The sequence below is a fragment of the Sulfuriferula multivorans genome (assembly GCF_003851125.1).
Taxonomy (GTDB): Bacteria; Pseudomonadota; Gammaproteobacteria; order Burkholderiales; family Sulfuriferulaceae; genus Sulfuriferula; species Sulfuriferula multivorans.
Genome location: NZ_BGOW01000033.1, coordinates 1 through 55274, shown reverse-complemented (window position 1 = coordinate 55274; position 55274 = coordinate 1). Strand labels below are relative to the sequence as shown.

Genomic DNA, 55274 nt, shown 5'->3' with positions numbered 1-55274 from the left:
GGTGCCAAAGATGCCCTCCAGCGCATGCACTGCGCTCATCTGGTAGGCGACGGGACAGATGCCGCAAATGCGTGCCACCATGTCCGGCACCTCATGCCAGGCGCGTCCTTCGAGGAATTTTTCGAACAAGCGCGGCGGTTCATAGATGCGCAGGTGCGCCGCGACGATGCGATCCTGTTCGATGCAGATATCCAGTGCGCCTTCGCCCTCCACCCGTGCCAGTACCGGCACCGTGATGTTGATGCTGCGTGTGACGGCGCCGTCAGTCATGGCTGTCCTCTCTGGCTTTCAGTCCGGCTGCATGAAATGCAGGTGCCGCATTATTGATGAACAGGAAGCGTTGCGCCACCTGTTCCGGCAACAGCCCCAGCCCGGCAAAACGACGGGAAAGCGCTGTGGTATTGGGATTCTCGGCGGGGCCGAAACAGCCATAGCAATCGCGCCCGAAGCTGGGACACAATGCGCCGCAGCCGGTACGCGTAACCGGCCCCATGCACGGCTCGCCCTTGCTCACCATCACGCACACCTGCTGGCGACGCTTGCACTCCAGACACACCTTGTCGTTTTCCTCCACGGGCAGCACGCCGAACAGCAGCGCGCGGATGGCAGCGACGATTTGCCGGCTGGTGACCGGACACCCCCAAAGTTCCAGATCCACCGGCACATGCTGGGCGATGGGCGACACGGTGGCGAGGCTCTCGATATATTGCGGCTGGGCGTAGATGCCGGCAACCCACTGCCCGGCATCCGCCATGTTGCGCAATGCCTGCACGCCGCCACTGGTGGCGCAGGCGCCGATGGTCACCAGGTAAGTGGAATTGGCGCGTACCTGGCGGATGCGCTCCAGTTCATGCGGCGTGGAGAGGCTGCCTTCGACGAAGGCGATGTCCACTTTTTCATCCGGCGCCACCGGCCCGGCTTCGGCGAAATGGACGAACTCGACCAGCTCCGCCGCGGTGAGCAGCGCCTCGCCGAGATTCAGAAAGGCCAACTGGCAGCCGTCGCAGGAGCTGAATTTGTGGATGGCGACACGCGGACGATTACGCATTTCAGAAACCTTTCACGCCGAGCAATTCCCGTACTTCGCTGTAGCGATACACCGGGCCGTTGCGGCAGATGAAGCTGCCGCCGAACTGGCAGTGGCCGCAGTGGCCGACGCCGCACTGCATGTTGCGCTCCATGCTGAGGTAGATTTCTTCCGGCGCGATGCCGCGCTGCATCAGCCCCCTGGCCGCCGCGCGCATCATGCCTTCCGGCCCGCACATCATCACGATTGTTCTGGATGGCTCGATGACGGCCTGGTCGAAAAGCTCCGTGGCCAGCCCAACATGCCACGGCCATAAAACACCGCCATGTTCCGCCGCCAGCAGCACCTGGACATCCGGGTGCGCACTCCACTCGGCATAGCGTTCGCGCCAGATCATATCCTCTGCATGCTTCACGCCCTGCACGATACATACCCGCCCGAAGCGGGTGCGGCGCGCCAGGACATAGTTGATGACGCCCACCACCGGCGCGCAGCCCAGACCGCCGGTGACGATGAACACGTCGCGGCCTTCCGCCAGCGGCATCGGCCAGCCGCGCCCGAACGGACCGCGTATGCCGACGCGCTCACCCGCCTGCAGCTTGGCCAGCCCATGGGTGACGCGCCCCACTGCACGGATGGTGTGATCGAGCAGCGCCTCGCTTTCCGGATCGGACACGATGGAAATCGCCACCTCACCCACCCCGTACAGATACACCATGTTGAACTGTCCGGGGACGAAGCGGTAATGGTTTCTGGCCTCAGGGTCGGTCAGGCGCAGACGCAGGGTGAAGATGCTGTCCGACTCCTGAACGCGCTCGACGACTTCCGCCTCCCACGGCAGATAAGGGTTATTCATTCGCATCCCCGCAAATTGCTGCAACTTCCTCGGTCAAATCAATGCCCACCGGACACCAGGTGAGACACCGGCCGCACCCCACGCAGCCGGAACGTCCGTACTGCTCGTGCCAGCTGCCCAGCTTGTGGGTGAGCCATTGACGATAACGGAATTTTGTCTCGCTGCGCACCACGATACCGTGAATGTAGCTGTGCCCCTGCGTGAAACACGAATCCCACTCACGCACATGGTCGCTGCGCGTCCCGTCCAGCTGCGGTTGTTCCAGTTCATGGTGGCAGAAACAGGTTGGACACACCGAGGTGCAGTTGCCGCAGGACAGGCAGCGCTCGGCCACCTCCTCCCAGCGCGGGTGTTCCAGTTGCGCGAACAGGACATCGTGCAGATTGCGGCTGGGCAACCGTCGCGTCTGTGCGCTGACCGCCTGCTGATGTTGTCGGGTTGCGCTATCCTGTTGCGCGGCACTGGCCGGATCGAGCGCCAGTTGTTCGAGCACGCCCTGCCCGCGCGCGCTGCCTGCGCGCGCCACATAACCTTCCTCCAGTTCGGCCAGTGCAATGTCATAGCCGGCGGATGCCGCAGGCCCATCGCCGGTAGAGGCGCAGAAACAGGTCGCGGCGGGATGACTGCAATCCACCGCGACAATGAACAGGTTTTCGCGGCGCCGGGCGTAATAGGGATCAACGTAATCCTGCTGCAGAAAGTGCGCGTCCTGCAAGGCGAGTGCCGCAAGGTCGCAGGCTCTTGCACCGATGAATGCGATGGGCCTGGCTTGCGGCAGGGTTTCGTGAAATTGCGTGTGGTCGGCGTGGCGTTCGGCCTGCCACAGCACTTCCTGCGGCGCGAACAGATACGGCTTCAATCCCTGCGCGCCATTCGCCCAGGCGAAACAACGCGCATCGGCGCCCGTCTCGATGCGGTATTCGCCCGGCGCCTGCCGGTCGCGCACGCCGCGCGGCAACTGGCTCGCCTCTGCAAGCTCGGCATACACGATGCTGCCATCATGCAGTTGCGGCCCCTTGCAGTGGAAACCCTGTCCGGCAAGCGTAGCCAGCAGCGCCTGAAAACACTCACGCGGCAGAAATAAAAATGGGGGTTCGGTCACTTGAGTCTCCGTCAATGTTGCCAGCTTCACGACCGCCAGCAAGCTGATGGACGCTGTATGAATTTTTGGTGACAAAGCCGGGCGCTGCGACCGGCAGGCCTAGGCGGCGGGCGTGTCCTTAATGATGCTTTTCCCGGCCGCTTTCTCCATGATCTCAAGGAACGGCTTGATGAGATCGATGGGCAGCGGGAAAACGATGGTGGAATTCTTTTCCGTGGCGATTTCGGCCAGGGTCTGCAGATAGCGCAATTGCATGCCCCCCGGCGCGGAGGCCAGAATGGCGGCGGCATTGACCAAGGTCTGCGATGCCTGGAACTCGGCGTCGGCGTGGATGACCTTGGAGCGGCGGTCGCGCTCGGCCTCGGCCTGTTTGGCGATGGCTCGAATCATGTCTTCGGTGAGTTCGATATTGCGGATCTCGACCACGCTGACCTTGATCCCCCAGGCCTCGGTCTGGGAATCGAGTATCGTCTGGATGTCGGTGTTGATCTTGTCCCGCTCGGACAGCATTTCATCCAGGTCATGCTTGCCCAGCACCGAGCGCAAGGTGGTCTGGGCGAGCTTGCTGGTGGCGGAAAAATAATCCTCCACCTGGATGAAGGCTTTTTCCGGATCCACCACGCGGAAGTAAAGCACCGCGTCGACCTTGATGGAGACGTTGTCGTGCGAGATTACGTCCTGGGGAGGGATCTCGTGCACCACGGTGCGCAATTCTATCCGCACCATTTGCTGAATCCCCGGGATGATAATCACCAGCCCCGGCCCTTTCACCTTCCAGAATCGCCCCAGCTGGAACACCACGCCGCGCTCGTACTCGCGCAGGATACGGATAGACGAAACCGCCAGCGCAATCAGGATGATGAACACACCACCAAAACCGAAACTGAATTCCATGCTCAGACTCCTTTTTCAAATTGAGGCATGACAATAAGCGTCAGGCCTTCCCTGCCAGTGACCCGGATATGCTGGCCGGGAGTCAGAACTTTAGTGCTTTTGATCTGCCACAATTCGCTGTGAACGCGCGCCCAGCAAATATCTTCGCTGCATTTAACCACCTCGCCGACGCTGCCGAGCAGTTGCTCGGCCCCGCTCACCACCGTTCTGCGCCGCGCTTTTAGCGCCATGCCGGCCAGGCTTGCAATGAATATCGCGCTGATAACCCCCATTGATACTATCAAGCCAACCGGGATACCAAATCCGGGTTGTTCGGTGTCAATCAATATCACCGCGCCAAACACAAAAGCGGCTACCCCGCCAATACCGAGCACGCCAAAACTGGGCGCAAACCCTTCCGCCACCATGAATGCAATGCCCAGCAGAATCAGCATCAGTCCGGCGTAGTTCACCGGCAGCAGCTGGAAAGCATACAACGCCAGCAACAAACAGATGCCGCCCAGCACACCGGGGGCCACAAAGCCGGGGTTGAAAAATTCGAAAAACAGGCCGTATGCGCCGATCATGAGCAGAATCAGTGCCACGCTGGGATCGGTAATCACCGCCAGGAAACGCGTGCGCCAATCGGCCTGGTAAGTGATGATGGGTGCGCCGGCGGTGGCCAGGGTGCGCTCGCCACCGATTACGCTGACCTGCTTGCCATCCATCTGTTTGAGCAATTGCGGCAGGTCTGGCGCCACATAATCAATCACCCCGATTTTGAGTGCTTCTCCGGCAGGCAGGCTGGCCGCTTCACGAACTGCCTGTTCTGCCCACTGGGCATTACGTCCGCGCAACTGGGCAAGGCCGCGGATGTAGGCGACTGCGTCGTTGGTCGCCTTCTTCGCCATGGCATCCTTGGACGTCTGTGCGGATTTTCCGGCGCCTTCGCCAGCACCTTGCACTTCACGTGCCCCCGGCATGCCGATCTGCACCGGAGTGGCAGCGCCCAGATTGGTACCGGGCGCCATCGCCGCAATTTGGCTGGCGTATAGGATGTAGGTGCCGGCGCTGGCGGCACGCGCGCCGCTGGGCGCGACATAACTGGCCACCGGCACCGGTGCGGCGAGAATCGCCTTGATAATCTGGCGCATGGCGGTGTCGAGCCCGCCCGGCGTGTCCATTTGCAACACCACCAGCTGCGCACCGTCCCGGGCGGCGTGTTCCAGCCCGCGTGTCACGTAATCCGCAGTGGCAGGGCCGATAGCGCCATCCACCTTCAACAGCAGCACCGGCGCGCTGGCCCAGGCGGGCGCACTCCAGCCCAATGCCAGTAGCAGCAATATGAAAATGGAAAAACGCTTCATAGCGAGGAGGTGATTCACGTTGACCGATTCTCACTATAGACCCCGTACCGCGTTTATTTTGTTACGGAATATGATAGCCGCCGCAGTTTCAGCCCAGAACCAGCTTGAGACCAATGAGGATGGTGATTACTTCAAATGCACGCTTGATCCACAAATTGCCTTTTTTGATGGCAATGTGGCTGCCGAAATAGCCACCCAGAATCGAACCCGCCAGTAGCGCCGGCATCCAGCCCCAGGCGATCGTGCCCAGATAGCCCAGCACCACGGCGCCGGTACCGTTCCAGACCAAACCACACAGCACCAGTGTGTAAGCCACGGCGCGTTTGTAATCGAGGCCGAAATGATGAATCAGCCAGATGGTCAGGAACAAGCCGGTACCGGAAGTGATCGAGCCATTCAGAAAGCCAACTACGAACAGACCGAACATGCCAGTCAGCAGCCCGCTACCGTGCTGATTTTTCGGTGCGTAATCCATGCCCAGACGCGGTTTAAATACCGAATACACCCCCAGGCCCAGTGTCAACACACCCAGCAAAAAAATGGCAATGCGCGGCGATATCTGCAGGATGGTGCCGGCCCCCAGTACCACGCCGGGCAAGCCTGCCCCGAGGATGATCAGGGAAAAACGCCGCTCCAGATGGTTCCCCTTGAGGTAACGAATCGTTGCACCCAGCCCCAGCGCCACACTGGCAACTTTATGCGTGGCCAGCGCCACGCCGAAGGGCAGTCCGAGGAAAATCAGCATGGGAAACTGGATCAGCCCCGCGCCTCCGCCGGACAGTGCAGAAAACCAGTTGGCGACGAAAGACGCGACGAACAGGATGCCCTGGTCGGCGTAAGACGTCATGCCTTTCAGGAACCGGTGATGCCGTGGGTAATGGGGATGCGGGTATAGAACAGGCGCAGGTTTTGCTGCGTGCAGAGGGCCAGCAGCGCTTCGACCTGTTCCGCGCTGGCGATGAATTCCACCAGCATCGGCAGTTCGCCTGCCAGCTCGAAGAAGGCTTCCTCAGTGAAGCCATGGCGGCCGAATCCGGCGGTCGCCCGGAATACCGTACCGCCTGCGATACCTTGCTTGCGTGCGGTTTCCAGCAGCCATTCATACAGCGGCTTGCCGGCGTGTTTTTGTTTTTCGGAAGTATAGAGGCGCAGCCAGTGGTCTTGCATGGCATCAGGCTTTCAAAAATTTGAAGGTGAGCACGCCGAGCGCAGTCATCAGCACCGAGCCGACCAGATGCAGGAACACCGACGTCAGTCCCCAGCCCCATTGCTGGCGCGAGAGCAGCGTGAATATCTCGGCAGAAAAAGTGGAGAACGTGGTCAATCCGCCCAGAAATCCGGTAATCACCAGCAGCCGTGCTTCCGGCGCCAGCCCGGTATAGCTGGCGAAAAAAGCCATCGCCAGCCCGATCAGATAACCGCCCAGCAAATTAGCCGCCAGCGTACCCATCGGCAACGTGGGAAACAGCGGGTTCAGCCACAGCCCCAGCCCCCAGCGCAGCCATGCACCCAGCGCCGCGCCCACTCCAATAGCAACAAAAGCGTTCAATCCCATGTTGCAAGGATAGCGTGAAGCGCGGGTTTAACGCAAAAAACTCAGCCAGCCCGCCAGCGCAAACAGCGTGGCGAACAGTACCGGCACGGTGAGTACGATGCCAATGCGGAAATACTGCCCCCAGCCTATCGTCATGCCCCGCTGCGCCAGCACATGCAGCCACAGCAGGGTGGCGAGGCTGCCGATGGGGGTGATCTTGGGGCCGAGATCGCAGCCGACGATGTTGGCATAAACCATCGCCTCGCGTATCGCCGGATCGACCTGCGCATGCGCCACGGCGAGGCTGCCGGCCAGTACCGCGGGCATATTGTTCATCAGTGCCGACAGTGCCGCCATCATGAAGCCCGTGCCCAGCGTGGCTGCGGTGAGGCCATAACTTGCCAGCCATTCCAGTGCATGGGACAGGCCTGCGGTCAGACCGTGGTCGCCCAGACCATATACCACCAGATACATGCCCAGCGAAAAAACCACCACCTGCCAAGGCGCCCCGCGCAGGATAGTCCATACCGGGATGACCGCGTTGGGTTGACGCCTGAGCAGATGCTCACGGCCTGCGGCAAGCATCAATAACAAGGCGCCTGCCCCGGTAATCAGCGAGGTCGGCACGCCCCAGCGTTGCGACAGAAAATAGCCCACCAGCAAACTGGGCAAGACCACCCAACCGGCGCGAAATACAAACGGGTCGCGAATCACGCCCGCGGGATCAGCAAGCTGGGCAGCATCGTAAGCGGGTGGCACATCGCGGCGGAAATACCAGGCCAGCACCAGCAACGAAGCCGCGACCGATACCAGGTTGACCACCCCCATCACCGCCGCGTAATCGGCAAAGCCTATGCCTGCGTAGTTGGCGGCAACGATATTGACCAGATTGGAAATCTTGAAGGGCAGGCTGGCCGAATCCGATACAAACCCCGCCGCCATCACGAACGCCAGCATCGCAGGCGGCGAAAAGCGCAGCGCGCGCAGCATTTCGACGACCAGTGGCGTCAGAATTAACACTGCACCGTCATTTGCAAACAGTGCCGCAATCACGCTGCCCAGCAGCACAATCAGCACAAACAGCGCCCGGCCCGATCCCTGCGCCCAACGCGCCACATGCAGCGCCGACCACTCGAAAAATCCCGCCGCATCGAGGATCAGCGAAATCAGGATCAGCGCTATCAGCGTGAAGGTGGCATCCCAGACAATGTGCCAGACGGTGGGAATGTCGGTCAGCGATACCGTACCCGCCAGCAGCGCCGCCCCCGCCCCCAGCCAGGCCGCAGTGCCGATGCCCAGGCCTTTGGGCTGGCGGATGACAAGGGCCAGCGTCACCAGAAAAATAAGCAGCGCAACCAGCATGGCTGCTTATCCCAAACGCCGTGCGACTTCTGCCACCAGCTTGGCGCGGATTTCATCGCGCACGCGCATGAAGCTCTCCAGCGGTTCGCCGTGCGGATCGTGAAACGGCATGTGCACGCTGGGAATGGCGCGCGGGAATACCGGGCATGCTTCCTTGGCGTTGTCGCACACGGTAATCACCAGATCAATCGCCTCGTTCATGACCGCATCCACATCCTTGGGGTACAGGCCGTCAGTCGCAATACCCAGATCCTGCAGCGCGGCAATCGCACCATCGGCCACTTTCGGCTGGGGCCGCGTGCCTGCGGAGATCGCATGCACTGCGTCACCCAGATCGTGATTCACCAACGCTTCTGCCATCTGGCTGCGACAGGAATTGCCGGTACACAAAATCAAAACGGTTTTCTTGCTCATAGCCAGCCTTCCACAGTTGATTTAGCGGGCACGCCACCGGCATGCACGATTTTTCCATCGATCATCACACCGGGCGTGGACATCACGCCATAACCCAGAATCCGGGCGATGTCTTCGACCTTTTCCAGCTCGATTGCTGCGCCTCGGGCGGCCGCCACCTGTTCAATCAGCTTGAGCGTGGCAGTGCAATTGGCACAGCCGGTGCCGAGTACCTTGATATTTTTCATGATCCAACCTCGATTAACAGCAGGATTTGCCAGAAGGCGTCGGCGTGCAGCACGCTGCTGCCACTACCGGGATGGTCAGCGGGGTGCGCACAGCAGACGTGCGCGCTGCCAGTTCGGCGTCGAAACGTTCGTCCAGTTTGGTACCCGCTTCGTCGCGGATATGACGGGCGATGTCCACCACCAGATCAATCTGTTCGGCGCTGACGCCGTATTGCTTGAGTTTGTCCAGCTGGCACAGACCCTGACCGGGATGATTGGCGGCCACATTGGCCGCCAGCGACACCAGCGCCACAATGGACGGATGCAGTTCTGTATTGCTCATAACACACCTCTTAAAAAATTAAACGACACACCCACGACCCAGAACGCCAGCGCCAGATAGCCGGCAAACAACGCCAGCAGCGGCCACTTCACGACCTTGCGCAAAATGATCATTTCCGGAAACGACAGCGCCGTGACCGCCATCATGAACGCCAGCACGGTACCGATGGGCACCCCCTTGTGCAGCAGCACTTCGGCAATCGGGATAATGCCGACCGCATCGGAATACAGCGGCACACCGATCAACACGGCAGCCAGTACCGACAATGCCCCGCCGCCGCCCGCGACCTTGACGACAAAATCCGCCGGTACAAAGCCGTGAATCAGCGCGCCCACGCCGACCCCGATCAGCACATATTTCCAGATGCGTCCAACAATCTCGCGCACCTGACCCATGGCGTAGACGTGGCGCGCAGCCAGCGAATTATCCGGTTCAATCTGGGCCGCCTCGCCCATGTGGATTTTCCACACATAGTCTTCTACCCAGCGCTCGGGCTTGAAACGCTCCAGCACGAAGCCGCCGATCAGCGCCACCGTCAGGCCCGTCACCACATACAAGGCGGTGAACTTCCAGCCGATGGCCGATGCCAGTACCACCACGGCGACTTCATTGATCATCGGGCTCGCGATCAGAAACGATAGCGTCACCCCCAGCGGGATGCCCGCCTCGACAAAACCGATGAACAGCGGCACCGAGGAACACGAGCAAAACGGTGTCACTGCGCCCAGCCCCACTGCCGTAAACCGCGCCGACAGATTCGAGCGCTTGCGCACGAATTCACGCACACGCTCGGGTTTGAGCAATGCGCGCAGCAGCCCCATCAGGTAAATCACCAGCGTGAGCAACACCAGTATCTTGGTCACATCCATGACGAAGAAATGCAGCGCATCCCCCAGCGCGCTACCCTGCATGCCGCCCAGGTCATACACTAGCCAGTCGGCCAATGCCTCAAACATCACAGCCCTTCAGGTTGTTATGCTTGTCACGCTTCATATTATTCGCCGCGCTCACGTAAATGGCCAATATCATCCAGCGCGTGTTTCAGTGACAAGGCATCCAGCTTGGCGATCGGCAAACAGGTGAATATGGACAGCCGGCGATTGAGTTGCGTATACGCCGTGTGGAACGCCTTGCGCTTGACGTCATCGCTGCCGTCTACGGCTGCCGGGTCTTCAATCCCCCAATGCGCCGTCATCGGCTGACCCGGCCAGACCGGGCATACCTCCCCGGCAGCGTTATCGCACACAGTAAAGACGAAATCGAACACCGGTGTACCGGGCAGCGTAAATTCATCCCACGACTTGCTGCGCAAATCTGCCACTGGCAAGCCGCTTTTTTCCAACAGTTCGAGGGCAAATGGATTCACTGTCCCACCGGGGTGACTGCCCGCACTGGAGGCATGAAAACGTCCGTTTCCCAAGCGATTCAACAAAGCCTCGGCCAGAATTGACCGCGCTGAATTGCCGGTACACAGGAACAGCACATTGAAAACCTTATTGTCCAAGCCGCAACTCCTTACCAGATTCGAAAATACATACGCCAAAACGAATATAAGAAGACAAAAAAATCTCAGGCGCAACAGCGTGCCGGACGGTTGCTCATGTCAGCCAGTTTCGCCGCATCCTGCACATGCGTCGGATTCGCGCGCCAGACGTCGTTCATCTGCGTCAGAATGCGATCACACCAAGCCGGTATCTGAGCATTCAGCCGATAAAAAACCCACGTACCTTCACGCCGCACTAGCAGCATGTCGGCTTCGCGCATCACGCTCAAGTGGCGTGACACCTTGGGCTGCGGCATGTCCAGCGCGTAATAAAGCTCGCACACACACAGCTCGCCTTCGCGCCGCAACAGGCTGAGAATGCGGCGACGGGTGGCGTCACACAGAATTTCGAAAAGGGCCTGTTCGCTGAGCATGGCGGCAATTATATTCGTTTTATCGAATGTATCAAGTTTTGCCTAAACGACCAGAACCCGGCCGGTATTACTGGATACCTTCTTTGATAATCCTGTCGAGCAGTTTTTCTTCCGCACGAAATGCTGCTCTGGATTTTGGAGAACTAACGACGGGCGGCTTGCGGTAGCTGACATAGATGGTTTTTGGATCAGCCGGCAAGTTATATATCGAAATGATATAGGGGCACATTGCCACGCTATGCGGGTCGGCTTCCATCATCTGACGCGAGACGGTGGCGCTGCAAAACTCAATCTGCTCGGCATTGAGATAAATCTTCCGGGTAGATCCCACCGCCGCTGCGGTATTGTCCAGCATGGCGGAAATCTTGTTGAAATGATTGATTTTCAGCCCCTGGCCCTCAACGGCGGCGGCTATCGCATCGCGGATGAATTCAAAATCGCCGTGCGCTGTATACACCACGCTGTAGGAATCTTTATCCGCGGCATGGCTGCCCAGCGCGCATGCCATCAGGACTACTGCCAGAAACAATTTCATTGTTTTCATGCTGCATCTCCTCAAAATATCTTCATCCAAAGGGCACCACAAGCAAGTATCCAGCAACGCAGCTTGGTTACAATATGATATTTCAACTGCAGGAAAAAGCCATGACAGATACCGCCAATATTCGCATACGCGGACGCATCTGGCTGACCGCAGCGGGCAAAAACATGCTGGGTCGCGGGCGCGTGGAGCTGCTGGAAAAAATTGGCGCGACCGGGTCTATTTCGCAGGCTGCCCGCGCCATGAAAATGAGTTACAAAGCTGCCTGGGATGCCGTGGATGCAATGGGTAATGCGTTCAATTCTCCGCTGGTGAACACCAGCACCGGCGGTAAGGGCGGTGGCGGCGCGCGTCTTACCCCGCAGGCGCTGGCATTGATCGCTGCATATCGCCAACTGGAACAACGTCACCAGGATTTTCTTGGCCAGCTTGAGCAGGAATTTTCGGTTGCATTGGTGACGGGTGAAGGTACGATTCAGTAGTAGTGGATTTAGCCAGGGAAATACCGAAGGGCACCTCTATAAATCCAAACTCCGTCGCGATACTGCGTTGCTCAAGAAATTTTATCGCTTACATATCAAGCATATGCTGCGCGCTAAAATCACTTTCGCGCCTTGTCTCGCTTAGGATTTTGAATTTATAGAGGTGCCCCGAACACACAGAGCAGGTCATTTACCATCCCTGTGGTTCGGCCATGTCACTTTGTCGATGCAGAATTGCAGCTGGCAGAACGTCTCAATCCCGTCACTTGAGTTTTTTAATCCCCAAGGCCCCTAATACATATTTTTCATACAGCGGCTCGGTGGTACCTTGTTTCATCTTGCGGATGAAATATTTTTCAAACGCAACTTTCGCCAGGTGAACCCACTTTCCTTCCTTGAACCAGTTGACGTTGCGCGGCGGGATTTGTGGCAGGGCCACAAAGGCCGCGCCGGTATCGCCGAAGTCGGCCAGACAGATGGCATTCCAGGTGGCCTTTTCCATCGGCTCCCTGCCATCCAGGGCGCTGCGGATATTGAGCGCGGTGGCTGCAACCATGGATTCGATCATGTAGCCGGTCTTGGGCGCGCCAGTGGGCACCGGCGTGACTTCCACCGGAGGAATGGCGACGCACACACCCACCGAATAGATGTTCTGAAACCTGGGGTTGCGCTGATAGGGATCGATCAGGATGAAACCGCGCGGGTTGGTCAGCCCCTCGATGCCGAATACTGCGTCTACGCCTTTAAACGCGGGCAGCATCATCGCGTAGTCGAACGGCAGTTCGTGTTCCTTTTTCACGCTGCCGTCGTCGTTGAGCTCCGTGACGAACATCTTGCCCGCCTCGACTTTGGTGGTTTTGGCATTGCATATCCACTTGATGTGGCGGTCACGCATGGCGGATTCCAGCAAGCCCTTGGAGTCCCCCACGCCGCCCAAGCCAAGGTGGCCAATATAGGGTTCGGCGGTGACAAAAGTCATCGGCACCTTGTCGCGTATCTTGCGGCGCTTGAGATCGGTGTCCATGATGAAGGCATATTCGTAGGCCGGCCCATAGCAGGAGGCCATCTGCACCGCACCCACGACGATGGGGCCAGGATTGGCGCAGAAATCCTCCCATTTTTGGGCGGATTTTTCAGCGTGATCGACATGACAAATGGAATGGGTATGCCCCTCAGGCCCCAGACCGGGTACTTCGTCAAACGCCAATTTGGGACCGGTGGCGATAATCAGGTAATCGTAATCGACGTTACGTCCATCCATCAGCTCGACCTGATTTTTGTCCGGATGTACGCGTTTGGCGCCACTGTGGATGAAATCGATATTTTTTTTCTGTAAATAATTGGCAATGGGGAAGGCAATGTCTGCTCGAGTGCGCCATTTCACACCCACCCATGGGTTGGAAGGGACGAAGTGGAAAGTATCGGTATCTGAAATAACCGTCACCTTGTCATCCTTGCGTGCCTGTTCGCGCATTTCGTAAGCCATGGGCATGCCGCCAATACCCGCGCCAATGATAACGATGTGTGCCATTTGGTCATCCTCTGCAATCTGTTGAATATCGGTTTTTATGGTGAACATCTGCTGCGCAGGTGTCGCCCCATGCATCATGGCTTTGCAATACTTATGCCACCATTTCAATACTTTGATTACAAAAAGAATCGTTCAAATCACTACATGTTCTATCCAAAAACGTCATGTCATTTTGGCCGCTTTATACTAAGCTGACACATTCATGTCATGACACTCTGTCAGGAATAATGCTTATGGATACCCTGCTTGCACCGGAACTCCAATCCCTGATTGACGTACAGGAAAATCCTTTTGTGCTGATAGACGAAAACTACCGCATCGTTGCAGCCAACCGTGCTTATTGCGTTACCTATGCGATGGATAAAAACGAAGTGGTGGGGAAAACCTGCCACGAGGTATCGCACCGCTCTCCGGTTCCCTGTCATCAGAATGGCGAGGACTGCCCGCATCAGGAAGTGTTTCGTAGCGGCCAGACACATGAAGTCATCCATACCCATTTCGACCGCCATAATCGCCCGGAATACGCACGTATCAAGGGGCATCCAATCCAGGGTCCCGGCCAGCACCGCTATCTGGGCGAAGCGATTTTCCACATCGCCAATTCGGATGAACTGGACTGTGAAGACCTGCGCATGATCGGCAATTCGCCTGCTTTTCTTGCCTGCCTTGACCAACTTACCCGTGCCGCCGAATCCGAGGCCGCCATCCTGCTGCTGGGCGAAAGCGGAGTCGGCAAGGAACTGGCAGCGCAGTACATTCATCGCCGCTCGACACGGCGCAACAAACCCTTCATCGCAGTGAATTGCGCCTCCATTGCAGAGACCATGTTCGAGGATGAGCTGTTTGGTCACGAGCGTGGCGCGTTTACTGGCTGTATAGGAAGGCGGCAGGGGTTATTCGAACTGGCCGACGGCGGTACCCTGTTTCTGGATGAAGCCGGAGAAATCCCGTCCAATATGCAGGCCAAACTGTTGCGGGTACTGGAAACCGGCGAGTTCCGCCGCCTCGGCGGCACAGATACGTTACGCGCCGATGTGCGGCTGATCTCGGCCACCAACCGCGACCTGCTGGAGATGGCCGAAGCCAAACTCTTTCGCCTCGACCTGTATTACCGTATTGCTGGCATAGACTTGGCTCTGCCGAGTTTGAGGGAACGGAGCGGTGACATCCCGGCACTGGCAGAGGCCATGCTCAAACGCATTACTCAGGCGGGTGCGCCTCGCTGCAAGCTCACCGATGACGCTCTGGAAAAATTGATGCGGTATAGCTTTCCGGGCAATGTGCGGGAACTGCGCAATATTTTGCTGAAAGCCGTGGCCATGAGCAGCCACGGCATCATCAGCGCCGCGCATATCCACCTTGGCGGCCACTCATCCATGCACAACCATGCACCTTCCGGAACGCCCAGCGACACGACCAGGACGGGCAGTCCATCTGGATCCTCCATTGCGGAACTGGAGGCGCATCACATTGCCGAGCTGTTGATCAGCCACAACGGCCATCGCCGCAATGTGGCGGATGTGCTGGGTATCAGCGAACGCACCCTGTATCGCAAACTGAAGCATTACAAACTGGCCTGAGTTTTCATTGCGATGGAATAAGCCCCCGTCAGGGTAGCGCGACGTCCGATTGTTCCATCACCCCACCTTAAGCAGCGTTACTTCCCACTAAGAAGCTTTTTTTCATTTAAATATCATCATTTAATTCAATGAATTACAAGCAATCAACTTGTTTTCGGCACGAAATTGAAACCGCTTGATGCCAAGTGGATAAATATAACCTATTGAATTTTAATAAAATATATTTTTGGTATGAGGCTTGCTAGTCAGGGGTGCGGGTAATCGCCCGCAACCAATTTCCTTGTGCAACTTCCGTAGCAGTCAGGCTGCTCAAGGAATTCTAAATTTGTAGCCTTTTACCGAGGAGACTGAAAATGACAACTCTCAAAGAGCAACTGACAGCGCACGTCGCTGCATACGACATCTGGGAAAAACGCCGCCGTCATGGACCGGCCGGGGCTAACGACCGGAAATTGTGGGTGCTTGCCTGTATGGACGAACGCCTGCCGGTAGACGAAGCGCTCGGCATTCACGTAGACACGCCAGCCGGGCATGGTGATGCGCACTGCTTCCGCAACGCCGGAGGAATCGTCACCGACGATGCAATCCGTTCGGCGATGCTGACCTGCAATTTCTTTGGTACTGAGGAAATCGTCATCGTGCAGCATACGCAATGCGGCATGCTGTCTGCGAACGCGACCGATCTGGAAAAGATGTTACGTGACAAGGGGGTCGATACGGACAATATCGCAATGGACCCAACACTGCCGGAATTGAAGCTGGAGAAAGGCGCGTTCGCCAAGTGGATCGGGATGATGGACGACGTAGACGAAACCTGCATGAAAACAATCGAGGCATTCAAAAATCATCCCCTCATTCCCAAGGATGTGGTCATCAGCGGCTGGGTCTGGGAGGTGGAGACGCGTCGGCTAAGGGCGCCGACCCGGGATCCGGAAAAACGGTCCCGGACCGACGTTACCGCCAGCCAATTCGGCGTCAAGGGGAAGCAACCTGCGCGCTGGAGCTAGTCTCTTAAAGGAAACCCAAGCGTGGGCGCCTGGCGTAACGGGTGTCCACGCCGTGGCGTTTCCGGGAAACGCGCCAACCTACAAAATGAGGTTCCAGATGCCTACTTATGATTACCAGTGCACGCAATGCAAGCTACAATTTGAAGCACACCATGCAATCAGTGCCCCCAGCCCGGATTGCCCGATATGCGGGGCTGCTACCGCTAAAGTAATCCTCACGGCCCCGGCGATGCATGGCCATATGGCGCGCGGTCGTGATCTGGCAATGCGCTCGCTGCAACCAAAACCAGGACAGGAGAAACACGTACACGGGTCCGGGTGCGGATGTGGGCAACGTCAACATTCTTGAACGCAATCAATTTTTTGGCGTAGTCTGGAAAAATAGCCGGCGCGCCACTATGGCGACTTACGATAGCGGTGTCGGATTTGAGGAGAATGACTGTGCCCGATAAGCTTTTTTCCCATCTGAATCCCATCCTGTTTTTGCAAACCTTTGTTGCCCAGAGCGTCGAAGTCAGCGCAAAGATGGGGGGCGGCAACGGAAATGACCGCTTGAATTACATCGAACAGCTCGGCCTCACCGCGAGCGGCTGCTTTGAAACCGCGTATCGCCAGGAGTTGGCGCAAGACGGCCCTCTGGATCATGACAAGTACGCGGACATGATCGTGGAAATCAAGAACAAGATCGGCGGAAATTTTTCGCGTGCATCAAGCGAGCCGGATATGGTGCGCGTGGTCAATACGCGCTGCCCTTTCGGGGATGCAGTCATGCAGGCGCCTGAGCTGTGCAAGATGACCTCCAGCGTATTCGGCGGGATTGCCGCACGTAACTTCGGTTACGCGAAAGTGATCCTGGACAAACGCATTGCGGTGGGAGACGGGATGTGCGAGGCGCGCATTTATACCGACCCCAGGATTGCCGCCGACTTCGAAGGAGACGAATATCACCGCGAACAGGGCGTCATCCGCGGCCGGGGAGCAACAGTCAAAGCGCAGATCATTAGAGAACGGCGCGACGGAAAAGTCTGGTGCGGTGCCAGCCCGAACCAGCCCGAGAATGCCGACAAACCTTTCATCGTGGCAAAGTCCCCGGCCATGCTCAATGCACTGGAGACAATCAAGGTCGTGGCGCCGACCACCGCGACCGTGCTGATTACCGGTGAGACCGGCGTGGGCAAGGAGGTCATTGCGCGTCGCATCCACGCATTGAGCGAACGCTGGAACCGGAATTTCGTTGCAGTAAACTGCGGCGCAATACCCGAAAATTTGGTCGAAACCACGCTATTCGGACATGAGCGCGGTGCGTTTACCGGCGCTTACGAAGTTCATCACGGTCTGTTTGAACAGGCCGAGGGCGGAAGCCTGTTTCTGGACGAGATCGATTCCTTGCCACTGGCTGCGCAGGCGCGCCTGCTACGCGTGCTGCAGGGTGGCGAGTTCGAACGCGTAGGCGGGAAGCAGCGCCTGTCCGCAAATGTTCGGGTAATTGCCGCAGCCGGTACACGTTTGGACAAGTTCATTGCCGAGGGGACTTTCCGGATGGATCTCTATTACCGGATCAACGTGGTGCCCATTCTTCTCCCGCCGCTACGCGAACGATGCGAGGATATTTTGCCGCTCGTCAATCACATCCTTGCGCAGCTCTCCACCAAATACAACAAAGTCATCAAAGCATTAAGCGCGGCCGCAATAGCGCGGGTGATGCAGTACGATTGGCCTGGCAACGTGCGCGAACTGGAGAACGTACTGGAGCGCTCGTTCCTGTTCTCACCTGGTCCGATCATGACCGAGCTGCTGCTTCCAAAAACCGGCAGCGATGCGCCGGCAAGCGCGATGCAGGCCGCTGACCTGTCGCTCAAGGAGGCGAAACAGCGGGCAGGCGAGCAGGTGGAGGCGCTCATTCTCAGGCAGGCACTTAGCCGTTTCCATGGCAATGTCAGCGAGGTAGCGAAGTCTTTAGGTGTGACGCCCAGGGCGATCCATCAGAAGCTCAATTTACACAGCATGGATCCCAACAGCTATCGCTCCCAGGTGAGGCTCAAAGTCGTACATATGGATAAAGGCAAGTGACCAACCCCGAGCTTCCATGGCAAAGTAAGAAATGAAATTTCCCATCGGGCAAATTATTTTCGTATCCAATTTCCCTTGTTTATTGGGTGTTTTGTTTCTAAACACTCTCGCTTGTGGGAAGTTCAGCTTCTGATGATCCCGCCGATAAATATCATAATCGATTGTATTATAACAATATTAATTATGGCATAAGCATTGCTTTATCCCCTGTAGCTTGTCGTTCATACCAGGGAGAAAGTGATGAAAAAATATTTATATCCGGCATTTGTTTTCGGTGTCTTGACGATAGTGCAGTCACAAGCCCATGCAGATCAGGGGGATTGGCTGGTCCGCATACGCGCGCTTGATATTCAACCCAGAAACCAGTCCGATCCCATCCCGGCGCTAGGTGTGCCTGCCAATGCGATTACATTGAATAACAAATGGGCGCCTGAAATCGATCTCAGCTATTTTTTGCTGAACAACATCGCGCTGGAATTGATACTGACCTATCCCCAGAGGCATGACGTTTCCTTGAATGGGACAAAGATCGGAACCGCCAAGCACCTGCCTCCCACCTTGACCGTTCAATACCATTTCATCCCGGATGGAAAATTCAGACCTTATCTGGGGGCGGGGATCAACTATACGCATTTTTCCGACGTCAACCTCAGTGTGCCCGGCGTGGGGCAACTGGATATGGGCAGGAGTAGCTGGGGCGGCGCACTCCAGGCGGGTTTCGATGTGGAAGTGGGCGAAAACAAATTCATCAATTTCGACGTCAAGAAAATCTATATCAGCTCTGACGTAAAGCTGGCAGCGACTGGCGCCACGGTCAGCCATGTCCGGCTCGACCCGCTAGTGCTGGGGGTCGGTTTTGGGTGGAAGTTTTAACGCACAGATCACACCCTATCTCAACCCGCCTTCCGCAACGGGACGTAACGCCTTGGCACTATAAAACAGCGTAACGGCTTAATCAGTTCACAAGACGCGATTCCACGCTGAGTCAGGTGCTTGGAGCCGTAAAATTGCACACAACGGTCGACAACAAGACGAAGGAATTTAAGATGTTTCATACGCATATGGACGAAAACGGCCTGATGGTGAAGTGCTACCACAAGTCTAAAACAGTGCTGCTGTCCGTGAGCTTTTGGCTGGGATTAACGCTAGGCTTTCCGGTAGAGCACTTTTTGTGGGAGAAAATTTGGCCGTTTAAGTTGCTCACTCACTATATTGGACTATAGGTGCCTGAGTTACCGTCTATGCCTAACTCGCACCCACGCGATATATCCAAACGATATCGCGACAGCCAGCAGGATCGCCGCGAGAAGGTAAAAAGCGGCGGTATATCCGTGCCGGCCGACCATCCAGCCCGTCAGCACCGGACCGATGGACTGACCGATGTCCATGATAGTGCTCAGCACACCCATCGAAGAACCATACGCACCGTTTTTGGTGAGGTCTGCCACCAGCGCGGAAGTAGACGAAGTGACAGCGGCAAAACCGATGCCAAATATCGAAATCAGAAACATCAAACCAAACACGCTGGGGAAATGCGGCAGCAGCAGGACGCTTATCCCTGCCACGATCAGGCCAGGGATAATAACGCGCTCGCGGCCCGTCTTATCAGAAAGGACTCCCATCAATGGTTTCAAAAAGACGATGCTGAGCAGTTGTGCCCCGAGGATCATACCGATCTCCCAGGCGGGAATACCTTTGGATGAAGCGAACAATGCCAGGAATGCTTCTACCGCGCCGAAGACAAGGTACAGTGCGGCCTCGACCAGACTGGTGGCCAGGATATAGCGATCTTTCAACACCGTTTTCAGACTTTCCACGAAGTGATCGCGGGGATGGCTTCGGGTAGCGGGATTCGATTCGGCCGGGAGCAGAAATCCGAGTGCCAGCGCCAATACGGCACTGATGCCGCAGGCCAGATAGACCATCCGGAAACTCGCCAGAGAAATGAGCAAGCCGCCCAGGAATGGCGCGACGGAACGTCCGACTATGGTGGCGGAAGAATAAGCCGAAAGCTTTTCCGCCCTATCCTGCACATATCTTTCAGCGATCGCAGCATTGACCACTGTGCCGAAAATGGCGGTGGCAAAGCCATGATAGAAACGCACTGCTATCAGTTGCCAAACATCGCTCACCAGCAGGTAAAGAAAAGGTGCCGTGGCAAACACAATAAGCGCAGCATAGATAATGCTGCGCTTGCCCAGATAATCGGATAACGCCCCGGCAGGAAAACTGATCAATATGCCTGGAACAGTCGACGCCATGACGATCCAGCCGATTTCCGCTGGACTTGCCCCCAGAGCTTTTGAAAACAGGGGCAATACGGGTGTCTTCGACATCGTTGAGCTGAGTATTGCCAAGCCGCCGATCACGCAGATAAGGAGAAAAAAATTGCGCCTGGATGACTTGTGCATACTCACTCTGCAACTGATGGTCTGGAAGGCAGCCGCTATATGGAAACCTGGCCTGGAAGAAACAGGCCATCACGCGCTGTTATTTGTTGTCTGGAATGTTGAGTGTAGGGACCAGATTTTTCCTGGCATATTCCTCGACAGATTTTTTTGGCGATTACTCGGTCCAGCGCGCCGCCGCCTGCTCATCCGTGGCGCGCTGTTCCACCCAGCGCGGTCCCTCAGGGGTCTGTTCTTTTTTCCAGAACGGCGCCTGGGTCTTGAGGTAATCCATGATGAACTCGCACGCGGCAAACGCGTCCGCGCGATGGCTGGAGGCCACCGCCACCAGCACAATCTGATCGCCCGGGTGTAACTCGCCCACGCGGTGGATCACCGTCACATCCAGCAGCGCCCAGCGCTGGCCGGCCTTGGCCACAATCGCCCCCAGTGCACGCTGGGTCATGGCGGGATAATGTTCCAGCGTCATACTGTCCACGTTACTGCCCGCATTGCTATCACGCACCAGGCCGACGAAGCTCGCCACCGCGCCGACTTGCGGGTTGCCTGCACGCAGCGCGGTGATTTCGGCACCGGCGTCAAAGTCCTTGTCATCGACGAGAATTTTCATCAGCCCCCCGTTACTGGCGGGAATATCGCCACTTCGTCGCCGTCTTCAATGGGGGCTTCCATGCCGGCCATATCCTGGTTGACCGCCGCCCGGAAATTCTTGCCAGCGGCGAGTTCCTCCGCCCATACGCCGCCGCGCGCGCGCAGCACGTCGAGCAGCATGGCAACCATGCCCATGCCGTCGGGCAGTTCCACGGTTTCTTCAGCCACCCCCAGGCGTTCGCGCAGGCGGGCAAAATACAGAACCTTGAGTTTCATCCCAGCACCTCGCTAAACGGGATAAATCGCACCAACTCGCCGCGTGTGACGGTATGGCCAATGTCAATATCCACCAGGCCATCCGCCCAAACTGCGGAGGTGAGTACGCCGGAACTCTGATTATGGAATAGCTGCGCTTCCAGTTCGCCGCCCTGTCCCGCTTGCAGCCGCGCGCGCAGGAACTCGCGGCGCTGGCCCGGTTTCGTCCAGTCGAATGCGGCCGTGACCCAATAGGTTTTGGGTAGCACATCGACCACGCCCATGCGTTTGAGCAGAAACGGCCGGGCAAACAGCACAAAAGTGACAAACGTGGATACCGGATTGCCGGGCAGACCGATGAAATCCGCCTCAACCACGCGCCCATATACCAGCGGCTTGCCGGGTTTCATCGCCACCTTCCACATGTCGATTTTGCCGAGTTGTTCAACCGCAGCCTTGACGTGGTCTTCTTCTCCCACCGACACGCCGCCGCTGGTAATCACCACGTCGGCCATGGCTGCCGCGCGCTGCAGTGCGGCCAGCGTGGCCGCCAGGGTGTCGGGAACGCTGCCCAGATCCAGCCATTCGCAACCCAAGCCCTGCACCAGGCCGGCCAGCGTATAACGGTTGGAGTTATAAATCTGCCCTGCCCCCAGCGCCGTCCCCGGTTGCACCAGTTCGTCGCCGGTGGAAAAGCTGGCCACCTTGAGGCGCCGGTACACCGGCAGCGCAGCCAGACCCACCGACGCGGCCAGTCCCATCGCGGCAGCATCCAGACGTGTGCCTGCAGCCAGGATGGTGTCACCGGGGCGTATGTCTTCCCCGGCGCGGCGGATATTCTCGCCCGATTTGGGCTGGTGATTAATCTGCACCTTGTCACCGTCCACGCTGCAATACTCCTGCATCACCACCGCATCGGCTCCCGGCGGCACCGGCGCGCCGGTGAAAATCCGCGCCACGCTGCCCGTTGCCAGCGCCCCGCCCACCTGTCCGGCAGCGATGCGTTGCGAGACCGCCAGCAGCGCATCCGGCGCACATTCGGCGGCACGTACGGCGTAGCCATCCATCGCGCTGTTATCCAGCGGCGGCACGCTGATCGTAGATACCTGCGGCTGCGCCAGCACGCGTCCAAAGGCCAGTTCAGCAGGCACTACCTCGGTTTGCGTCAGCCCGCGCGCGCGCTTGAGCAATTCTTCCAATAACTGGTCTACAGTCAGCACCTCAAACTCCTACTGTCATTCGGATAAATCGATAAATAGCGACAGCATCATTCAAATCCAGATGCTTTATTCCGCCCGGCGGCGCCACATCACTGGCGACTGCCACGATGGACGCATCGCCAGGGTGCAGCCAAGGCTGATTGTTGGCACTGCGATGCACTTCCAGCTTGGGGATGGCCTCGCGCTTGTAGCCTTCCACCAGCACCAGATCCACCGGCGCCAAGCGTGCCAGCATGTCTTGCAAACCCGGCGCTGCGCCGTCACGGATCTCGTGCATCAGCGCCCAGCGCCGACCCGATGCCAGCAGCACTTCGTGCGCACCGGCCTGACGCGCGCGCCAGCTGTCCTTGCCAGGCTGATCGATGTCCACATCGTGGTGCGTCTGCTTGATCAGCGTCACTTTCAGCCCATCCGCCACAAAGAGCGGAATGAGCTTCTCGATCAGCGTGGTCTTGCCTGCGCCGCTCCAGCCTGCCAAGCCCAGGATTTTCATTCGCGATTTTTCTTTGATTTTGGCCTCATATAGCGTTATATTCTATACAACATAACGACTGCCTGCAAAGCCATGTCTGCTACGCTCATACCCAATCTTACCGACCGATTTGGCCGCCGCATCGAATATCTGCGCCTGTCGGTGACCGACCGCTGCGACCTGCGCTGCAGCTACTGCATGCCGGAAGGATTCAAGGATTTTGAGGAGCCCGCACACTGGCTCACGTTTGATGAAATCGAACGTTTGCTTGGCGCATTTGCCCGGCTGGGCCTGAAACGTGTGCGCATCACCGGCGGTGAGCCCCTGCTGCGCCGCGATTTGCCCGCGCTCGCTGCGCGTATTGCCAGCTTGCCGGGCATCGAAGATCTATCGCTTTCAACCAATGCCACCCAGATGGACAAACACGCCACCGCGCTCAAGGCTGCGGGTGTCACACGGCTGAACGTCAGCCTGGATTCCCTGCACGCCGAACGCATCGAGGCCGTCACCGGGCGCGACGTGCTGCACAAGATCATGGCTGGCCTGACCAGCGCGCAGCAGGCAGGCTTTGCTCCGATCAAAATCAATATGGTGGCGATGCGCGGCGTGAACGACGACGAGATCGACGCCATGGTTGCGTTCTGCATGGAGCGCAACTTCGTGCTGCGCCTGATCGAAGCGATGCCGATGGGCGACACCGGCCGTAATACCCAGTATCTCGACCTGCAGCCAGTCAAGGCACGTATCCAGGCGCGTTTCGGCCTGGTTGATACGGCATTTCAGGGCGGTGGGCCGGCGCGTTATCTGGGCAGTCCGGATGGACAGTTTTCTGTGGGTTTCATCACCCCCATCTCGCAACATTTTTGCGGCACTTGCAACCGTGTGCGCCTGTCCGTGGACGGCACGCTTTATCTGTGTCTGGGACAGGAAGAAAAATTCGAGTTTCGTCCCCTGTTGCGCGGCGGGGCAACCGATGTCGATCTGGAAAATGCCATCTGTGCAGCGCTGGAACTCAAGCCGGAACGCCATGAATTCCGCGAACAACCGAACAAGATCGTGCGCTTCATGTCTGCAACCGGGGGCTAGCCAACAGACTTTGCGGTAAAATTGCAGGCAACTCTCATTACATCCTGCTTCGCATGATCTGGAAACCCCACGTAACCGTCGCCGCCGTAATCGAACAAAATGGCCGTTTCTTGCTGGTCGAAGAACAAACCGATGACGGGATTCTGTTCAACCAACCCGCCGGTCATCTTGACCCGGGTGAGTCGCTGATTGACGCAGCAATACGCGAAACGCTGGAAGAATCGGCCTGTCACTTTGCTCCGGATGCCTTGCTGGGAATTTACCAGTGGCATCAGGCTGGGCGGGACCGCACTTATTTGCGTTTTGCCTTCACCGGCGCAATCACCGGCAGCGAGCCCGATCGCAGTCTCGACACAGGCATTTTACGCACTGTCTGGCAAACCCCGGATGAGATGCGCGCTCAGCAAAACCGCCATCGGAGTCCATTGGTAATCCGCTGTATGGAAGATTACCTGGCCGGCAAACGCTATCCGTTGGCGCTGTTGACCCACTACGCATGATGCGCGCCGTTGTACTGAGCCTCGGCCTGCTGGCCAGTATTCCTGCCTGGGCGGTGGATATCAGCGTCTGTTACAACTACGGTTGCGCCAGCCAGGCCAGAGTGGATTTCAGTCCGCAACAAATACGCAAGTTGCGCCAGCTATTCAAGAGCGCAACCACCCCGGCAGCCGAGCGCAATGCGATCGCCAAGGCCATTGGCCTGTTTGAGCAATTTGCCGGCAAGCAGACGCCGACCTGGCGCGACAGGGGCGGCAATGTCAATGACGACGGCGTCGATGGGCGCATGGATTGCATTGACCATTCAACCAATACCACTGCATATCTCACCTTGTTGGAACGCCTGGGTTTATTACGCTTTCACACCGTACTCGGCCGCGTGGAACGCTCACCCTTGATCGTGAATGAGCATTGGGCGGCGCGAATCATGGACCGCACCACCCAGCAGGAATACGCGGTCGATTCATGGTTTTATGACAACGGCCACCCCGCCGCCATTTACCCTTTGCAAGACTGGCTTAAAGGCGCCTCCCCCGATGTCTAAGCCGCATATTATCGTCGGCATGTCGGGCGGCGTGGATTCCGCAGTCACCGCACTGCTGCTCAAGCAGCAAGGCTATCGCGTCACCGGTTTGTTCATGAAAAACTGGGAAGATGAAGACGACGAGCACTGTCCGGCGCGCCAGGATTTTCTCGATGTGCTGGCGGTGGCCGATGTCATCGGGCTGGATGTAGAAGCAGTCAATTTCAGTGCCGAGTACAAGGATCGGGTATTCAGTTACTTTCTGCGTGAATACCAGGCCGGACGCACGCCCAATCCGGATGTGCTGTGCAACGCGGAAATCAAATTCAAGGCGTTTCTCGACCATGCCCTGAGCCTGGGTGGGGAACGCATCGCCACCGGCCATTACACGCGGTTGCACGAGGTGGATGGGCGCCATGAACTGCTCAAAGCCGTGGATACTGCCAAGGACCAAAGCTATTTTCTGTACCGTCTCAATCAGGCGCAGCTGTCCAAATCCATGTTCCCGCTGGGCGAGTTGACCAAGCCGCAGGTCCGCCGTATCGCCGAGGAGGCCGGGCTGCCCAATTTCGCCAAAAAAGACAGCACCGGCATTTGTTTCATCGGCGAACGTCCGTTTCGTGAATTCCTGCAACGTTATTTGCCGATCCAGCCCGGTGATATGTGCACGCCGGACGGGCGCGTGGTCGGACGCCACCAGGGCCTGATGTACCATACGCTGGGACAACGCCAAGGGCTGGGGATAGGCGGTGCCGGCGAGGCCTGGTTTGTGGCAGGCAAAAACCTGCCGGAGAATCGCCTGATCGTGGTTCAGGGACACGATCACCCGCTGCTGTTCAGCACTCGGCTGGACGCCGCAGACCTCAACTGGATAGCCGGTTCCGCGCCCGATATGGCGCTTACCTATACGGCCAAGACCCGCTACCGTCAGGCCGACGCCAGTTGCCGCTTCGACGCGCTCGAGCCAGGCCGATGCGTGCTGGATTTCGACACGCCGCAATGGGCGGTCACTCCAGGCCAGTCTGTGGTGCTATACGCCGGCGATGTATGCCTGGGCGGCGGCATTATTCAATAAAGGCCATCAATGAATATTCTTTTTGCTACTTCAGAAATTTACCCGCTCGCCAAAACCGGTGGCCTGGCCGACGTCAGCGGCGCACTACCCGCCGCGCTGCGCAAGCTCGGCCTGGACGTGCGCGTGCTCATCCCGGGTTATCCCAAGGTGCTGGCCGCGTTACCCGATAAAACCCTGCTCGCCAGCCTTGAGCTCCCGGTACATGGTGCGCTGCGTCTGTATGGCGCCATCATGCCGGACAGCACCGTGCCGTTGATCGTGATCGAACATCCCGGTTATTACAACCGCCATGGCGGCCCCTACCAGGACATCACCGGCCACGACTGGCCAGACAATTATCTGCGTTTTGGGCTGCTATCGGCGGTGGCTGCGCTATTGGGCAGTGCCGCCTCGCCGTTGCGCTGGCCGGTGGATATCGTGCACTGCAACGACTGGCAGACCGGTCTCGTTCCTGCCTACCTGCACCATGGCAGCACACGCCCGGCAGCCACACTGATGACTATCCACAACCTGGCCTATCAGGGTATTTTCCCGCCGCACACCCTCACCGAGCTGGGGTTGCCGTCAGCCAGCTTCAGCATCGAGGGGCTGGAATACTATGGCAACCTGTCGTTCCTCAAAGCCGGCTTATACTACGCTGACCACCTCAGCACGGTCAGCCCCAGCTACGCTGAAGAAATCCAGCACGACGCCCTCGGCTTCGGCATGCAAGGGCTGCTGCACCATCGCCGCGCGCAGCTCACCGGCATTGTGAATGGCATTGATACCGACGACTGGAACCCGGCCACCGACCCACACCTGTGCCGCCATTATCACCCTGCCCGCATGTCCGGAAAAGCAGCCGTCAAACGCCTGTTACAGATAGAACATGGACTGACCGGCAGCAAGGAAACGCCTCTATTCGGGGTCATCAGCCGCATGACACATCAGAAAGGCCAGGATTTGCTGCTGGCCATTGCACCTCAACTGATCGAGGCAGGCGTACAAATCATGGTACTGGGTGGTGGCGATGCCCTGCTGGAAACCCGGTTGCGCCAGCTTGCCGCGGAATACCCGGCGCAGGTGGGCGTTGTCATTGGTTATGACGAAGGCCTCGCGCACCGCATTGAAGCCGGGGCAGATATTTTCCTCATGCCGTCCCGCTTCGAGCCCTGCGGACTGAATCAAATGTACAGCCAGCGTTATGGCACGCCGCCGGTAGTGCACCGCACCGGCGGCCTGGCCGATACCGTGACCGATACCACCGGCATGTCGCTCGCAGACGGCAGCGCCACCGGTTTCATGTTTGACGAAGCCACTCCGGCAGCATTCCTCGCCGCGGTACGTCGAGCACTGGATTGTTACCATAGCCCGCGCCAATGGAGCCAGGTGAAAAAGAACGCCATGGCGCGTGACTTCAGCTGGAAGGCGAGCGCGCGTCAATATCAGACGCTGTACCAAAGCATATTGGCAGGCTGATGCCCGCATCCCGTTTCGCGTAAAATGATGACTTTACCTATCCGCCCCATCCCATGATTCGTACCCGCTTCGCTCCCAGCCCGACTGGTTATTTGCATATTGGCGGTGCGCGCACCGCGCTGTTTTCCTGGGCGTATGCCCGCAAGCACGGCGGCACTTTTATCCTGCGTATCGAAGATACCGACCTTGAACGCTCCACGCCGGAATCCGTCGAGGCCATTTTGCAAGGCATGGACTGGCTTGGTCTGGATTATGACGAAGGCCCGTTCTACCAGATGCAGCGCATGGCACGCTACAAGGAGGTCATTGGACAGATGCTGGCCAGCGGCCACGCCTATCATTGCTACGCCAGCAAGGAGGAAGTTGAAACCATGCGCGAGCAGCAACGCGCAGCCGGACTCAAACCGCGCTACGACGGCCGCTGGCGGCCTGAGCCGGGTAAAGATTTACCTGCACCTCCGACTGGCATCGCACCAGTGGTGCGTTTCAAAAACCCGCTGGATGGCTCGGTTGCATGGAATGATCTGGTCAAAGGCATCATCGAGATCAGCAACAGCGAACTGGACGATTTGGTCATCGCTCGCCCCGATGGCACGCCTACCTATAATTTCTGCGTGGTGGTGGACGACTGGGACATGAATATTACCCAGGTCATTCGCGGCGACGACCACGTTAACAATACCCCGCGCCAGATCAACATCCTCAAGGCACTGGGTGCGACCCTGCCGCAATACGCGCATGTGCCGATGATACTGGGTACCGATGGCGAGCGTTTATCCAAGCGCCACGGCGCGGTAAGCGTGATGCAATATCTGGAAGACGGTTATCTCCCCGAGGCGCTGCTCAACTACCTGGCGCGGCTGGGCTGGGCGCACGGCGACGAAGAGATATTTTCCATGGCGCAGTTCGTCGAATGGTTCAACCTCGAAGCCATCAGCCGTTCCCCCGCCAAGTTCAACCCGGAAAAATTGCTGTGGATCAACCAGCAATATCTGAAAATTGCTGACAATGCGCGTCTGGCCGAGCTAACTACCCCTTTTCTGCTACGCGATGGCGGAAACCTTGCGAATGGCCCGGCACTGTCAGACGTGGTGCAGCTATTAAAGGATCGCGTGAATACCCTGGTTGAACTTGCTGATGCAGCAACGATTTTCTATCGTTATATAGAGCCTTCCGCGGAACAACTCGCACAGCATCTGTCTCCAGAAGCGGTTCCTGCATTGACTACGCTGACCAACAACTTCATGCTGATCGACTGGAAGCGCCAGTCTATCCAGGAAGCGCTCAAGACCGTGGTGGCGGACTCGGGGCTGAAAATGCCCGGGATTGCCATGCCGCTTCGCCTTCTGGTCACGGGTGTAACCCAGACTCCCAGCATCGACGCCACGCTTGAATTGCTTGGGCGTGAGACGGTGATCGGCCGTTTACAAAAACAATTGGCAAAGCTTAACGACTAAATAGCTATTCATAAGTATTCAGTTTTATTGTTATAATCTCAATTCTTGACTTGAGATCACCCCCTAATTTTTTGCATGTGGAGATTGAAGTATGGCTGATAAACTGATGATTATGCTGGTCAACACGGACCCATCGAACGGTTCTGAACTGGGCGCACCTTTCTTTCAGGCAACTGTTGCCGCTGCGATGGAATATGAAGTCGAAGTGATTTTGACCGCTCGTTCCGGCGAACTGGCCATTAAAGGCGTGGCAGAAAAACTGTTCGTGAAGGAAGGCTCACCCAAGAGCGTGTATGACTTCATCAAGGATGCCCATGAAGCCGGCGTGCATTTCAAAGTGTGCACCCCTACCCTAGAACTGTGGGGCGATGACCTGATCCCAGAAATCGAAGAAACCGTGGGCGGCGCCTACGTCATCCAGCAAGCCATGGATGACGATGTGGTAACTCTGACCTACTAAGCTCAGGTTACTCTCAACAAAAAAGCGGAGCTTGATGCTCCGCTTTTTTGTTGCCTGCACTTCTAACTGCGCTGGTAAATATCCTCAAAACGCACGATATCGTCTTCGCCAAGATAAGCGCCCGACTGCACCTCGATCATGTGCAATGCAATCTTGCCCGCGTTCTCCAATCGGTGCGTGCTGCCCAATGGAATGTAGGTGGACTGATTCTCGGTGAGCAGCAACACTTCTTCATTACGCGTCACGCGCGCAGTGCCACTCACGACAATCCAGTGCTCGGCACGGTGATGATGCATTTGCAATGAAAGCTTCTCGCCCGGTTTGACCATGATGCGCTTGACCTGAAAACGGTCTCCCGCATCGATGCCCTCGTACCAGCCCCACGGGCGAAACACACGAGTATGGTTGAGGTGCTCGGTACGATTGTGCTGTTTCAGGTGCTCGACCACTTTTTTGACGTCTTGCACGCGGTCTTTGTGCGCCACCATGATGGCATCGCCGGTTTCCACGATCACCAGGTCGGAGACGCCGATTACAGCAACCATGCGGCTCTCTGCACGGATCAGATTGTTGCTGGCGCCATCACAGTAGACGTCACCGCGCATGACATTGCCGGCATCATCCTTGGCGCCTACTTCCCAAAGCGCCGACCATGAGCCGATATCGCTCCAGCCAATGTCCGCGGGCACTACCACGGCATTTTTGGTGCGTTCCATGACTGCGTAATCGATGGACTCGGAAGGACATGCCGTAAATGCCTGGGTATCCAGACGCACAAAATCCAGATCGCGCTGGCTGTTGTCCAGCGCCGCCTGGCTGGCGGCAAGGATATCCGGGCGGAACGCGCGCAGTTCATTGACAAACGTTGCAGCCTTGAACAGGAACATGCCGCTGTTCCAGAAATAGTCTCCTGATTGCAGATAGCCCTGGGCAATTTCACGGCTGGGTTTCTCAACAAAACGCGCGACTGCAAATACACCATCCCAATGACTGCTCGCTGTGCCGCGCTGAATATAGCCATAGCCGGTTTCAGGCGTCTGCGGCAGGATACCGAAAGTCACCAGCTGCCCAGCCTGAGCAGCTTCAGCGGCCTGGGCAACTGCGCGTTCAAATGCGGCCACATCGCCTATCAGGTGGTCGGCAGGCAACAGCAGCATCAACGCCTCGGCATCCTGCGCTATCAGTGCGAGCGCAGCGACCGCCGCCGCCGGTGCTGTATTGCGCCCGACGGGCTCGAGAAAAATGGCCTCGGGCGCAACATCAATCGCACGCATCTGCTCGGCTACCATGAAACGGTGTTCATGGTTACATACCAGCGTGGGCGGCGTGACGTCAGCAATACCGGAAAGGCGCAGCATGGTTTCCTGCAGCATGGTGCGTTCGGACACCAGCGGCAATAACTGCTTTGGCAACGCGGCACGGGATAAGGGCCACAGCCGGGTACCGGAACCGCCGGAGAGAATTACGGGATGAATATGCATGTTTTCCTGTTTCCTCAATCAGTCGGGCGAGTCCATCAGTCGGTGCTGACCGCCTTGTTGCAATCCAGACACAGCTCCAACGCTGCCTCCCAATCCGGCAAGGATAAACCAAAGCTGCGCTGCAGTTTGTCGCCCGCCAGTACTGAGTTGGAGGGGCGTTGGGCCGGCGTGGGGTAATCCGTACCGGGAATGGGGATCAGCTCCGGTCGTCTGGCTCCGGACTGAATGGTTAAATCCAGAATAGTCCGGGCAAATTGATACCAGCTCACCCTACCCCGGCTGGTCAGGTTGTAAGTGCCGTGCAGCGCGGATTTACCCTGATCAAACGGCTGTTGCGCCAGCATCTGCGCCGTAGCCTCCGCGATCATGCGTGACCAGGTGGGCGCACCGTATTGGTCGGCAACGATACGCAGCTGGTCACGCTCCTTGAACAAGCGCTGCATGGTCAGAAGGAAATTGCTGCCGCGCAGGCCGTACACCCAGCTGGTACGCAAAATGAGATGAGGAATATTAGCCGCACGGATGGCATTCTCACCTTCGAGTTTGGTTTGCCCATAGACGCCCAAGGGATGCGTCGCATCATCCTCAGTGTAGGCACCGGGTTTGTTGCCGTCGAACACATAGTCGGTGGAGTAGTGAATCATCGCTGCGCCGAGTTTTGCGGCTTCTTCGGCCATGATGGCGGGGGCAATGGCATTCACCGTACGTGCCAGTCCCGGCTCGGATTCTGCCTTGTCCACAGCGGTATGGGCGGCCGGGTTGACGATCAACTCAGGGCGCAAAGTACGGATGAAGCTGCGCAGTGCATTCCCATCGGTCAAATTGAGCTGGCTGCTTGTAGGCGCGGTCACCGTACCCAGCGTCGCCAATGTGCGCCGCAACTCCCAACCAACCTGGCCATTGACGCCAGTGAGCAGGATGTTCACGCAAACACCTCGCACTGCGCCAGCGGCAGGCCGGCAGCATCCTTGGCGGCGATTGTTGGTTCGCCTTCCAGGGGCCAAGCAATACCCAGCGCCGGGTCATTCCACAGCAGGCTGCGCTCGAACTGCGGCGCCCAGTAGTCAGTGGTTTTATAAAGAAACTCTGCCGTGTCGGAAGTCACCACGAAGCCATGGGCGAAGCCTTTTGGTATCCATGCCATGCGTTTGTTTTCGGCCGAAAGTTCGATGCCCACCCATTTGCCGAACGTGGGGGAGGATTTGCGCAAGTCCACCGCCACGTCATATACGCTGCCACTAATGACGCGCACCAGCTTTCCCTGGGTATTTTGAATTTGGTAATGCAGGCCGCGCAGTACGCCTTTGGCCGAGCGCGAATGGTTATCCTGTACAAAGTCGTCCGGGATACCTGCTTCGGTCATGGCTCGACGATTGTAACTCTCGTAAAAAAAACCGCGCTCGTCACCGAATACTTTGGGCTCGAGCACGAGTACATCGGGAATTTTAGTAGGAATGATATTCATGATTAAAATAGGCGTTCGTTGAGCATGGCCAATAAGTATTGACCATAGGCATTTTTCTGCAAGGGCGTTGCCAGCCGCTCGACCTGCGCAGCATCGATATAGCCTTCACGATAGGCGATTTCTTCCGGACAGGATATTTTGAGTCCCTGGCGCTTCTCGATCGTCTGGATGAACAACGAGGCCTCCAGCAGCGATTCATGGGTACCGGTATCCAGCCAGGCATGGCCACGCCCCATGACTTCCACCTGCAGTTGCCCCATTTCCAGGTAATGCCGGTTAACGTCGGTAATCTCCAGTTCACCACGCGGAGACGGCTTAAGCTTGCGGGCGATGTCGATAACCTGATTGTCGTAAAAATACAGGCCAGTGACAGCGTAGCGCGATTTGGGCTGGGCGGGTTTCTCTTCCAGGCTGATGGCGTTTCCCTGAGCGTCGAATTCAACCACACCATAGCGCTCCGGGTCGTGCACCGGGTAGGCGAACACCGATGCCCCGTCCTGACGAGTTGAAGCGGTGCGCAAGTCGCCGGAAAATTCATGGCCGTAAAAGATATTGTCGCCCAACACCAATGCACTCGGCGCATCGCCAATGAAATCCGCGCCGATGATGAAGGCCTGTGCCAGACCGTCGGGCGAGGGCTGGACTGCATAACTGAGGCGAATCCCCCACTGGCTCCCGTCACCCAGCAACTGCTCGAAACGCGGTGTGTCCTGCGGGGTGGAGATAATGAGAATGTCCCGGATCCCTGCCAACATCAACGTAGTAAGCGGGTAATAGATCATGGGCTTGTCGTACACCGGCAGCAGTTGCTTGGATACTGCCTGAGTCACGGGATACAGCCGGGTGCCTGAGCCGCCAGCCAGGATGATGCCCTTGCGCGCGCTCAAGCTTGGCTCCCATACTGTTTTTCAACCCAGTGACGGTATTCGCCAGTGGCAACGTTGGCTACCCAGTCCGGGTTGGCCAGGTACCAGGCAACCGTTTTGCGAATTCCGGTCTCAAACGTTTCTTGGGGACGCCAGCCCAGTTCACGTTCGATTTTGCGCGCGTCGATGGCGTAGCGGCGATCATGACCGGCACGGTCCTTGACGTAAGTAATGAGTTTTTCGTGTGGAGTCACGGGTGAAGCCGGATGCAGTGCGTCGAGCATGGTGCAGATGGTCTTGACCACGTCGATATTGGTCTTTTCGTTGCGGCCGCCAATGTTATATACCTCACCTGCCTGGCCCGCAGACAGCACGGCGCGGATGGCGCTGCAATGGTCGCCGACATAGAGCCAATCGCGTACGTTCAGTCCATCGCCGTATATCGGCAGAGGCTTGCCGGCCACCGCGTTCATCATCACCAGCGGGATGAGCTTTTCCGGGAACTGGTAAGGACCATAGTTGTTGGAACAGTTGGTAGTAAGCACCGGCAGGCCATAGGTGTGATGGTAGGCGCGCACCAGATGGTCAGAGGCGGCCTTGGAGGCTGAGTACGGGCTGTTGGGTGCGTAGGCAGTGGTCTCGGTAAACGCGTCATCATGCGGGCCGAGGGAACCGTATACCTCGTCGGTGGAAACGTGCAGGAAGCGGAATTCGGCTTTCTCCATCCCCTCCATTGCATTCCAGTAAGCGCGGATTTCTTCCAGGAAATGAAAAGTTCCGACAACGTTGGTCTGGATAAAATCTTCGGGGCCGTGAATGGAACGATCGACATGGCTTTCAGCAGCGAAGTTGATCACGGCACGCGGGCGATGTTTAGCCAAAAGACCCGCCACCAATGCGCGGTCGCCAATATCACCTTGTACGAAGAGATGGCGGGCGACGCCCTCCACACTGGCGAGGTTGTGCAGGTTGCCGGCGTAGGTGAGCTTGTCGAGGTTAATGACTGGCTCGTCACAATCCGCAAGCCAGTCCAATACAAAATTGGCGCCGATAAAACCGGCGCCGCCAGTTACTAGAATCATAGTAATTCCCGATTGGTCTTTATTTTATTTCCGGCAATCCGGAGGTATTGTTCTCGGACTTGCCCTGCGCCGTTTTTCCCATGCCGGAAAATTCGCCCATGTATTCAATTTTTGCTGCATCGTGCAGTTTCTTGATGTCCGCGGTAGCGACATCACGTTGTTTGGCGGCGGTCAGATAACGCTCTATTAACGTATGTGCCTTGTCGAGGGTAATTGGTGCAGACTGTATAGAGGCTATCTGCAATACCGTTATCCCGTTTGCAGATGGCAATGCCAATAACTGTCCATTCTGCATGGTCTGCATACGGGGCACGATATTCATTGGCAATTGTTCTGCTGCCTTGACTTCGCTGCCAGTGCGGAACGGAATATTCTGGCTGCGCAGCCAGTTCACAAACTCGCCCAGATCATGACTGGTCTCAATGCGCGAGTTGAGTTCAGCAATCCTGTCCTTGGGCGCTGCAATAGCCAGTTCCTGCAAATTATAGATACGGCGCTGACTGAACAACTCCGGATGCTGGTTGTAGTAGGCGCTGATGTCAGCTTCACTTGGTTTGGCGACGGCCTGCCCTGCATGCTGCAGATAGGCCTGGGACAAGACTTGATCATGCGCGGCCTGCAGCAATTGCTGCACAGCGGGATCCTGATCCAGTTTTTGTGCTGTGGCTGCCTGCACCAAAAGCTGCTGGTCCACAAGAGCCTGTACCACTTGATCTTTGGCTTGCGGCGTTAAATTTTGCGGGGTCAGACTCAGGCGCGACAAAGCCTGGTCGAATTGTGTGCTTGTAATTGCCGTTCCATTCACACTGGCAATGGCTGAAGATGTCTTTTCTTGCTTGCTGCAACCCGCGAGCGTAACAGCCAACAACAGCACCAATGAGATCTTATTCATGAGTGGATACGATTTCATCCGAGTTTTCTCCCTAAATTACTATATTAGCGATCATGCCATAAGCCCGTGTCATGATGCGTATTATCGGTTGCCTTACAAGAGCAAACAATAGACCAATTGAATTACAAAATAGTCATGACGGTAAAAAAAAAGCTGACTTCTCTGCAGAAGTCAGCCACAGCATTACTTGAATCCAGACAACATTCAGACGGTCACACTTTCCTCGTCAAATACCAGCTTGATGGCACCGGATTCATCCATGTCGACTAGCACATTCCCGCCATTCGCCAACCGGCCAAACAGTAACTCATCTGCGAGCGCCCGGCGTATTTCATCCTGAATCAGCCTGGCCATGGGTCGTGCACCCATCAATGGATCAAAACCCCGCTTGCCTAGATGTGCCTTGAGCGCATCCGTAAATGTCGCCTCGACTTTTTTCTCGTGCAACTGGTCTTCCAGTTGCATCAGGAATTTGTCTACCACACGCAGGATAACCTCCTGAGACAAGGGTGCAAACGAAATCATCGCGTCTAACCGGTTCCTGAATTCCGGGGTAAAGGCACGCTTGATGTCTGCCATTTCGTCACCGGTCTGCTTACCAAGCGTGAAGCCGATACTGGACTTATTGAGCGACTCCGCACCCGCATTGGTGGTCATGATAATCACCACGTTGCGAAAATCCGCCTTGCGTCCATTGTTGTCGGTTAGCGTGCCGTGATCCATGACTTGCAACAGCACGTTGAACACGTCCGGGTGCGCTTTTTCAATTTCATCCAGCAGCAGAACTGCGTAGGGGTGTTTGGTAATCGCCTCAGTCAACAGGCCACCCTGGTCAAATCCGACATACCCCGGAGGAGCACCGATCAGCCGCGACACAGCATGACGTTCCATATACTCGGACATATCGAAACGAATCAGCTCAATGCCCATGGTGTAGGCAAGCTGGCGCGCCACTTCTGTCTTGCCCACACCAGTGGGGCCAGAAAACAGGAAAGAACCGATGGGTTTCTGTGGATTACCCAAACCGCTGCGAGCCATCTTGATCGCGGCGGCCAGTGAGTCGATTGCCTTATCCTGGCCGAATACCACCGCCTTGAGGTCCCGATCGAGATTTTTCAGCGCATCGCGGTCATCGCTGGTCACATTCTTGGATGGAATCCGCGCAATCTTGGCGACGATTTCTTCGATCTCGCGCTTGCTGATAATTTTCTTCTGCCGTGATTTCGGCAGAATGCGCTGCGCAGCGCCTGCCTCGTCGATCACATCGATTGCCTTGTCCGGCAAGTGCCGATCATTGATGTAGCGTGCCGAAAGTTCTGCTGCAGTGGTGAGCGCTGAAGCTGTGTACTTGATTCCATGGTGAGCTTCGAAACGTGACTTGAGACCACGCAAAATCTCCACTGTCTCCTCGACCGAGGGCTCATTCACATCGATTTTCTGAAAACGCCGCGACAAGGCATGGTCTTTTTCAAAAATGCCGCGATACTCATTGTAAGTGGTAGCACCGATGCATTTGAGTTGACCAGATGAAAGCGCCGGTTTAAGCAGATTGGAAGCATCCAAAGTACCTCCCGAAGCCGCACCTGCACCAATCAGTGTATGAATTTCATCAATAAACAAAATTGCCTGAGGGTTTTCGTACAGCTGTTTCAACACGGCTTTCAGGCGTTGCTCAAAATCACCACGGTATTTGGTACCCGCCAACAATGCGCCCATGTCCAGCGAATACACGGTGCTATCCGATAAAATATCCGGTACCACACCTTCGACGATACGCCGCGCCAAGCCTTCAGCGATGGCAGTTTTACCCACCCCGGCTTCTCCTACCAGCAATGGATTATTCTTGCGCCGACGGCACAATGTCTGGATAACCCGCTCTAGTTCCATCGCACGCCCAATGAGCGGATCAATCTTGCCTGCCAGCGCTTGCACATTAAGATTTTGCGTATAGGTTTCCAGCGCCGTAGCTGGCGCAGCTTCCTCACCTGCCTCGGGGGTGGCTTCCGGACGCGCAGTACTGCCCTGCGGGACTTTGCTGACGCCATGCGAGATGAAATTCACCACATCCAGGCGCGACACGCCTTGCTGATTCAGGAAATACACTGCGTGTGAATCCTTCTCGCCAAAAATGGCTACCAGCACATTTGCGCCGGTTACCTCTTTTTTACCCGAGGACTGCACATGCAAGATGGCACGTTGAATGACCCGCTGAAACCCGAGTGTAGGCTGGGTATCAACTTCCTCGCTCCCGGTGACAGTAGGCGTATGTTCGGTGATGAAATCAGCCAGTCCACGGCGCAGTTCATCCGTGTTGGCGCCGCATGCGCGCAACACCTCTGCAGCGGATGGATTATCCAGCATCGCCAGCAACAGGTGCTCGACCGTAATGAACTCATGGCGCTTTTGTCTCGCCTCCATGAACGCCATATGCAAACTAACTTCCAATTCCTGCGCAATCATCTAATTTTCCTCCATCACGCATTGCAGCGGATGCTGGTGCTGGCGGGCGAACCCGACCACTTGCTCTACCTTGGTTGCCGCAACATCGCGGGGAAATACGCCACACACTCCCATGCCGTCCCTATGTACTTTGAGCATGATTTGCGTAGCCTGTTCACGGCTCTTGTAAAAAAAGTTCTGAATCACAAGAACCACAAAATCCATTGGCGTGTAGTCGTCATTCAACAACATTACCTTGTATAAAGGCGGCGGCTTGAGTTTTGTTTCGCTTGCTTCCAGAACGGTGTCATCGCGGTGCTTGGTTGCCATGGCGCTGGATAATTTCCGGATAGTCAGGAACCATTTTGACGACTGGAGCGAAATTTTCAAGTGTTATCGATTAAAAAAAGATTTGCCAGGCACTTGCCAAATCAACTAGTCAGGCGTAAAAAGCAATCTGGAGTTTGGCATCAAGGTTCCTGCAAGTCTGGTAATGCCGTTGTGCGATCTTGATTTTCAAACAGCCCCTGGCCGTTTTGGCCTGTTTTTATCAAGGATGTAGCAATGGCAACTGGCACAGTAAAGTGGTTCAATGATTCTAAAGGCTTTGGGTTCATTACCCCGGATGATGGTAGCGAAGATCTTTTCGCTCACTTCTCCGCCATCAACATGGGTGGCTTCAAAACCCTGAAGGAAGGTCAAAAAGTCCAATTCGAGGTCTCCCAAGGCCCGAAAGGCAAACAGGCATCGAACATTCAGCCTGCATAAATCGGCTCATCGATTACTTAAAAACGCGGAACCTGGTTCCGCGTTTTTTTTTCGTTTTTTTCGCCCTGAATTTTGTATTCTGGCTTTTCAAAAAGGCTGTGCTAGATTAAAGCATCTGCCACAGCCTTATGAAGGAACTGGATATGCGCACTCAACTTCAACCAGATGGATCCCTGCTTCTGGACTTGACTCAGAAACAGGCGCGAGAACTCGCCAAAACCGTCATTCAGCATGCCGAGGATGCGCATACCGCGCTATTGAATTTTGCCTACCTGCTGAACGAAGCGCATTACGATGCTGAGAATGATTTCCGGCAACCACCCCATGCCTGGGAGCCGGGCGCACATCAGCCTGATACCAAATAGGGGGTGGATCATGAACATTTCAGCACTCGACAAACAAACTACACAGATCAGGATGTTGCCGACCGAATCCGCACAATTGCTGGAGGGCCTGGAAGCGATGCGTGATGAGCTCGGTGAAATTGCCGATGAATTGATCAGTTTACTGCGCGACAGTGGCATCGAACTGCCGCCCAAACCCGAGCATGTTCGCACTGAATATGCCGGGCCTGAGTAAACTCACATATGCGAAATCATCGCTTCGCCAAATGCCGAGCACGACACCTGTGTCGCACCCTCCATCAGACGCGCAAAATCATAGGTTACGCTTTTGGCTGCAATTGCCTGTTGCATGCTCGCAATGAGGATATCAGCGGCTTCCAGCCAGCCCATGTGGCGTAGCATCATCTCTGCGGAAAGAATAATGGAACCCGGGTTGACATAATCTTTGCCCGCATATTTAGGCGCAGTGCCATGCGTAGCCTCAAACATGGCGACTGAATCGGACAAATTGGCACCCGGCGCAATACCAATACCCCCCACTTCTGCCGCGAGCGCGTCCGAGATGTAATCGCCGTTCAAGTTCAGCGTTGCAATCACATCGTATTCATCCGGCCGCAATAGAATCTGTTGCAAAAATGCATCGGCTATCACGTCCTTGATAACGATACCATTGGGCAACTTGCACCACGGGCCGCCATCAATCTCTACCGCGCCAAATTCACGCCTGGCCAGTTCATAGCCCCATTTCTTGAAGCCACCCTCGGTGAACTTCATGATATTGCCCTTATGCACCAGGGTAACGGATTTGCGCCCATTATCGATGGCATATTGAATCGCCCTGCGGATCAGGCGCTCGCTGCCCTGCACGGAAACCGGCTTGATGCCGATGGCGGAAGTTTCAGGAAAGCGGATTTTTTTCACGCCCATTTCGTTTTGCAGGAACGCAATGATTTTTTTCACTTCATCCGTGCCAGCCTCCCACTCCACCCCGGCGTATATATCCTCAGTATTTTCGCGGAAAATAACCATATCCACTTTTTCCGGCGCTTTTACCGGACTGGGTACGCCATCAAAATAACGTACCGGACGCAGGCAGACATACAAATCCAGCAACTGTCGCAACGCCACATTCAACGAGCGCATACCGCCGGAAGTCGGTGTGGTCAGTGGCCCCTTGATTGAAATGACGTATTCGCGTACGGCAGCTACCGTTTCATCGGGCAACCAGTTGTCACCGCCATAAACCTTGACAGCCTTTTCACCTGCGTAGACTTCCATCCAGGCGATACTGCGCTTGCCGCCATAAGCCTTGGCTACCGCGGCATCCACCACGCGACGCATCACCGGTGTGATATCCACTCCAGTCCCATCCCCTTCAATGAAGGGAATAATCGGCTGATCGGGAACATTGAGTGAAGCGTCATTGTTGATCGTGATTTTTTCGCCGGAAGTCGGCATCTGGATATGCTGATACATGATTACCCTATTTCAACAGGTTAGAATGGTCGCTTTACTTTCAGCGATGCCGGTACAGATGAGTCGTATTGTAGTGTTCAACAAACCCTACGGCGTGATTTGCCAGTTCAGTCCGGACGGCAAACATCCTACGCTCAAGGATTTCATCCCTATTCCCGGCATTTATCCTGCCGGACGCCTGGATACAGACAGTGAGGGACTGCTTATTTTAACCGATGATGGTGCGCTACAACATCGTCTTGCGCATCCCATCCATAAATTGCCGAAAACCTATTGGGCGCAGGTTGAGGGCGCAGTCGATGGCATCGCACTGCAAGCCTTGCAAAGCGGCGTCAATCTGGGAGATTTCATCACCTTGCCAGCTCAGGCACGCGCCATCACTGAGCCTGCGAATCTTTGGGTGCGTTTGCCACCCATTCGAGAACGGAAAAATATCCCCACCAGTTGGATTGAACTGGTTCTGAAAGAGGGGAAAAACCGCCAGGTCAGGCGCATGACGGCCAAAGTTGGCTACCCCACCCTGCGTCTGATCCGGTGCCAAATTGGTAGCATCACGCTGGAAAAGCTGATGCCCGGCGAGTACCGGGAGGCGACTGTAGCTGAATTCGCCGCATTAAATTAAGGCGAGTATGTCAACCGACTGTAATAAAGCTGCGTTAGTTGCCGTGACACATGTTGTTTCGTGTTGCTAAAAACCCTTGATTAATTGTTTTTAAAAGGAAGTCCAAATGAACAAACTGCTGTCCGCTCTGCTGGTTGCCGCTTTTGCTGCTGTTTCCTTCTCCGCCGTTGCTGCCGATGCCGCAGCACCTGCTGCCGAAGCTCCTAAAGCTGAAGCCGCCAAACCAGCGATGAAAAAACATCACGCCAAGAAGCACGTCGTTAAAAAGCACCACGCCAAAAAAGAAACCAAAAAAGAAGAAAAGAAAGAAGAGTCTAAAGAAATGAGCCCTGCAGCCAAATAATCAGGCAAAGTGCACGTAGAAGGGCAGGGGTATTCCTGCCCTTTTTATTGCTGACTCAAGCTGACGCTTGGCGTGCCGCCAGTCGCTCTGCCCCCAGTAGCCCCACCTCGGCATTCATCACCAGATACACGGGCACCGTTTCCAGCAGATTGCGGTAGCGCCCTTTATCCAGAAAACCTGCCACAAAACCGCCTTGCGCCATCTGTGTTGCCAGCTTGGCAGCAATTCCGCCTGCTATATACACCCCGCCATGCGACAACGACAACAACGCAAGATCCCCGGCAAAAGCGCCGTAGGCCCGAATAAACATGGCCAGAGCGTGCCTCGCAGCAACGTCCTTATTGGATTGCGCCGCTTCTGCAATCGCAGCAGGCGGATCTGCTGATTCCAGCAGCACCGGCTGGTGTTGCTCATACTCACAGACGAAAGCATAAATATTGGCGAGCCCCGGACCGGATACGACTCGCTCCACACAAACCTGTCCATAAAGTCGCCGAAGAAAACGCAGCAATTCGATTTCCATGTCGTTGCCGGGAGAAAAATCGACGTTGCCGCCCTCGCTAGGGATGACAATTTCTCCCTCACCACATGGAAACAGAAATCCGACACCCAAGCCTGTACCTGCCCCTAACACAGCACGTGCGGCACCTGACTGGGGCACACCAGTTTGCAAAACATGAATATCCTGCGATGTCAGCGCAGCAATTCCATGGCTAATCGCCGCAAAATCGTTGAGAAGCTGCACCGATGCAATCCCGAACCGCTTGCCGATTGCGGCACCATCGACAAACCACGGCAAATTCGTGAGCCGCGCAGCGTTATCTTTCACTGGTCCTGGTACGCCAAAGCAGGCGACAGAAATGGGCGGCGTATTTTCCAGGAAGTGCGCCAATAGCGTTTCGAAATCCTGGAATTCTGTACTGTTAAAGCGCTGCTCCTTAACTTTTGAACTGCCCGTTGCATCAACTTCTGACAGGCGCAGCAACACCTTGGTGCCACCCACGTCCCCAGCCAGAATATGCGTCGGTTTACTCACTCAAATACATCTCGGGTTCCCACCCCATAGTCTTGGCACGCTCAATCGCTGCGGCATGGATGCGAGCATGGCGTTCGCGCAACTCCGCTGGCAAATTAGAGGCCAGGCAGCCATATTTGTCCCATTCGACCTGGGTTTTGTCATACAAGATCTGAATACGGTTCACATCCCACCCGGCACAGGTTTCGGTCTCCGGCAGAATCCCAAACAGCCATGCGTCCTTGATGATGGCACCCATTGCACTCATGCCACCGTATTGATCCTGGTCTATACCAACATAAGTTTTCTGCATTATGACTCCAAATATAAAATGACAAATACGGTATTCTACGCCTATGCATACATTCGGAACGCTCCCTTTCGTCAACAGCTTCGCCGCGCTTCCCCCCATTTTTTATAGCGCGGTTACACCTACTGCGCTAGCCCATCCTCACCTGGTGAGCTTCAATACGGATGCCGCCATCCTCATTGGACTGGATCCTGCCCAGGCACAGCGCCCTGAAGCGCCTGCCTATCTGTCCGGCAGCGCTCATATCGATGGCGCGCAACCCATCGCAGCGCTCTATGCGGGCCATCAATTCGGTTACTTTGTTCCGCAACTCGGTGACGGTCGTGCCATCCTGCTGGGTGAAGTGCAAACGTCACATGGCGGCTGGGAATTGCAGTTGAAAGGTGCCGGCCTGACGCCCTATTCACGTAATGGCGATGGACGCGCCGTATTACGCTCCAGTATCCGCGAGTATCTGTGCTCGGAGGCCATGCATGGGCTGGGCATCCCCACGACGCGCGCACTGTCCATCGTCGGCAGTGCCGATGAGGTGTACCGCGAACAAATTGAAACCGCCGCCGTGGTGATGCGCATGGCACCGAGCTTTGTGCGCTTCGGCTCGTTTGAAGTCTTTTTTTCTCGTGGCCAACCCGAAGCCATACGCATCCTCGCCGACTATGTCATCGCAAGGCATTTCCCTGAACTGGTGGATACGCCAGACAAATACCCGCTTTTCCTGCGTGCCGTGGTACTGGCTACCGCACGCCTGATGGCACAGTGGCAGGCAGTCGGTTTTGCCCACGGCGTGATGAATACCGATAATATGTCCATCCTCGGTCTCACACTTGACTATGGTCCGTTTGGCTTTCTCGACGCTTATGATCCGGGCTATATCTGCAACCACTCAGACCAGGGGGGCCGCTACGCCTTTGACCAGCAACCCGATATCGGCGCCTGGAATCTCACCCGCCTGGCCCAGGCACTTACGCCGCTGATGACAGTTGATGCAGCCAAAGAAGCCCTCGACATCTATCCGGCTGCCTTCGCAACCCACTACATAGACCTGATGAGCGCCAAACTGGGTATCGCAGCCGGCAAGGACAGTGTGCCGCTCATCACCGGGGTACTCGACATCCTGCACAGCAACCATGTCGACTACACAATGTTCTGGCGCGCGCTGTGCGATTTCGACTCCTCATCAGGTGCTGCCAACGCAGCATTGCGCGATCTGTTTCCGGATCGCGCTGCATTCGATTCCTGGGCAATGGACTATCGTGTCCGCCTGCAAACGGAAAACAGCACGGATACGCTGCGGCGCAACGCCATGTATCGCACTAATCCCAAATACATCCTGCGCAACCATCTGGCTGAAATCGCAATACGGTGCGCCTGCGACGACCACGATTTCAGTGAAGTTGACCGTCTGCTTGATCTGCTGCGACGTCCTTTCGACGAGCAACCAGAAAATGCAGTCTACGCAAGTGCCCCGCCGGATTGGGCAAGCCAGATCAGCGTGAGTTGCTCATCGTGAAATTGGCCGTTCCGCTGGTTTGCGCACTCCTTCTAGTCGCGGGATGCAGCACACCCATCATGCAACGCGATGGAAAGCCTCTGCCCAACAAAAACTACAGCTTCAGCGACATCGCCAAATCCAATACCGATATGGTGATTGAAGCCCACCAGCAAGCCGCTTTGGAGCATCTGCGTGTGCTGGCTGAAAAACTCTACAAACGCAACCCACGTGAATTACGAAAATCCGGCCTGACGCTGGACACCGCGCTCAACCGGCTCACCCCGCCCTGCACTGGCAACTTTGCAGCATTACAAGGCAAGCACGGCGCAGAAGCCATATTTCTCGCATTCAACCCCGATTACCGAGGTGATCGAGTCCTCGCCTACATGGTAGGGCTTTCAGACATGATCATGGCTGCCTACAATAACCAAACCGAGTTTTTCGTACTTGACGACCTTGATCCGCAAAAACTCTACAATAGCGCGCGCAATACCGAAACGGCAGCGTGGAAGCTTGCTACAGCACGTGACGTACAAGGCAGGCTGTACCTGATCTCCAACAGCATGGACACGGCGGGCAGCAATCTGAGCTTTGAACGCGAATTCGGCAAACTCATTGCCGAGCAAGACACCCTCGCCAAAATCATCGCCGACAAAACCAACCGTAGCATTAACTGGTTCGTGCAGACGGCCGGAGCAATGGTATTCTTACCACTTTAGACAACATTGTTCAGGTCTGGAATTTTCCCGGCGAACGCCCCATGAATACACCTTCCGTAAACGACAAGTGCATGCCCCTCGCTCCCGAAGAGATTGCGGCCTTCGCCGAACTACTGGACAGCATTGGCGACCGTACCGATTTTCCACTTGAACTGGAAGCACTGGATGGCCTGATTTGCGCGCTCCACTGCGCGCCGCGTCCGATCAATCCAGCCGAATATCTTACTGCTCTACTGGGTGAAGATTACATGGCGGCATTTTCCAGTACCACTCAATGTACTGAATTCATGGATTTTTTCAATCGGCGCTGGCATGACGTGGGCGCGGCGCTGGCCCAGCCCATCGAAGATTTGACCGAACCTGAGGCGCTGGTGCCATTCCTCAACGATTGGGAAGCTACCTTGTCTGACATGAATCCCGATGAGCGAGCGGAAGTAGCATCGCTGGATATTGCCTACATGGGAATGGCTTGGGCGGAAGGCTTCATTTGGGGAGTGGAACACTGGGAAGACGAGTGGACATTGCCCGCCGGGCATGCGCTGGAAGACGTTCTGGATGCCCTGCTCGACCCGTTTTACATTTTGACCATTCCGGATACGGAACAAGCCACACACGAACGCGAGCACACCCGTCCGGAATGGATAGGCGCCGCCATCCTGGCCGCCTATGATTTACGCGGATTTTGGCAACGTGTGGCAGACTACACACCGTCGGAGTCCCTGCGCACCATACCCGACCCGGGTCGCAACGATATCTGCCCGTGCGGTAGCGGCAAGAAATTCAAAAAATGCTGCGGTGCACCGGAAAAATTACACTAAATAATACTCTACCAGGAGCCTGAACTTGAAAATTCGCTTATTCATCTCTATTGCATTAGTCGCATTCATTGCCAGCGGCAGTGCACATGCAACCAGTTCCGTTAACACAACCGTAAAATTTACCAAATCCACCACCGACAGGAGCAGCAGAATGGCAACTACCACCGCATCCGGCTTGATTTATGAAGACCTCGTTGAAGGCACCGGCGCTACCGCAACAGCGGGTCACACCGTGGTGGTGCACTACACGGGATGGCTCACCAATGGCACCAAATTTGATTCCAGTAAAGATCGCAACGAACCGTTTGAATTTCGCCTTGGCGCCGGACAGGTAATTCGCGGCTGGGATGAGGGCGTGGTAGGAATGAAGGAAGGCGGCAAGCGCAAGCTCACCATCCCGGCAGAACTGGGCTATGGCGCACGCGGTGCGGGTGGCGTGATTCCACCCAATGCAGTACTGATTTTTGATGTGGAACTTATCAAGGTCAAATAAAGCGGCGTCATTCAGGATTTGATCCTGGCTGTTTTTCAAGGTTTAAAGCTTATCTTGATAAAACGGCTTGGCGGCGGAGGATACAAATGTCAAAACAGCATCCCATCATCGCAGTAACCGGTTCGAGCGGCGCGGGTACCACAACCGTACGGCGCGCCTTTGCCGATCTGTTCCGGCGCTTGCAGATTCAGGCAGCTTGGATACAGGGCGACGGCTTCCTGCGCCACGAGCGTTCCGCCATGCGCGATAAAATCGACGCTGCCACCACCCAGAGCAGGCGCTTCAGCCATTTCCATCCTGATGCTAATCTGCTCGACAAACTGGAAGCACTTTTTCTTGAATATGCGCAATCCGGCACCGGCATGACCCGCAATTATGCCCACGACGATGCTGAAGCAGCGCGCTTCGGCACGCAGTCGGGAAAATTTACCCCGTGGCAGGCACTCCCTGCCGATACTGATGTATTGTTTTATGAAGGGCATCATGGCGGATTTTCACAACCGGGAAGCAAAACCGCCAAGCGCATTCAGATTGCCGAACAGGTGGATTTATTGCTGGGTGTCACCCCTTCGGTAAACCTGGAGTGGATACAAAAAATTCATCACGATTGCGGCCGTAGCGGCTGCGGCGAGCAACTGGTGATTGATACCATCCTGCATCGCATGCCGGATTATGTAGACTATATCGTGCCGCAATTCGCACGCACTCACATCAATGTGCAGCGCGTTCCACTCGTGGATACCTCACACCCCTTTGTCGCACGCGATATTCCAGGCGCTGACGAGAGCATCGTGGTAATCCACCTGCGCGATCCACGTCAGTTCGATTTTCCGGAATTATTGAAAAAAATAGACGGTGCGCAAATGACGCGGCGCAATACCATGCTGGTTCCCGGCGGGAAAATGACGCTGGCGATCGAAATAATTTGCACGCCGCTGATTGCCGAAATGATTGCTGCGCGCGATACGGTAACAGGCTAAGGTTTCTTGTCTGAAGGGGTGATGTACGCTTCGTAGTGGCGATGAAATAAGACTTCTAGGTCATCAATCACCGTCACGGCAGGTATGCCATGGATCACATGGCGGGTCATCTGGTTGGAAGTTTCGTGCAGCAGTTTATTGCGCTCCAGCATTGGATAGGTTGCCATCAGGCGTTTTATGGCTTTGACTACCGATTCCTGTGCCGGGCGCTCCATCGGTACAGGCTGGGCAGGTTCGGAGGCTTCAGCAACCTCTTCGCGCGTTGCTAAAAATGCAGCAAAATCAAGCAAAGTTTCGCGCTGATTTTCAGTCAAACTGCGAAACTGCAGAAGCAGTTTCTTTTCATTTTGAGTCATCGGTCTTCACCACATTGAGACTGAATACCGGCATTTTCCGATGCTCAGTCATCAAGTCAAGTGCTGTGACCAGCGCCAAAGACACTTCGGCGGTATTCTTCTGCGTCTGTACCCAAAGCTCGCGAGCCTGCCCCAGCAGTTCACCAATATTATCAGGCAGCGGACGATTGTCTTCCATGATCATGTCTTCAATCATGCCGGGTTTGATTTCCGGGCGAAACAGCATGGCATAGGTCAATTCATCCGGGTGAATCGCGAGCCAATTGCCATCGTCATCCACCACAATAGGTTCAATCCCAGCGGGCAAGTCTGCGCTACCGTTGTACATGACCAGCATCTTCTTGCCATCCACTGCATTGGCCAACAGGTCGTCGCGGCCGGCCTCGGTTTTATGGCAGGTGGTGAAGTAAGCATTGAAGTAAGGCTCTTCATGCACCATACCGCCTTCGTATTGCACCACGACCAGCGCGCCAAAGCCGATGCCGACAATCGGACGCTTCATCCGCTTGAACAATCCGATCAGACGCATTTCGTCGTCAATCCACGGGCAGGCCTCGCTGTCGGTAACTGGATAAGCTCCGCCCAGCAACCACAGCGCATCGTGCTGGGTGGCGGTTCCGGGCAAATCCGCACCCAAAAACGGGCGTTGGTACTGAAAGCCGATGTCACGCGATTCAAGCTGCTTTTCGATAGGACCGAGAAATTCAGAATAGGTATGCTGCACAACCATGAATCGTTTCATTTTTCACTACCGTATAGAATTTATTTCGCAGATTTGTCGGAAATATTGATGAGACAGGTATCCACAAAATCGAGAAATGATTGAAGCAATTTGGAGCGAAATTTTTCCTGCGCGTAAACTAACGTAAGTTGCCGACGCAGCGGCTTGTCGAGTGGCACAGCAACCAGATCACCCAGCTTGAGCTCTTTAATCACAGTAGAGCCTGACACAATCGCCACTCCCAGGCCGGCCTCAACTGCTCCCTTGATCGCCTCGCGGCTACCCAGCTCCATCACGATATTGAGATCTTCCGGTGGCATTCCATTGTCACGGAAATACCGATCAATCACTTCACGCGTGCCAGACCCGAGTTCACGGCTGATGTAAGGAATTTCTATCAATTGACGTGGGGAAATTTTAGTCAGCTTGGCGAAAGCGTGATCCGGGGCACAGATCAGGAACAATTCATCTTCGCAGCATACCGCTGTGGTCAGGTTGGGGTGGTGAGAGGGCGCCTCGATCAATCCTACATCCAGACTATGGTCATTGACCCGATTTTCTATGGTTTCGGAATTGGCCACGGTAAGCCGTGCCTGCACCTGTGGAAATTTGGCCTTGAAATCACCCAAAATACGCGGCAGCATGTATTCCGCAATTGTAGTGGATGCACCAATCATCAAGGGCCCACTCATCTGTCCGGTCATTTCGGCCATGCGGGCTTCCATCTCGGCATTCAGGTCGAGAATTTTTTCAGCGTAATACATTGCCAAATCACCGGCTGGCGTCAAGGCAATCTTGCCGTGGGTGCGCTCAAACAGACGCGTGTTGAGATGTTCCTCGAACTGCTTGACCTGAAACGTTACGGCTGGCTGAGTCATGAATAGCAATTCAGCCGCTTTGGTGAAGCTAAGCTGCTTGGCGACAGTGTAGAATACTTGGATACGGCGATCAGCCATGGGTATGCGGACTTGAGCAAGAATAATCCGTTATTCAATCACAATTTCTTGGATGAAGATAGATAGTTTTTATGAGCGAAGCATGGAAACATCTTGATCTTGAGGGTGAAGGTCTACAAAGCGCGAACTTGCGTCTGGTGCAGTTAATGAAACGCCGTCCCAAGTCGTACGGCCTGCTCGCATTGTTTCCGCTAGGCCTGCATCGGGCTTACCTAGAAGATGTTCGAGGTGCCTGGGTTTATCGCATTGCAAGCATTGCGGCGTTGATGGCATGGTGGTTCGGGCAAAGTTGGGCTGCGCTGGTCATTGTTGTGCTTATCGCGGGCTTTGCGGTTTATGATATCCGCTGGATCGATGACCGCGTAGCCGCCCTCAATAAAGCGCTGCGCATGCAGGTTTATAAAAGCAGACCGGGCGCAGCGGCACCCCAAGGATTCCGTGGGCGCTTCACGGACGATGACCTCGATGACTATCTCAAGGTAAAAGAACAGGAACGGGGCGGTCACGTTTTGCCTGGCAAAGATCCAGCTCTCAATAGTCGTAGCCGCGCACCCTCCTTTGCCGAGCAGGAAGCCATGCTTAAAGCGCTGGTCAAGTCCAAGCAAAACAACAAATCGCAGTGATGCCGGAAGTCATATACCCGGAAATATTGCCGCACCTTAAACTGACCATTCACCACGACATGATGCACGCATGAAACTGGGCTTTTACATCATTCTCTGCGCGCAGTTTTTGTCTGCGCTAGCTGATAACGCTCTGTTATTTGCCGCTATTGCCCTGCTCCAGGATTTGAGTGCTCCGTCCTGGCACACGCCAGTGTTGCAGGAATTCTTTGTGGTTTCGTATATCTTGCTGGCACCTTTTGTCGGAGCATTTGCGGATGCGCTACCCAAAGGACGCGTCATGTTCATCAGTAACAACATCAAGCTGATCGGTTGTTTTGCCATGTTGGCGGGATTAAATCCCTTGTACGCCTACGGCATTGTCGGCTTCGGGGCTGCGGCTTATTCTCCTGCCAAATACGGCATCCTTACGGAATATCTTCCTCCTGCAAAGCTGGTTGCCGCCAATGCCTGGATGGAAGGCGCCACGGTAGCGGCCATTGTACTCGGGGCCATTCTAGGCGGACTGATGCTCAATTCCGATATTTCCGGGAACATCCTTCTGCATCTGTCTTTTCTGGGTGACATCAGCGTGGCCAAGCTCGCCATTGTATTGATTACGCTGCTGTATATTGCCGCTGCGCTGGCTAATCTGTTCATTCCCTGTATCGCCATGGACCACCGTCCTCCCAAGCGCAATCCGCTGTTCTTGCTGCATGACTTCTGGCACAGCTTCAAGCTGCTCTGGCGCGACCCGCTCGGCCAGGTAACGCTGGCCGTTACCACGCTGTTCTGGGGAGCAGGCGCAACATTGCGCCTGGTCATCCTCACCTGGGCCGGGCTGGTACTCAAATACGATATGCAACAGGCTACCCAGCTCACCGCCGTTGTAGCAGTGGGCATCGCCATCGGTTCAGTACTGGCAGGGCGTTACATCAAACTACAGGATTCAATCAAGGTGCTTCCAGCAGGGATCGTAATGGGCTTGGTCGTGATCGGCATGATGTTTGTCAGCGACCCGCTCATCGCGGCCGGACTGCTGATGGTAATCGGCGGGCTGGGTGGCTTTTTCGTGGTGCCGATGAACGCCCTGTTACAACATCGCGGCCACTTGCTGATGGGTGCGGGCCACTCCATCGCCGTACAGAATTTCAACGAGAACCTCTCTATTCTCGTTCTGCTCGGTTTCTACGCACTGATGGATTGGGCTAACTGGCCAATGGACTGGATCATTATTGCATTTGGCAGCTTTATCAGCCTGTCGATGCTGACGATTCAAATACGCTTTCGTCGCATCGGAGGAGTCCAGCACATTTAAGCGTAGCGAAGTGGCCTGGATTAAGGGTGGCTCACTGCGACGAACAGGCCATCTAGCCGGAGTGTTTCAGAAAAAACTTCAACTTAATCTCTCCTGCTTCAACCAGGTCATTTTCCTTTAGCAGGAATGGCCGGGAACCGACGGATTTTCCATTGACTCTGGGATGTTTTTTGCCTTCTACATGGGTCACATAATAGCCATGCGGGCGACGCGAAATCATAACGACCTGAACCCCGGGCAGACCAAATGTTTTCAGTGGACGGCTAATCAATATTTCTTCCTCAGGATCCTGCCCTTTCAGGTTTTTCACACCGCCTAGAGGGAAACTGGTTTTTACCGAACGCGCAGAAAATACCGCTGTTGCCAATGGCGGCCTGGTTTGTGGTGTCACGTGTGCGGGCAGCGCATTCACTTCCAATTGCGGCGCTTTCATAATCATCGTCTTGTCGAAATCCATATCCGACGTTGCGCGTTGATTGACATATTTCAACTGGTAGCCGCTCAATTCGATCACATCATTATTCTGCAGAATGTGCTTGGTGATTTTTTCTCCATTGATCGAAATACCATTGGTGCTATCTGCATCTTCCAAGACATGATCATTGCCAATGGTGATGATTACTGCGTGCAAATGGCTGACACCCGGTGCGTCCAGACAAATGTCGTTATCCGATTTTCGCCCAATCGCAAACCGCGCCTTGTCGAGAAAATAATGCCCCTCCGCGATCCCTTCATAACTGACCACTAGTTTCGCCATAGCGCATTGATCCTAAAATGATTTCAGCCAATTTAATAATCTGTCCATGAGGCCACGTTTTTCTGCTTCGCCATTCCTCACTTTGGCAATCAGCACCGAAACATTGTCATGACCGCCATTATCGTTCGCCATCTGTATCAGTTGAGTTGCGGCAAGGGAAATATTGGTACTCAAAGCACTCACCGCCAGTTCAATGTCTGCATCGTCCACCATGTCATTCAAACCATCTGAACATAGCAAATAAATATCGTTTACCTGCACATTGTCTTCATAGACATCCACGTCGACAGTGGCTTCGACGCCAAGTGCTCGTGAAACAAGGTTGCGGTTATGGGAAAGCTTGGCATCATCGGATGAAATCAAGCCCATCTCCAGTTGATCCTGGAGCAAAGAATGGTCGGTCGTCAACAATTCAAAACGCCCCTGACGCAAGCGATAGAGACGTGAATCGCCTACATGGGCAATGGTCGCCAAGCCATGATGAAATAGAATAAGTACAATGGTTGTCCCCATTCCGGTATATTTATCTTCGGTTCGGGCTGTTTTATAAATGGCCAGATTGGTTTTTTCGATCGCAAATTTAATCGCCATCGATTCACGGGAAAGCTTTGCAGACTCTATCGGCGAAGGCTCCGTGTCATTCAATATTCGTTTCACATAGTCCATCACCAGCCCGGTAGCGAGAGAACTCGCCACATCGCCCGCCTTATAGCCCCCCATGCCATCGGCCAGAACCAGCAATCCAAGATCACCGTCCGCAGCAATACTGTCTTCGTTGAATGAACGGATTTGGCCTGCATCTGTGGCGCTGGCGATCTCTAGTTGAAAAGGGCTGCGCACAGTCATACGAATATCGGCTCCTGTTTTTATGATTTGAGACTGTACAACTAAATCTATATATACGTCTTCTATCGTAAATTCTGAAGGGTTTGAGAGCATTTAATTCCCCCATTGCCTTCATCAAATAAGTAATACAAACCGCAACCTGTAGGGAATGTTTATAATTCACTAAAGATATCTGCACCGAGGCCGTTCTTACCGCAATGGAGGAAAATTGGTTGGGATATTTCTCCCGCGATCACGCTTCGATCTCATGATTTTTTTATTCAACCGCAACATCCCATGGCAACTCACAAATCAACCGAAAAACTTGGCCGTTACGAAATTCTTTCTGAGCTTGGTCAAGGCGCCATGGGTGTCGTTTACAAGGCTATTGACCCGCTCATAGATCGTACCGTTGCCATCAAGACCATCAATCTTGATCTTTGCAAGAATGATCTCGTAGATTTCGAGGAACGTTTCTACCGGGAAGCCAAATCGGTAGGTCGCCTCAATCACCCGAATATCGTCACCATCCACGATATTGGCAAAACAGATAACATCGTTTACATGGCGATGGAGTTTCTGGAGGGACAGTCATTAAAAGAAATCCTTGATGTGCATACCGCGATGTCTGTCGACCAGATTTCCAACATCGCTGCCCAGGTTGCACATGGCTTGGCCTATGCGCATAAAAATGGAGTTGTCCACCGCGACATTAAACCCGCCAATATCATGCTGGTACGCGGCGGCATGGCCAAAATCACCGATTTCGGGATCGCGCAAATGCCCACCGGTTCCAAAACACTTGCAGGCACCGTCTTGGGTTCGCCAAAATACATGGCGCCAGAACAGGTACTAGGCACGGAAGTTGATGGTCGCGCAGATTTGTTTTCACTGGGTGTGGTGCTCTACGAGATGTTGACGGGCGAGTCACCTTTCAATGGCGATAACATCAACTCCACCATGTATCGCATCGTTAATGAGACACCCGCCCCCCCCACAACAATCGTTCCGCGCATTCCGGCTGCGTTTAATCTTATTGTCGCCAAGGCTCTGGCCAAAAACCCGGACGAGCGATACCAAACCGCAAAAGAACTGGCGTACGATCTACGGCATTACAAAGACAATGGGTCAACATCCACGACTACGGAACCCGACCAGGCCAAACCCGCGAAACGCCGGCCAAGGCCAAAAAACGACGTGGGTGAGGCCACTGTTTTGCTGAGCCCTGCTTCCGCTCAGCTAATCAACAAAGGAGCGATTTCTGGAAACGCAGGGGCAATGCAAGCAAAGACAAATGCCAATGGGTTTTTTGACTGGCAAAACAAAAATGCTCTGATTGCAGTGATCATAATTTTGCTGCTTATTTTTACCTTTCTCGTGATGCGCAGCAGATCCACGCATCAAGAAGAAAAAGTGGCTCTATCTAAACCAGTCGTTTCCCCTGTAGCACCCGTCCCCGCACCTGGCGCGATCGCGCCGAAAATAGAAGTGGCGGTGAATGACAATGCTCTGAATAGTGAATTATTAAAAACAGAACCCATTGCCCCTCAACCAAAGATTCTGCGTGGCCCGGCAAAGATACCAAGAAATGCCGAACCTCATAAATCGTTGAAGCAAGAGATCGCGCAGACCGAGGCAGCCACAAGCGTGCCCCTTGTTTCTGAGCCAACTGGTGAGGCGCTACTCAGTTTTGCGATCACTCCATGGGGCGAAGTTTATATAGACGGAAAAAAGATAGGCGCAGCCCCTCCGCTTAAAGAGTTAAAAATACCAGCAGGCAGGCATACTATCGAGATCAGAAACACGGATTTTCCAGCTTATTCCAAGGTCGTCGACTTGCAGGCTGATTCGACAAAGAAAATAAAATACATTTTTAAATAGAGGTTTTCCGTGTCCATACGATTACTGTTCAGCCTTTTGCTTGCCGCATTTCTTGCAAGTGCCTGTTCATCCGCTCCCATTCGAGATATCGGACTGGACAAGTTCGCACCGCGAAAAGCGGAGCAGGAACTTTCTGCAGGTTTGAAAGAATACGAAAACGGGCATTACCAGACTGCTGCAAAAAGTCTTCAAAATGCCCTGAATGATGAGCTGGCTTTCAAGAAAGACCGAGTAACGGCGCACAAGTATCTGGCGTTCATCTACTGCGTATCGGACAAGAAAAAACAGTGCCGGGAACAGTTCAAGGAAGCAATGGAGATCGATTCCGACTTTGAACTGAGCCCTTCGGAAGCAGGTCATCCTATTTGGGGTCCCGTGTTCCGGGAAGTGCAGGCGGAACAGAGCCGCCATAAAAGATAAAGTGTGAGCCGGCGACGGCTATTCTGAGGGTGTAAATAATTTTGTGTAAACGGTCATTAGGCAGGAGACTGCCACCTCCAAAGGAAAACCATGACCAAACGCAAAGTAGTACAGCCCG

66 protein-coding genes (1 of these 66 running past the window's edge) are annotated in these 55274 nt (G+C 55.4%); 27 read left to right on the top strand and 39 right to left on the bottom strand.

Annotated elements, in window-relative coordinates; genetic code table 11:
* From EI185_RS14245 to EI185_RS14165, 17 genes are all read right to left on the bottom strand, one after another.
* Positions 1-270 carry the 5' end (the start) of a Ni/Fe hydrogenase subunit alpha gene (locus EI185_RS14245; protein ID WP_124705820.1) on the bottom strand. It extends 1038 nt beyond the left edge of the window, so only the first 270 of its 1308 coding nucleotides appear in the window; it begins with the start codon at positions 268-270; the stop codon falls past the left edge of the window.
* The gene (locus EI185_RS14240; RefSeq protein ID WP_124705819.1) at positions 263-1048 is read right to left on the bottom strand and encodes an NADH-quinone oxidoreductase subunit B family protein; all 786 of its coding nucleotides are present in this window, start codon (positions 1046-1048) and stop codon (positions 263-265) included. The genes EI185_RS14245 and EI185_RS14240 overlap by 8 nt, the downstream gene beginning before the upstream one ends.
* A 1-nt stretch (position 1049) precedes the next feature.
* Positions 1050-1883 carry an FAD/NAD(P)-binding protein gene (locus tag EI185_RS14235; protein WP_124705818.1) on the bottom strand — a complete coding sequence of 278 codons (834 nt, stop codon included), beginning with the start codon at positions 1881-1883 and terminating at the stop codon, positions 1050-1052.
* On the bottom strand, positions 1876-2985 hold the full coding sequence (locus tag EI185_RS14230) for a 4Fe-4S dicluster domain-containing protein (protein ID WP_124705817.1): 1110 nt from the start codon (positions 2983-2985) through the stop codon (positions 1876-1878). Before EI185_RS14230 ends, EI185_RS14235 begins: the two co-directional genes overlap by 8 nt.
* Positions 2986-3084: 99 nt before the next feature.
* Entirely contained in the window at positions 3085-3879 is a 795-nt protein-coding gene (locus EI185_RS14225) for a slipin family protein (RefSeq protein ID WP_124705816.1), read from the bottom strand.
* A gap of 2 nt (positions 3880-3881) precedes the next feature.
* Complete coding sequence (locus tag EI185_RS14220; protein ID WP_223247857.1) at positions 3882-5243, bottom strand: NfeD family protein; 1362 nt, start codon at positions 5241-5243, stop codon at positions 3882-3884.
* A 70-nt stretch (positions 5244-5313) separates the two neighbouring features.
* The gene (locus tag EI185_RS14215) at positions 5314-6072 is read right to left on the bottom strand and encodes a sulfite exporter TauE/SafE family protein (RefSeq protein ID WP_124705815.1); all 759 of its coding nucleotides are present in this window, start codon (positions 6070-6072) and stop codon (positions 5314-5316) included.
* A gap of 5 nt (positions 6073-6077) precedes the next feature.
* On the bottom strand, positions 6078-6392 hold the full coding sequence (locus EI185_RS14210) for a DUF190 domain-containing protein (RefSeq protein ID WP_124705814.1): 315 nt from the start codon (positions 6390-6392) through the stop codon (positions 6078-6080).
* 4 nt (positions 6393-6396) lie between these two features.
* Complete coding sequence (crcB, locus tag EI185_RS14205; RefSeq protein ID WP_124705813.1) at positions 6397-6780, bottom strand: fluoride efflux transporter CrcB; 384 nt, start codon at positions 6778-6780, stop codon at positions 6397-6399.
* A gap of 27 nt (positions 6781-6807) precedes the next feature.
* Positions 6808-8121, bottom strand: coding sequence for an arsenic transporter (locus EI185_RS14200; protein WP_124705812.1), 1314 nt, complete (start codon positions 8119-8121; stop codon positions 6808-6810).
* A 6-nt stretch (positions 8122-8127) separates the two neighbouring features.
* Positions 8128-8535 (bottom strand): arsenate reductase ArsC, encoded by a 408-nt coding sequence (locus EI185_RS14195; RefSeq protein WP_124705811.1) that lies wholly within the window; start codon positions 8533-8535, stop codon positions 8128-8130.
* Positions 8532-8762: a thioredoxin family protein gene (locus tag EI185_RS14190; RefSeq protein WP_124705810.1), complete on the bottom strand. Its 231-nt coding sequence runs from the start codon at positions 8760-8762 to the stop codon at positions 8532-8534. Before EI185_RS14190 ends, EI185_RS14195 begins: the two co-directional genes overlap by 4 nt.
* A gap of 13 nt (positions 8763-8775) precedes the next feature.
* Positions 8776-9084 (bottom strand): hypothetical protein, encoded by a 309-nt coding sequence (locus EI185_RS14185; protein WP_124705809.1) that lies wholly within the window; start codon positions 9082-9084, stop codon positions 8776-8778.
* Positions 9081-10040, bottom strand: a complete 960-nt coding sequence (locus EI185_RS14180) for a permease (protein WP_124705808.1) — start codon at positions 10038-10040, stop codon at positions 9081-9083. Before EI185_RS14180 ends, EI185_RS14185 begins: the two co-directional genes overlap by 4 nt.
* 38 nt (positions 10041-10078) lie before the next feature.
* Positions 10079-10588, bottom strand: a complete 510-nt coding sequence (locus EI185_RS14175) for an arsenate reductase ArsC (RefSeq protein WP_124705807.1) — start codon at positions 10586-10588, stop codon at positions 10079-10081.
* A 65-nt stretch (positions 10589-10653) separates the two neighbouring features.
* Positions 10654-11001, bottom strand: a complete 348-nt coding sequence (locus EI185_RS14170; RefSeq protein WP_124705806.1) for a metalloregulator ArsR/SmtB family transcription factor — start codon at positions 10999-11001, stop codon at positions 10654-10656.
* A 67-nt stretch (positions 11002-11068) separates the two neighbouring features.
* A complete protein-coding gene (locus tag EI185_RS14165; protein WP_124705805.1) occupies positions 11069-11545 on the bottom strand; it encodes a DUF302 domain-containing protein in 477 nt (158 codons plus the stop codon).
* A gap of 101 nt (positions 11546-11646) precedes the next feature.
* On the opposite strand from EI185_RS14165, the gene EI185_RS14160 reads away from it, so the two are divergent.
* Positions 11647-12024: a winged helix-turn-helix domain-containing protein gene (locus EI185_RS14160; RefSeq protein ID WP_124705804.1), complete on the top strand. Its 378-nt coding sequence runs from the start codon at positions 11647-11649 to the stop codon at positions 12022-12024.
* 262 nt (positions 12025-12286) lie between these two features.
* Here the strand turns inward: EI185_RS14160 and EI185_RS14155 are convergent, their stop codons facing one another.
* Positions 12287-13555, bottom strand: a complete 1269-nt coding sequence (locus EI185_RS14155; RefSeq protein WP_124705803.1) for an NAD(P)/FAD-dependent oxidoreductase — start codon at positions 13553-13555, stop codon at positions 12287-12289.
* A gap of 233 nt (positions 13556-13788) precedes the next feature.
* Here EI185_RS14155 and EI185_RS14150 point away from each other — a divergent pair, with 233 nt between their 5' ends.
* The 5 genes from EI185_RS14150 to EI185_RS14130 all read left to right on the top strand — a co-directional run bounded on the left by EI185_RS14150 (position 13789) and on the right by EI185_RS14130 (position 19085).
* Positions 13789-15135, top strand: a complete 1347-nt coding sequence (locus EI185_RS14150; RefSeq protein WP_124705802.1) for a sigma-54 interaction domain-containing protein — start codon at positions 13789-13791, stop codon at positions 15133-15135.
* A 353-nt stretch (positions 15136-15488) separates the two neighbouring features.
* Positions 15489-16142, top strand: coding sequence for a beta-class carbonic anhydrase (locus tag EI185_RS14145; protein WP_124705801.1), 654 nt, complete (start codon positions 15489-15491; stop codon positions 16140-16142).
* 85 nt (positions 16143-16227) lie between these two features.
* Positions 16228-16491: an FmdB family zinc ribbon protein gene (locus EI185_RS14140; RefSeq protein WP_306308288.1), complete on the top strand. Its 264-nt coding sequence runs from the start codon at positions 16228-16230 to the stop codon at positions 16489-16491.
* A 92-nt stretch (positions 16492-16583) separates the two neighbouring features.
* The gene (locus EI185_RS14135) at positions 16584-18212 is read left to right on the top strand and encodes a sigma 54-interacting transcriptional regulator (protein ID WP_223247856.1); all 1629 of its coding nucleotides are present in this window, start codon (positions 16584-16586) and stop codon (positions 18210-18212) included.
* Positions 18213-18452: 240 nt separating this feature from the next.
* Entirely contained in the window at positions 18453-19085 is a 633-nt protein-coding gene (locus EI185_RS14130; protein WP_124705799.1) for an OmpW/AlkL family protein, read from the top strand.
* A gap of 359 nt (positions 19086-19444) precedes the next feature.
* On the opposite strand, the gene EI185_RS14125 is transcribed toward EI185_RS14130, so the two are convergent.
* The 5 genes from EI185_RS14125 to mobB all read right to left on the bottom strand — a co-directional run bounded on the left by EI185_RS14125 (position 19445) and on the right by mobB (position 23197).
* Positions 19445-20623: an MFS transporter gene (locus tag EI185_RS14125; RefSeq protein WP_124705798.1), complete on the bottom strand. Its 1179-nt coding sequence runs from the start codon at positions 20621-20623 to the stop codon at positions 19445-19447.
* 154 nt (positions 20624-20777) lie between these two features.
* On the bottom strand, positions 20778-21230 hold the full coding sequence (gene moaE / locus EI185_RS14120; RefSeq protein ID WP_124705797.1) for a molybdopterin synthase catalytic subunit MoaE: 453 nt from the start codon (positions 21228-21230) through the stop codon (positions 20778-20780).
* On the bottom strand, positions 21230-21487 hold the full coding sequence (gene moaD / locus EI185_RS14115) for a molybdopterin converting factor subunit 1 (RefSeq protein WP_124705796.1): 258 nt from the start codon (positions 21485-21487) through the stop codon (positions 21230-21232). Before moaD ends, moaE begins: the two co-directional genes overlap by 1 nt.
* A complete protein-coding gene (locus EI185_RS14110) occupies positions 21484-22686 on the bottom strand; it encodes a molybdopterin molybdotransferase MoeA (RefSeq protein WP_124705795.1) in 1203 nt (400 codons plus the stop codon). Before EI185_RS14110 ends, moaD begins: the two co-directional genes overlap by 4 nt.
* A gap of 1 nt (position 22687) precedes the next feature.
* On the bottom strand, positions 22688-23197 hold the full coding sequence (gene mobB / locus EI185_RS14105) for a molybdopterin-guanine dinucleotide biosynthesis protein B (RefSeq protein WP_223247865.1): 510 nt from the start codon (positions 23195-23197) through the stop codon (positions 22688-22690).
* Positions 23198-23251: 54 nt separating this feature from the next.
* Here mobB and moaA point away from each other — a divergent pair, with 54 nt between their 5' ends.
* The 7 genes from moaA to EI185_RS14070 all read left to right on the top strand — a co-directional run bounded on the left by moaA (position 23252) and on the right by EI185_RS14070 (position 29715).
* Complete coding sequence (gene moaA, locus EI185_RS14100; RefSeq protein WP_124705793.1) at positions 23252-24244, top strand: GTP 3',8-cyclase MoaA; 993 nt, start codon at positions 23252-23254, stop codon at positions 24242-24244.
* Positions 24245-24297: 53 nt separating this feature from the next.
* The gene (locus tag EI185_RS14095) at positions 24298-24744 is read left to right on the top strand and encodes an NUDIX hydrolase (protein ID WP_124705792.1); all 447 of its coding nucleotides are present in this window, start codon (positions 24298-24300) and stop codon (positions 24742-24744) included.
* On the top strand, positions 24741-25286 hold the full coding sequence (locus EI185_RS14090; protein WP_124705791.1) for a hypothetical protein: 546 nt from the start codon (positions 24741-24743) through the stop codon (positions 25284-25286). Before EI185_RS14095 ends, EI185_RS14090 begins: the two co-directional genes overlap by 4 nt.
* Positions 25279-26340: a tRNA 2-thiouridine(34) synthase MnmA gene (gene mnmA / locus EI185_RS14085; RefSeq protein ID WP_124705790.1), complete on the top strand. Its 1062-nt coding sequence runs from the start codon at positions 25279-25281 to the stop codon at positions 26338-26340. Before EI185_RS14090 ends, mnmA begins: the two co-directional genes overlap by 8 nt.
* Before the next feature lie 9 nt (positions 26341-26349).
* Complete coding sequence (gene glgA / locus EI185_RS14080) at positions 26350-27798, top strand: glycogen synthase GlgA (RefSeq protein WP_124705789.1); 1449 nt, start codon at positions 26350-26352, stop codon at positions 27796-27798.
* A gap of 53 nt (positions 27799-27851) precedes the next feature.
* Positions 27852-29255, top strand: coding sequence for a glutamate--tRNA ligase (gltX, locus tag EI185_RS14075; RefSeq protein ID WP_124705788.1), 1404 nt, complete (start codon positions 27852-27854; stop codon positions 29253-29255).
* A gap of 91 nt (positions 29256-29346) precedes the next feature.
* Positions 29347-29715 (top strand): DsrE family protein, encoded by a 369-nt coding sequence (locus tag EI185_RS14070; protein ID WP_124705787.1) that lies wholly within the window; start codon positions 29347-29349, stop codon positions 29713-29715.
* Positions 29716-29777: 62 nt separating this feature from the next.
* Here EI185_RS14070 and EI185_RS14065 read toward each other — a convergent pair whose 3' ends face one another.
* From EI185_RS14065 to clpS, 8 genes are all read right to left on the bottom strand, one after another.
* Complete coding sequence (locus EI185_RS14065) at positions 29778-31196, bottom strand: mannose-1-phosphate guanylyltransferase/mannose-6-phosphate isomerase (RefSeq protein ID WP_124705786.1); 1419 nt, start codon at positions 31194-31196, stop codon at positions 29778-29780.
* Positions 31197-31231: 35 nt separating this feature from the next.
* Positions 31232-32122 (bottom strand): dTDP-4-dehydrorhamnose reductase, encoded by an 891-nt coding sequence (gene rfbD, locus EI185_RS14060; RefSeq protein WP_124705785.1) that lies wholly within the window; start codon positions 32120-32122, stop codon positions 31232-31234.
* The gene (rfbC, locus tag EI185_RS14055) at positions 32119-32661 is read right to left on the bottom strand and encodes a dTDP-4-dehydrorhamnose 3,5-epimerase (protein ID WP_124705784.1); all 543 of its coding nucleotides are present in this window, start codon (positions 32659-32661) and stop codon (positions 32119-32121) included. The genes rfbD and rfbC overlap by 4 nt, the downstream gene beginning before the upstream one ends.
* 2 nt (positions 32662-32663) lie before the next feature.
* The gene (gene rfbA, locus EI185_RS14050) at positions 32664-33548 is read right to left on the bottom strand and encodes a glucose-1-phosphate thymidylyltransferase RfbA (protein ID WP_124705783.1); all 885 of its coding nucleotides are present in this window, start codon (positions 33546-33548) and stop codon (positions 32664-32666) included.
* The gene (gene rfbB / locus EI185_RS14045; protein ID WP_124705782.1) at positions 33545-34609 is read right to left on the bottom strand and encodes a dTDP-glucose 4,6-dehydratase; all 1065 of its coding nucleotides are present in this window, start codon (positions 34607-34609) and stop codon (positions 33545-33547) included. Before rfbB ends, rfbA begins: the two co-directional genes overlap by 4 nt.
* Positions 34610-34628: 19 nt before the next feature.
* Entirely contained in the window at positions 34629-35519 is an 891-nt protein-coding gene (locus EI185_RS14040) for an EpsD family peptidyl-prolyl cis-trans isomerase (protein ID WP_124705781.1), read from the bottom strand.
* A 186-nt stretch (positions 35520-35705) separates the two neighbouring features.
* Positions 35706-37961 carry an ATP-dependent Clp protease ATP-binding subunit ClpA gene (gene clpA / locus EI185_RS14035; protein WP_124705780.1) on the bottom strand — a complete coding sequence of 752 codons (2256 nt, stop codon included), beginning with the start codon at positions 37959-37961 and terminating at the stop codon, positions 35706-35708.
* The gene (clpS, locus tag EI185_RS14030) at positions 37962-38270 is read right to left on the bottom strand and encodes an ATP-dependent Clp protease adapter ClpS (RefSeq protein ID WP_124705779.1); all 309 of its coding nucleotides are present in this window, start codon (positions 38268-38270) and stop codon (positions 37962-37964) included.
* A 234-nt stretch (positions 38271-38504) separates the two neighbouring features.
* Between clpS and EI185_RS14025 the strand changes: the two genes are divergently transcribed.
* From EI185_RS14025 to EI185_RS14015, 3 genes are all read left to right on the top strand, one after another.
* The gene (locus tag EI185_RS14025) at positions 38505-38708 is read left to right on the top strand and encodes a cold-shock protein (RefSeq protein WP_124705778.1); all 204 of its coding nucleotides are present in this window, start codon (positions 38505-38507) and stop codon (positions 38706-38708) included.
* Positions 38709-38851: 143 nt separating this feature from the next.
* On the top strand, positions 38852-39073 hold the full coding sequence (locus EI185_RS14020) for a hypothetical protein (RefSeq protein WP_124705777.1): 222 nt from the start codon (positions 38852-38854) through the stop codon (positions 39071-39073).
* 10 nt (positions 39074-39083) lie between these two features.
* Positions 39084-39287 (top strand): hypothetical protein, encoded by a 204-nt coding sequence (locus tag EI185_RS14015; RefSeq protein WP_124705776.1) that lies wholly within the window; start codon positions 39084-39086, stop codon positions 39285-39287.
* 2 nt (positions 39288-39289) lie between these two features.
* Here the strand turns inward: EI185_RS14015 and icd are convergent, their stop codons facing one another.
* Positions 39290-40528 carry an NADP-dependent isocitrate dehydrogenase gene (icd, locus tag EI185_RS14010; protein ID WP_124705775.1) on the bottom strand — a complete coding sequence of 413 codons (1239 nt, stop codon included), beginning with the start codon at positions 40526-40528 and terminating at the stop codon, positions 39290-39292.
* A 58-nt stretch (positions 40529-40586) separates the two neighbouring features.
* On the opposite strand from icd, the gene EI185_RS14005 reads away from it, so the two are divergent.
* Together EI185_RS14005 and EI185_RS14000 are read left to right on the top strand one after the other, a co-directional pair.
* Positions 40587-41150: a pseudouridine synthase gene (locus EI185_RS14005; protein WP_124705774.1), complete on the top strand. Its 564-nt coding sequence runs from the start codon at positions 40587-40589 to the stop codon at positions 41148-41150.
* Positions 41151-41256: 106 nt separating this feature from the next.
* The gene (locus EI185_RS14000; protein ID WP_124705773.1) at positions 41257-41493 is read left to right on the top strand and encodes a hypothetical protein; all 237 of its coding nucleotides are present in this window, start codon (positions 41257-41259) and stop codon (positions 41491-41493) included.
* Positions 41494-41548: 55 nt separating this feature from the next.
* Here EI185_RS14000 and glk read toward each other — a convergent pair whose 3' ends face one another.
* Together glk and EI185_RS13990 are read right to left on the bottom strand one after the other, a co-directional pair.
* Positions 41549-42496: a glucokinase gene (glk, locus tag EI185_RS13995; protein ID WP_189836418.1), complete on the bottom strand. Its 948-nt coding sequence runs from the start codon at positions 42494-42496 to the stop codon at positions 41549-41551.
* A gap of 25 nt (positions 42497-42521) precedes the next feature.
* Positions 42522-42821: a hypothetical protein gene (locus EI185_RS13990; RefSeq protein WP_124705771.1), complete on the bottom strand. Its 300-nt coding sequence runs from the start codon at positions 42819-42821 to the stop codon at positions 42522-42524.
* A gap of 43 nt (positions 42822-42864) precedes the next feature.
* Here EI185_RS13990 and EI185_RS13985 point away from each other — a divergent pair, with 43 nt between their 5' ends.
* The 5 genes from EI185_RS13985 to EI185_RS13965 all read left to right on the top strand — a co-directional run bounded on the left by EI185_RS13985 (position 42865) and on the right by EI185_RS13965 (position 47320).
* Positions 42865-44328: a protein adenylyltransferase SelO gene (locus EI185_RS13985; RefSeq protein ID WP_124705770.1), complete on the top strand. Its 1464-nt coding sequence runs from the start codon at positions 42865-42867 to the stop codon at positions 44326-44328.
* Between the two features lie 59 nt (positions 44329-44387).
* Positions 44388-45029, top strand: a complete 642-nt coding sequence (locus tag EI185_RS13980) for a hypothetical protein (protein ID WP_223247855.1) — start codon at positions 44388-44390, stop codon at positions 45027-45029.
* A 41-nt stretch (positions 45030-45070) separates the two neighbouring features.
* On the top strand, positions 45071-45847 hold the full coding sequence (locus tag EI185_RS13975; RefSeq protein WP_124705877.1) for a YecA/YgfB family protein: 777 nt from the start codon (positions 45071-45073) through the stop codon (positions 45845-45847).
* A 151-nt stretch (positions 45848-45998) separates the two neighbouring features.
* The gene (locus tag EI185_RS13970; protein WP_124705768.1) at positions 45999-46340 is read left to right on the top strand and encodes an FKBP-type peptidyl-prolyl cis-trans isomerase; all 342 of its coding nucleotides are present in this window, start codon (positions 45999-46001) and stop codon (positions 46338-46340) included.
* A gap of 86 nt (positions 46341-46426) precedes the next feature.
* Complete coding sequence (locus EI185_RS13965; RefSeq protein WP_124705767.1) at positions 46427-47320, top strand: phosphoribulokinase; 894 nt, start codon at positions 46427-46429, stop codon at positions 47318-47320.
* On the opposite strand, the gene EI185_RS13960 is transcribed toward EI185_RS13965, so the two are convergent.
* The 3 genes from EI185_RS13960 to EI185_RS13950 are packed head-to-tail and all read right to left on the bottom strand — an operon-like array spanning position 47317 to position 49353.
* Positions 47317-47676 (bottom strand): hypothetical protein, encoded by a 360-nt coding sequence (locus tag EI185_RS13960; protein WP_124705766.1) that lies wholly within the window; start codon positions 47674-47676, stop codon positions 47317-47319. The genes EI185_RS13965 and EI185_RS13960 overlap by 4 nt on opposite strands.
* Positions 47663-48418: a type 1 glutamine amidotransferase gene (locus tag EI185_RS13955; protein WP_124705765.1), complete on the bottom strand. Its 756-nt coding sequence runs from the start codon at positions 48416-48418 to the stop codon at positions 47663-47665. Before EI185_RS13955 ends, EI185_RS13960 begins: the two co-directional genes overlap by 14 nt.
* A 20-nt stretch (positions 48419-48438) precedes the next feature.
* Positions 48439-49353: a LysR family transcriptional regulator gene (locus EI185_RS13950; protein ID WP_124705764.1), complete on the bottom strand. Its 915-nt coding sequence runs from the start codon at positions 49351-49353 to the stop codon at positions 48439-48441.
* 71 nt (positions 49354-49424) lie between these two features.
* Here EI185_RS13950 and EI185_RS13945 point away from each other — a divergent pair, with 71 nt between their 5' ends.
* Positions 49425-49976 carry a TM2 domain-containing protein gene (locus tag EI185_RS13945; protein WP_124705763.1) on the top strand — a complete coding sequence of 184 codons (552 nt, stop codon included), beginning with the start codon at positions 49425-49427 and terminating at the stop codon, positions 49974-49976.
* 70 nt (positions 49977-50046) lie between these two features.
* Positions 50047-51273, top strand: a complete 1227-nt coding sequence (gene lplT / locus EI185_RS13940) for a lysophospholipid transporter LplT (protein WP_124705762.1) — start codon at positions 50047-50049, stop codon at positions 51271-51273.
* 52 nt (positions 51274-51325) lie between these two features.
* Here the strand turns inward: lplT and EI185_RS13935 are convergent, their stop codons facing one another.
* On the bottom strand, positions 51326-52030 hold the full coding sequence (locus tag EI185_RS13935; protein ID WP_124705761.1) for an FHA domain-containing protein: 705 nt from the start codon (positions 52028-52030) through the stop codon (positions 51326-51328).
* Positions 52031-52042: 12 nt separating this feature from the next.
* Positions 52043-52876 carry a PP2C family protein-serine/threonine phosphatase gene (locus EI185_RS13930; protein ID WP_124705760.1) on the bottom strand — a complete coding sequence of 278 codons (834 nt, stop codon included), beginning with the start codon at positions 52874-52876 and terminating at the stop codon, positions 52043-52045.
* Between the two features lie 276 nt (positions 52877-53152).
* Between EI185_RS13930 and EI185_RS13925 the strand changes: the two genes are divergently transcribed.
* Together EI185_RS13925 and EI185_RS13920 are read left to right on the top strand one after the other, a co-directional pair.
* Positions 53153-54736: a serine/threonine-protein kinase gene (locus EI185_RS13925; protein ID WP_124705759.1), complete on the top strand. Its 1584-nt coding sequence runs from the start codon at positions 53153-53155 to the stop codon at positions 54734-54736.
* 9 nt (positions 54737-54745) lie between these two features.
* The gene (locus EI185_RS13920; protein WP_124705758.1) at positions 54746-55156 is read left to right on the top strand and encodes a TssQ family T6SS-associated lipoprotein; all 411 of its coding nucleotides are present in this window, start codon (positions 54746-54748) and stop codon (positions 55154-55156) included.
* Positions 55157-55274: the final 118 nt, after the last annotated feature.

What these genes read in the sequence shown, in the direction of transcription:
- EI185_RS14180 (WP_124705808.1), bottom strand. Translation starts at nt 10,040, where the DNA reads ATGTTTGAGGCATTGGCCGACTGGCTAGTGTATGACCTGGGCGGCATG.
- mnmA (WP_124705790.1), top strand. Translation starts at nt 25,279, where the DNA reads ATGTCTAAGCCGCATATTATCGTCGGCATGTCGGGCGGCGTGGATTCC.
- crcB (WP_124705813.1), bottom strand. Translation starts at nt 6,780, where the DNA reads ATGGGATTGAACGCTTTTGTTGCTATTGGAGTGGGCGCGGCGCTGGGT.
- EI185_RS14235 (WP_124705818.1), bottom strand. Translation starts at nt 1,883, where the DNA reads ATGAATAACCCTTATCTGCCGTGGGAGGCGGAAGTCGTCGAGCGCGTT.
- EI185_RS14095 (WP_124705792.1), top strand. Translation starts at nt 24,298, where the DNA reads ATGATCTGGAAACCCCACGTAACCGTCGCCGCCGTAATCGAACAAAAT.
- glgA (WP_124705789.1), top strand. Translation starts at nt 26,350, where the DNA reads ATGAATATTCTTTTTGCTACTTCAGAAATTTACCCGCTCGCCAAAACC.
- EI185_RS13985 (WP_124705770.1), top strand. Translation starts at nt 42,865, where the DNA reads ATGCATACATTCGGAACGCTCCCTTTCGTCAACAGCTTCGCCGCGCTT.
- EI185_RS13980 (WP_223247855.1), top strand. Translation starts at nt 44,388, where the DNA reads ATGCAACGCGATGGAAAGCCTCTGCCCAACAAAAACTACAGCTTCAGC.
- icd (WP_124705775.1), bottom strand. Translation starts at nt 40,528, where the DNA reads ATGTATCAGCATATCCAGATGCCGACTTCCGGCGAAAAAATCACGATC.
- EI185_RS14215 (WP_124705815.1), bottom strand. Translation starts at nt 6,072, where the DNA reads ATGACGTCTTACGCCGACCAGGGCATCCTGTTCGTCGCGTCTTTCGTC.
- EI185_RS14200 (WP_124705812.1), bottom strand. Translation starts at nt 8,121, where the DNA reads ATGCTGGTTGCGCTGCTTATTTTTCTGGTGACGCTGGCCCTTGTCATC.
- EI185_RS13925 (WP_124705759.1), top strand. Translation starts at nt 53,153, where the DNA reads ATGGCAACTCACAAATCAACCGAAAAACTTGGCCGTTACGAAATTCTT.
- EI185_RS14165 (WP_124705805.1), bottom strand. Translation starts at nt 11,545, where the DNA reads ATGAAAACAATGAAATTGTTTCTGGCAGTAGTCCTGATGGCATGCGCG.
- EI185_RS14240 (WP_124705819.1), bottom strand. Translation starts at nt 1,048, where the DNA reads ATGCGTAATCGTCCGCGTGTCGCCATCCACAAATTCAGCTCCTGCGAC.
- EI185_RS13930 (WP_124705760.1), bottom strand. Translation starts at nt 52,876, where the DNA reads ATGACTGTGCGCAGCCCTTTTCAACTAGAGATCGCCAGCGCCACAGAT.
- clpS (WP_124705779.1), bottom strand. Translation starts at nt 38,270, where the DNA reads ATGGCAACCAAGCACCGCGATGACACCGTTCTGGAAGCAAGCGAAACA.
- EI185_RS14020 (WP_124705777.1), top strand. Translation starts at nt 38,852, where the DNA reads ATGCGCACTCAACTTCAACCAGATGGATCCCTGCTTCTGGACTTGACT.
- rfbB (WP_124705782.1), bottom strand. Translation starts at nt 34,609, where the DNA reads ATGATTCTAGTAACTGGCGGCGCCGGTTTTATCGGCGCCAATTTTGTA.
- EI185_RS14140 (WP_306308288.1), top strand. Translation starts at nt 16,228, where the DNA reads ATGAGGTTCCAGATGCCTACTTATGATTACCAGTGCACGCAATGCAAG.
- EI185_RS14225 (WP_124705816.1), bottom strand. Translation starts at nt 3,879, where the DNA reads ATGGAATTCAGTTTCGGTTTTGGTGGTGTGTTCATCATCCTGATTGCG.
- EI185_RS13935 (WP_124705761.1), bottom strand. Translation starts at nt 52,030, where the DNA reads ATGGCGAAACTAGTGGTCAGTTATGAAGGGATCGCGGAGGGGCATTAT.
- EI185_RS13950 (WP_124705764.1), bottom strand. Translation starts at nt 49,353, where the DNA reads ATGGCTGATCGCCGTATCCAAGTATTCTACACTGTCGCCAAGCAGCTT.
- EI185_RS13960 (WP_124705766.1), bottom strand. Translation starts at nt 47,676, where the DNA reads ATGACTCAAAATGAAAAGAAACTGCTTCTGCAGTTTCGCAGTTTGACT.
- EI185_RS14190 (WP_124705810.1), bottom strand. Translation starts at nt 8,762, where the DNA reads ATGAAAAATATCAAGGTACTCGGCACCGGCTGTGCCAATTGCACTGCC.
- EI185_RS14065 (WP_124705786.1), bottom strand. Translation starts at nt 31,196, where the DNA reads ATGCATATTCATCCCGTAATTCTCTCCGGCGGTTCCGGTACCCGGCTG.
- rfbC (WP_124705784.1), bottom strand. Translation starts at nt 32,661, where the DNA reads ATGAATATCATTCCTACTAAAATTCCCGATGTACTCGTGCTCGAGCCC.
- EI185_RS14185 (WP_124705809.1), bottom strand. Translation starts at nt 9,084, where the DNA reads ATGAGCAATACAGAACTGCATCCGTCCATTGTGGCGCTGGTGTCGCTG.
- EI185_RS14170 (WP_124705806.1), bottom strand. Translation starts at nt 11,001, where the DNA reads ATGCTCAGCGAACAGGCCCTTTTCGAAATTCTGTGTGACGCCACCCGT.
- EI185_RS14015 (WP_124705776.1), top strand. Translation starts at nt 39,084, where the DNA reads ATGAACATTTCAGCACTCGACAAACAAACTACACAGATCAGGATGTTG.
- moaA (WP_124705793.1), top strand. Translation starts at nt 23,252, where the DNA reads ATGTCTGCTACGCTCATACCCAATCTTACCGACCGATTTGGCCGCCGC.
- EI185_RS14160 (WP_124705804.1), top strand. Translation starts at nt 11,647, where the DNA reads ATGACAGATACCGCCAATATTCGCATACGCGGACGCATCTGGCTGACC.
- EI185_RS14155 (WP_124705803.1), bottom strand. Translation starts at nt 13,555, where the DNA reads ATGGCACACATCGTTATCATTGGCGCGGGTATTGGCGGCATGCCCATG.
- EI185_RS14145 (WP_124705801.1), top strand. Translation starts at nt 15,489, where the DNA reads ATGACAACTCTCAAAGAGCAACTGACAGCGCACGTCGCTGCATACGAC.
- clpA (WP_124705780.1), bottom strand. Translation starts at nt 37,961, where the DNA reads ATGATTGCGCAGGAATTGGAAGTTAGTTTGCATATGGCGTTCATGGAG.
- EI185_RS13955 (WP_124705765.1), bottom strand. Translation starts at nt 48,418, where the DNA reads ATGAAACGATTCATGGTTGTGCAGCATACCTATTCTGAATTTCTCGGT.
- EI185_RS14090 (WP_124705791.1), top strand. Translation starts at nt 24,741, where the DNA reads ATGATGCGCGCCGTTGTACTGAGCCTCGGCCTGCTGGCCAGTATTCCT.
- EI185_RS13965 (WP_124705767.1), top strand. Translation starts at nt 46,427, where the DNA reads ATGTCAAAACAGCATCCCATCATCGCAGTAACCGGTTCGAGCGGCGCG.
- EI185_RS14005 (WP_124705774.1), top strand. Translation starts at nt 40,587, where the DNA reads ATGAGTCGTATTGTAGTGTTCAACAAACCCTACGGCGTGATTTGCCAG.
- lplT (WP_124705762.1), top strand. Translation starts at nt 50,047, where the DNA reads ATGAAACTGGGCTTTTACATCATTCTCTGCGCGCAGTTTTTGTCTGCG.
- gltX (WP_124705788.1), top strand. Translation starts at nt 27,852, where the DNA reads ATGATTCGTACCCGCTTCGCTCCCAGCCCGACTGGTTATTTGCATATT.
- EI185_RS13990 (WP_124705771.1), bottom strand. Translation starts at nt 42,821, where the DNA reads ATGCAGAAAACTTATGTTGGTATAGACCAGGATCAATACGGTGGCATG.
- EI185_RS13945 (WP_124705763.1), top strand. Translation starts at nt 49,425, where the DNA reads ATGAGCGAAGCATGGAAACATCTTGATCTTGAGGGTGAAGGTCTACAA.
- EI185_RS14125 (WP_124705798.1), bottom strand. Translation starts at nt 20,623, where the DNA reads ATGCACAAGTCATCCAGGCGCAATTTTTTTCTCCTTATCTGCGTGATC.
- EI185_RS14025 (WP_124705778.1), top strand. Translation starts at nt 38,505, where the DNA reads ATGGCAACTGGCACAGTAAAGTGGTTCAATGATTCTAAAGGCTTTGGG.
- EI185_RS14070 (WP_124705787.1), top strand. Translation starts at nt 29,347, where the DNA reads ATGGCTGATAAACTGATGATTATGCTGGTCAACACGGACCCATCGAAC.
- EI185_RS14040 (WP_124705781.1), bottom strand. Translation starts at nt 35,519, where the DNA reads ATGAAATCGTATCCACTCATGAATAAGATCTCATTGGTGCTGTTGTTG.
- EI185_RS13975 (WP_124705877.1), top strand. Translation starts at nt 45,071, where the DNA reads ATGAATACACCTTCCGTAAACGACAAGTGCATGCCCCTCGCTCCCGAA.
- EI185_RS14130 (WP_124705799.1), top strand. Translation starts at nt 18,453, where the DNA reads ATGAAAAAATATTTATATCCGGCATTTGTTTTCGGTGTCTTGACGATA.
- EI185_RS14000 (WP_124705773.1), top strand. Translation starts at nt 41,257, where the DNA reads ATGAACAAACTGCTGTCCGCTCTGCTGGTTGCCGCTTTTGCTGCTGTT.
- EI185_RS14150 (WP_124705802.1), top strand. Translation starts at nt 13,789, where the DNA reads ATGGATACCCTGCTTGCACCGGAACTCCAATCCCTGATTGACGTACAG.
- EI185_RS14195 (WP_124705811.1), bottom strand. Translation starts at nt 8,535, where the DNA reads ATGAGCAAGAAAACCGTTTTGATTTTGTGTACCGGCAATTCCTGTCGC.
- moaD (WP_124705796.1), bottom strand. Translation starts at nt 21,487, where the DNA reads ATGAAACTCAAGGTTCTGTATTTTGCCCGCCTGCGCGAACGCCTGGGG.
- EI185_RS13970 (WP_124705768.1), top strand. Translation starts at nt 45,999, where the DNA reads ATGGCAACTACCACCGCATCCGGCTTGATTTATGAAGACCTCGTTGAA.
- moaE (WP_124705797.1), bottom strand. Translation starts at nt 21,230, where the DNA reads ATGAAAATTCTCGTCGATGACAAGGACTTTGACGCCGGTGCCGAAATC.
- EI185_RS14210 (WP_124705814.1), bottom strand. Translation starts at nt 6,392, where the DNA reads ATGCAAGACCACTGGCTGCGCCTCTATACTTCCGAAAAACAAAAACAC.